The organism is Cupriavidus laharis (assembly GCF_914271435.1).
Lineage (GTDB): Bacteria > Pseudomonadota > Gammaproteobacteria > Burkholderiales > Burkholderiaceae > Cupriavidus > Cupriavidus laharis.
Map to the genome: position 1 here is coordinate 1 of NZ_CAJZAI010000004.1, position 57,671 is coordinate 57,671.

Annotated in this window: 49 protein-coding genes, 1 tRNA gene and 1 pseudogene (1 of these 51 running past the window's edge); 41 read left to right on the forward strand and 10 right to left on the reverse strand. The window is 65.0% G+C overall.

Annotated elements, in window-relative coordinates; all coding sequences use genetic code 11:
• From LDO29_RS09905 to LDO29_RS09915, 3 genes and pseudogenes are all read right to left on the reverse strand, one after another.
• Positions 1 to 162: pseudogene (locus LDO29_RS09905) on the reverse strand (2-methylcitrate synthase); the annotation flags it as partial.
• A gap of 56 nt (positions 163 to 218) precedes the next feature.
• Entirely contained in the window at positions 219 to 1,199 is a 981-nt protein-coding gene (locus LDO29_RS09910; RefSeq protein ID WP_224079625.1) for an HpcH/HpaI aldolase/citrate lyase family protein, read from the reverse strand.
• Positions 1,200 to 1,325: 126 nt separating this feature from the next.
• A complete protein-coding gene (locus tag LDO29_RS09915; protein WP_224079626.1) occupies positions 1,326 to 2,309 on the reverse strand; it encodes a malate dehydrogenase in 984 nt (327 codons plus the stop codon).
• A 379-nt stretch (positions 2,310 to 2,688) separates the two neighbouring features.
• On the opposite strand from LDO29_RS09915, the gene LDO29_RS09920 reads away from it, so the two are divergent.
• From LDO29_RS09920 to LDO29_RS10065, 31 genes are all read left to right on the forward strand, one after another.
• Entirely contained in the window at positions 2,689 to 3,555 is an 867-nt protein-coding gene (locus LDO29_RS09920) for a GntR family transcriptional regulator (protein ID WP_224079627.1), read from the forward strand.
• Positions 3,556 to 3,827: 272 nt separating this feature from the next.
• On the forward strand, positions 3,828 to 4,238 hold the full coding sequence (gene sdhC, locus LDO29_RS09925) for a succinate dehydrogenase, cytochrome b556 subunit (RefSeq protein WP_224079628.1): 411 nt from the start codon (positions 3,828 to 3,830) through the stop codon (positions 4,236 to 4,238).
• A gap of 11 nt (positions 4,239 to 4,249) precedes the next feature.
• Complete coding sequence (gene sdhD, locus LDO29_RS09930) at positions 4,250 to 4,615, forward strand: succinate dehydrogenase, hydrophobic membrane anchor protein (RefSeq protein ID WP_011298475.1); 366 nt, start codon at positions 4,250 to 4,252, stop codon at positions 4,613 to 4,615.
• A gap of 3 nt (positions 4,616 to 4,618) precedes the next feature.
• Positions 4,619 to 6,397 (forward strand): succinate dehydrogenase flavoprotein subunit, encoded by a 1,779-nt coding sequence (sdhA, locus tag LDO29_RS09935; protein WP_224079629.1) that lies wholly within the window; start codon positions 4,619 to 4,621, stop codon positions 6,395 to 6,397.
• A gap of 34 nt (positions 6,398 to 6,431) precedes the next feature.
• Positions 6,432 to 7,133, forward strand: a complete 702-nt coding sequence (locus tag LDO29_RS09940; RefSeq protein ID WP_224079630.1) for a succinate dehydrogenase iron-sulfur subunit — start codon at positions 6,432 to 6,434, stop codon at positions 7,131 to 7,133.
• 92 nt (positions 7,134 to 7,225) lie between these two features.
• Complete coding sequence (locus LDO29_RS09945) at positions 7,226 to 7,513, forward strand: FAD assembly factor SdhE (RefSeq protein ID WP_224079631.1); 288 nt, start codon at positions 7,226 to 7,228, stop codon at positions 7,511 to 7,513.
• Between the two features lie 43 nt (positions 7,514 to 7,556).
• On the forward strand, positions 7,557 to 8,858 hold the full coding sequence (gltA, locus tag LDO29_RS09950) for a citrate synthase (RefSeq protein WP_224079632.1): 1,302 nt from the start codon (positions 7,557 to 7,559) through the stop codon (positions 8,856 to 8,858).
• A gap of 361 nt (positions 8,859 to 9,219) precedes the next feature.
• Positions 9,220 to 14,586 (forward strand): BigA/YdbA N-terminal beta-barrel domain-containing protein, encoded by a 5,367-nt coding sequence (locus LDO29_RS09955; protein ID WP_224079633.1) that lies wholly within the window; start codon positions 9,220 to 9,222, stop codon positions 14,584 to 14,586.
• A 515-nt stretch (positions 14,587 to 15,101) separates the two neighbouring features.
• Complete coding sequence (locus LDO29_RS09960; protein WP_224079634.1) at positions 15,102 to 16,217, forward strand: branched-chain amino acid ABC transporter substrate-binding protein; 1,116 nt, start codon at positions 15,102 to 15,104, stop codon at positions 16,215 to 16,217.
• 114 nt (positions 16,218 to 16,331) lie between these two features.
• Complete coding sequence (livH, locus tag LDO29_RS09965) at positions 16,332 to 17,258, forward strand: high-affinity branched-chain amino acid ABC transporter permease LivH (protein ID WP_224079635.1); 927 nt, start codon at positions 16,332 to 16,334, stop codon at positions 17,256 to 17,258.
• 13 nt (positions 17,259 to 17,271) lie between these two features.
• Entirely contained in the window at positions 17,272 to 18,537 is a 1,266-nt protein-coding gene (locus tag LDO29_RS09970; protein WP_224079636.1) for a high-affinity branched-chain amino acid ABC transporter permease LivM, read from the forward strand.
• An 8-nt stretch (positions 18,538 to 18,545) separates the two neighbouring features.
• A complete protein-coding gene (gene livG, locus LDO29_RS09975; protein ID WP_224079637.1) occupies positions 18,546 to 19,319 on the forward strand; it encodes a high-affinity branched-chain amino acid ABC transporter ATP-binding protein LivG in 774 nt (257 codons plus the stop codon).
• Positions 19,319 to 20,020 carry an ABC transporter ATP-binding protein gene (locus LDO29_RS09980; protein WP_224079638.1) on the forward strand — a complete coding sequence of 234 codons (702 nt, stop codon included), beginning with the start codon at positions 19,319 to 19,321 and terminating at the stop codon, positions 20,018 to 20,020. The genes livG and LDO29_RS09980 overlap by 1 nt, the downstream gene beginning before the upstream one ends.
• 319 nt (positions 20,021 to 20,339) lie before the next feature.
• Entirely contained in the window at positions 20,340 to 21,749 is a 1,410-nt protein-coding gene (gene leuC, locus LDO29_RS09985) for a 3-isopropylmalate dehydratase large subunit (RefSeq protein WP_224079639.1), read from the forward strand.
• A gap of 7 nt (positions 21,750 to 21,756) precedes the next feature.
• Positions 21,757 to 21,888 carry an entericidin A/B family lipoprotein gene (locus LDO29_RS09990; protein ID WP_211948970.1) on the forward strand — a complete coding sequence of 44 codons (132 nt, stop codon included), beginning with the start codon at positions 21,757 to 21,759 and terminating at the stop codon, positions 21,886 to 21,888.
• A 10-nt stretch (positions 21,889 to 21,898) separates the two neighbouring features.
• Entirely contained in the window at positions 21,899 to 22,549 is a 651-nt protein-coding gene (gene leuD / locus LDO29_RS09995; RefSeq protein ID WP_224079640.1) for a 3-isopropylmalate dehydratase small subunit, read from the forward strand.
• A 34-nt stretch (positions 22,550 to 22,583) separates the two neighbouring features.
• Positions 22,584 to 23,651, forward strand: coding sequence for a 3-isopropylmalate dehydrogenase (gene leuB / locus LDO29_RS10000; protein ID WP_224079641.1), 1,068 nt, complete (start codon positions 22,584 to 22,586; stop codon positions 23,649 to 23,651).
• Positions 23,652 to 23,862: 211 nt separating this feature from the next.
• Complete coding sequence (locus LDO29_RS28205) at positions 23,863 to 23,994, forward strand: hypothetical protein (protein WP_290369553.1); 132 nt, start codon at positions 23,863 to 23,865, stop codon at positions 23,992 to 23,994.
• A 90-nt stretch (positions 23,995 to 24,084) separates the two neighbouring features.
• Positions 24,085 to 25,221, forward strand: a complete 1,137-nt coding sequence (gene asd, locus LDO29_RS10005; RefSeq protein WP_224079642.1) for an aspartate-semialdehyde dehydrogenase — start codon at positions 24,085 to 24,087, stop codon at positions 25,219 to 25,221.
• Between the two features lie 280 nt (positions 25,222 to 25,501).
• Positions 25,502 to 28,321 carry a FimV/HubP family polar landmark protein gene (locus LDO29_RS10010; RefSeq protein ID WP_224079643.1) on the forward strand — a complete coding sequence of 940 codons (2,820 nt, stop codon included), beginning with the start codon at positions 25,502 to 25,504 and terminating at the stop codon, positions 28,319 to 28,321.
• A 125-nt stretch (positions 28,322 to 28,446) separates the two neighbouring features.
• Positions 28,447 to 29,268 (forward strand): tRNA pseudouridine(38-40) synthase TruA, encoded by an 822-nt coding sequence (truA, locus tag LDO29_RS10015; RefSeq protein ID WP_224079644.1) that lies wholly within the window; start codon positions 28,447 to 28,449, stop codon positions 29,266 to 29,268.
• Positions 29,255 to 29,971, forward strand: a complete 717-nt coding sequence (locus tag LDO29_RS10020; RefSeq protein WP_224079645.1) for a phosphoribosylanthranilate isomerase — start codon at positions 29,255 to 29,257, stop codon at positions 29,969 to 29,971. The genes truA and LDO29_RS10020 overlap by 14 nt, the downstream gene beginning before the upstream one ends.
• A gap of 123 nt (positions 29,972 to 30,094) precedes the next feature.
• Complete coding sequence (gene trpB, locus LDO29_RS10025; RefSeq protein WP_224079646.1) at positions 30,095 to 31,288, forward strand: tryptophan synthase subunit beta; 1,194 nt, start codon at positions 30,095 to 30,097, stop codon at positions 31,286 to 31,288.
• On the forward strand, positions 31,288 to 32,202 hold the full coding sequence (locus LDO29_RS10030; RefSeq protein ID WP_224079647.1) for a DNA-methyltransferase: 915 nt from the start codon (positions 31,288 to 31,290) through the stop codon (positions 32,200 to 32,202). The genes trpB and LDO29_RS10030 overlap by 1 nt, the downstream gene beginning before the upstream one ends.
• A 1-nt stretch (position 32,203) precedes the next feature.
• Positions 32,204 to 33,001 (forward strand): tryptophan synthase subunit alpha, encoded by a 798-nt coding sequence (gene trpA / locus LDO29_RS10035; RefSeq protein ID WP_224079648.1) that lies wholly within the window; start codon positions 32,204 to 32,206, stop codon positions 32,999 to 33,001.
• Positions 33,002 to 33,182: 181 nt separating this feature from the next.
• A complete protein-coding gene (gene accD, locus LDO29_RS10040; RefSeq protein ID WP_224079649.1) occupies positions 33,183 to 34,055 on the forward strand; it encodes an acetyl-CoA carboxylase, carboxyltransferase subunit beta in 873 nt (290 codons plus the stop codon).
• A 138-nt stretch (positions 34,056 to 34,193) separates the two neighbouring features.
• Positions 34,194 to 35,504: a bifunctional tetrahydrofolate synthase/dihydrofolate synthase gene (folC, locus tag LDO29_RS10045; RefSeq protein WP_224079650.1), complete on the forward strand. Its 1,311-nt coding sequence runs from the start codon at positions 34,194 to 34,196 to the stop codon at positions 35,502 to 35,504.
• 113 nt (positions 35,505 to 35,617) lie between these two features.
• Positions 35,618 to 36,355, forward strand: a complete 738-nt coding sequence (locus tag LDO29_RS10050) for an SPOR domain-containing protein (RefSeq protein ID WP_224079651.1) — start codon at positions 35,618 to 35,620, stop codon at positions 36,353 to 36,355.
• A 35-nt stretch (positions 36,356 to 36,390) separates the two neighbouring features.
• Positions 36,391 to 36,888: a CvpA family protein gene (locus LDO29_RS10055; RefSeq protein WP_224080036.1), complete on the forward strand. Its 498-nt coding sequence runs from the start codon at positions 36,391 to 36,393 to the stop codon at positions 36,886 to 36,888.
• Positions 36,889 to 36,988: 100 nt separating this feature from the next.
• Positions 36,989 to 38,515: an amidophosphoribosyltransferase gene (purF, locus tag LDO29_RS10060; protein WP_224079652.1), complete on the forward strand. Its 1,527-nt coding sequence runs from the start codon at positions 36,989 to 36,991 to the stop codon at positions 38,513 to 38,515.
• Between the two features lie 285 nt (positions 38,516 to 38,800).
• Entirely contained in the window at positions 38,801 to 40,006 is a 1,206-nt protein-coding gene (locus tag LDO29_RS10065; protein ID WP_224079653.1) for an O-succinylhomoserine sulfhydrylase, read from the forward strand.
• A 20-nt stretch (positions 40,007 to 40,026) separates the two neighbouring features.
• On the opposite strand, the gene LDO29_RS10070 is transcribed toward LDO29_RS10065, so the two are convergent.
• The 4 genes from LDO29_RS10070 to rpsU form a co-directional block, all read right to left on the reverse strand.
• Positions 40,027 to 40,311, reverse strand: coding sequence for a hypothetical protein (locus tag LDO29_RS10070; RefSeq protein WP_224079654.1), 285 nt, complete (start codon positions 40,309 to 40,311; stop codon positions 40,027 to 40,029).
• A 70-nt stretch (positions 40,312 to 40,381) separates the two neighbouring features.
• A complete protein-coding gene (locus tag LDO29_RS10075) occupies positions 40,382 to 41,251 on the reverse strand; it encodes an ABC transporter permease (RefSeq protein ID WP_290369554.1) in 870 nt (289 codons plus the stop codon).
• Between the two features lies 1 nt (position 41,252).
• The gene (gene nodI / locus LDO29_RS10080) at positions 41,253 to 42,164 is read right to left on the reverse strand and encodes a nodulation factor ABC transporter ATP-binding protein NodI (RefSeq protein WP_224079655.1); all 912 of its coding nucleotides are present in this window, start codon (positions 42,162 to 42,164) and stop codon (positions 41,253 to 41,255) included.
• Positions 42,165 to 42,344: 180 nt separating this feature from the next.
• Complete coding sequence (gene rpsU, locus LDO29_RS10085) at positions 42,345 to 42,557, reverse strand: 30S ribosomal protein S21 (RefSeq protein ID WP_008648415.1); 213 nt, start codon at positions 42,555 to 42,557, stop codon at positions 42,345 to 42,347.
• A 691-nt stretch (positions 42,558 to 43,248) separates the two neighbouring features.
• Between rpsU and kdpF the strand changes: the two genes are divergently transcribed.
• From kdpF to kdpE, 6 genes are all read left to right on the forward strand, one after another.
• Positions 43,249 to 43,338, forward strand: a complete 90-nt coding sequence (kdpF, locus tag LDO29_RS10090) for a K(+)-transporting ATPase subunit F (protein WP_224079656.1) — start codon at positions 43,249 to 43,251, stop codon at positions 43,336 to 43,338.
• Positions 43,338 to 45,155 carry a potassium-transporting ATPase subunit KdpA gene (gene kdpA / locus LDO29_RS10095; RefSeq protein ID WP_224079657.1) on the forward strand — a complete coding sequence of 606 codons (1,818 nt, stop codon included), beginning with the start codon at positions 43,338 to 43,340 and terminating at the stop codon, positions 45,153 to 45,155. The genes kdpF and kdpA overlap by 1 nt, the downstream gene beginning before the upstream one ends.
• Positions 45,156 to 45,174: 19 nt before the next feature.
• Positions 45,175 to 47,406, forward strand: a complete 2,232-nt coding sequence (kdpB, locus tag LDO29_RS10100) for a potassium-transporting ATPase subunit KdpB (protein WP_224079658.1) — start codon at positions 45,175 to 45,177, stop codon at positions 47,404 to 47,406.
• A 26-nt stretch (positions 47,407 to 47,432) separates the two neighbouring features.
• The gene (kdpC, locus tag LDO29_RS10105) at positions 47,433 to 48,059 is read left to right on the forward strand and encodes a potassium-transporting ATPase subunit KdpC (RefSeq protein ID WP_224079659.1); all 627 of its coding nucleotides are present in this window, start codon (positions 47,433 to 47,435) and stop codon (positions 48,057 to 48,059) included.
• Between the two features lie 63 nt (positions 48,060 to 48,122).
• A complete protein-coding gene (locus LDO29_RS10110) occupies positions 48,123 to 50,978 on the forward strand; it encodes a DUF4118 domain-containing protein (RefSeq protein ID WP_224079660.1) in 2,856 nt (951 codons plus the stop codon).
• Positions 50,979 to 51,002: 24 nt separating this feature from the next.
• Entirely contained in the window at positions 51,003 to 51,698 is a 696-nt protein-coding gene (gene kdpE, locus LDO29_RS10115; protein WP_224079661.1) for a two-component system response regulator KdpE, read from the forward strand.
• A gap of 93 nt (positions 51,699 to 51,791) precedes the next feature.
• Here the strand turns inward: kdpE and LDO29_RS10120 are convergent.
• The 3 genes from LDO29_RS10120 to fdxA form a co-directional block, all read right to left on the reverse strand.
• Positions 51,792 to 51,867: transfer RNA gene (locus tag LDO29_RS10120), tRNA-Asn, on the reverse strand.
• A 254-nt stretch (positions 51,868 to 52,121) separates the two neighbouring features.
• Positions 52,122 to 53,228, reverse strand: coding sequence for an NAD(P)/FAD-dependent oxidoreductase (locus LDO29_RS10125; protein WP_224079662.1), 1,107 nt, complete (start codon positions 53,226 to 53,228; stop codon positions 52,122 to 52,124).
• A 74-nt stretch (positions 53,229 to 53,302) separates the two neighbouring features.
• A complete protein-coding gene (gene fdxA / locus LDO29_RS10130; RefSeq protein ID WP_010814656.1) occupies positions 53,303 to 53,626 on the reverse strand; it encodes a ferredoxin FdxA in 324 nt (107 codons plus the stop codon).
• Between the two features lie 326 nt (positions 53,627 to 53,952).
• On the opposite strand from fdxA, the gene LDO29_RS10135 reads away from it, so the two are divergent.
• From LDO29_RS10135 to LDO29_RS10150, 4 genes are all read left to right on the forward strand, one after another.
• Entirely contained in the window at positions 53,953 to 54,504 is a 552-nt protein-coding gene (locus LDO29_RS10135; protein ID WP_224079663.1) for a hypothetical protein, read from the forward strand.
• Between the two features lie 86 nt (positions 54,505 to 54,590).
• Positions 54,591 to 55,769, forward strand: coding sequence for a nicotinate phosphoribosyltransferase (gene pncB, locus LDO29_RS10140; RefSeq protein WP_224079664.1), 1,179 nt, complete (start codon positions 54,591 to 54,593; stop codon positions 55,767 to 55,769).
• A 98-nt stretch (positions 55,770 to 55,867) separates the two neighbouring features.
• Complete coding sequence (locus tag LDO29_RS10145) at positions 55,868 to 56,554, forward strand: LutC/YkgG family protein (protein ID WP_224079665.1); 687 nt, start codon at positions 55,868 to 55,870, stop codon at positions 56,552 to 56,554.
• Between the two features lie 160 nt (positions 56,555 to 56,714).
• Positions 56,715 to 57,671 carry the 5' portion of a sodium:proton antiporter gene (locus LDO29_RS10150; RefSeq protein ID WP_224079666.1) on the forward strand. The gene runs 468 nt beyond the window's last position, so only the first 957 of its 1,425 coding nucleotides appear in the window; its start codon is at positions 56,715 to 56,717; its stop codon lies off the right edge, out of view.

Here is a 57,671-nt window from a genome sequence, read left to right on the forward strand (position 1 = left end):
CAGGATGTCATAGCCGCGGTAGTGCAGGTCATTGCCGGTACGGCCGACCGTGCACAGCGCGGTATTGCCGGCGGTCACGCCCGACAGGGCAACGGATTTCTTGGGCTTCGGCCCGGTCGGCTGAGGGGTTTCAGCGGGTGTCGCGTTCTTGGCTGCGGACATCCTGTTCTCCTGTGGTATCGGTATATGCCGGATGTTGTGCGGGTGCGGGCAGCGGGCTAGGCGAAGAACAGCTCCGCGACGTTGCCCGGCAGTTGCGTGCCGGTAGCGTGGGCCCGCTGCAGCAGCGACCAGTAGTAGCGGTAGCTGGCGCGGTCATGCAATTGCCCATCGTGCCGGATCGGCGCCCAGTTGTTCTCATGGGCGGCCAGCAGGATCTGGCTGGCCGCGCCGATTTCGTCGAGGCCGGGCCGGAAGGCGGCGACGATCGGCTCGATCTGGCCCGGGTGGATGCTCCACTTACGCAGGTAGCCGAACTCGCAACGCGCGCGGTGCGCATCGTCTCCCGCGTGCTGGGGCGCCTGCACATCGGTGCTGACATTGTGTGACGGCACCTTGCCATGGCGATGACAGGCCGCCGATATCTCGAGCATGGCCCTGCGGATCAGCGGATGCTCGAACTGCTGGGGCGAGCGCATGGCTTCGCCCGGAATGGCGCCATGGTGGGCCGAGACGAAGTCCATCAGGCCAAAGCTCAGGCATTCCACCTGCACCAGCGAGGCAATATCGAATACCTGCTCCAGCGCGGCATGTGTCTCGATCAGCACATGAATGGGGATGTGGCGTGCAATGCCCGCTGCGCGGGCAGCCTGGTTGACGTGGTCGGTCACGCGTGCGACCTCGACGACGTCGGTTACCTTGGGCACGACCACATAGGCGAGCCGGGCGCCGGCGGCATGTACCAGCACGTCGACATCCTGCTTCCAGCACGGATGGGCCGGGTCATGGATGCGCACGCCCACGCGGTTGTGGGCATTGAGCGGGCTGTTGACCAGATTGGCGCACAGTTCGGCATGCTCACGCTCGAGGCCCACCGCAGCGCCGTCTTCGCAGTCGAAGGTGATATCGAAGATGGGGCCAAGCTCTTGCTGCAGGGCCAGCGACTTGAGCATCAGCTTTTCGCTGCCCGCGTAGTGGTCGCACACCGGCAGCTGGATGGGGATGGCTTCGCCCTGGAACAAGACCTCGGAAGGATGCACTTGGATTCTGGTCAGAGAATTGTTGGAAAACAGGCCATAGGGTAGGGCCCAAGAAAAAACCGGAGCCCGCGCCGATTCGTGAATCGTTGCGGTGCTCCGGTTTCCGTCGCGGACAGGATCCGAAGATCAGCCGAGCAGGTGCTGCACGCCGGCCTTTTCTTCTTCCAGTTCGTTCAGGGTGATGTTGATCTTTTCGCGGCTGTAGTCGTCGATCTCCAGGCCCTTGACGATCTCGTACTTGCCGTTGGCGCAGGTCACCGGGTAGCCGAACATGGTATCGGCCGGGATGCCGTATTCGCCGTTCGACGGAATGCCCATGGTGACGACCTTGCCGTTGGTGCCCAGCACCCAGTCATGCACGTGGTCGATGGCGGCGTTGGCAGCCGAGGCGGCCGACGACAGGCCACGGGCCTCGATGATGGCGGCGCCGCGCTTGCCGACGGTCGGCAGGAACACGTCGTTGTTCCACACCGGGTCGTTGATCATGTCCTTGACGCTCTTGCCGTCGACGGTGGCGTAGCGGTAGTCGGCGTACATGGTCGGGCTGTGGTTGCCCCACACGAACATCTTCTCGATCGACGACACCGGCTTGCCGGTCTTGGCGGCGATCTGCGACAGGGCACGGTTGTGGTCCAGGCGCAGCATGGCGGTGAAGTTCTCGCGCGGCAGGTTCGGTGCCGACTTCATGGCAATGTAGGCGTTGGTGTTGGCCGGGTTGCCGACCACCAGCACCTTGACGTTGCGGCTGGCGACTTCGTCCAGTGCCTTGCCCTGCACTGTAAAGATCTGCGCGTTGGCTTCGAGCAGGTCCTTGCGCTCCATGCCCTTGCTACGCGGACGGGCGCCCACCAGCAGGGCAACGTCGGCGTCCTTGAAGGCGACCTTCGGGTCATCGGTGATCACCACGCCAGCCAGCAGCGGGAAGGCGCAGTCTTCCAGTTCCATCACCACGCCCTTGACGGCAGCCTGGGCCTGGGGCAGGTCGAGCAGTTGGAGGATGACCGGCTGGTCTTTGCCCAGCATGTCGCCGTTGGCGATGCGGAACAGCAGGGAGTAGCCGATCTGGCCAGCGGCGCCGGTCACTGCGACGCGCATTGGGGCTTTAGCCATGAGTAAATCTCCAAACGAAAAGATGGGGGAAACCGGTGGGTGGCGTGCCGCGCAGGGGGAGGCTCGTCACCAGGTGCAGGTTGTCGCCACAGCGGGGAGCAGCAGTCCGCCGGAACCAGGTGGCAGGGCCACGGGGCGGAACCGGTGAGGGAGAGCCACAACGGGTCATGGTGATGCAACGAAGCGTAAGTCTACTGCGAAGCGGGGCACATTAGCCAGATTGGATGTCTGTCCTGTCTCTGTCATGCGTGCCGCCGGCGTGGACCAGCGCGAGTGTAGGCCGGGGTCCTCATGATGTCAATTCATATGTCTTATATAAGACATAAGACGTTTAACGTGAGGCTGGACGGACTTTGTCCTTTTGTGGTGAAATCCGGCTATGTCATCCCTGCCTACGTCCCTGACCGGCGCTTCCGTACCCGGAGCGCAGGATTCTGGTGCCGCCACCTCCGGCGCCGGGGCGCAGCCGTCGTCATCCTCGCCACCTACCCACCAGCCGCCGGCTCCCGCCGCGGCCCACTCCGTGCCGTCGCCTACCTTCAGTCCGCTCTACCAGCAGATCAAGGCCCTGATCACGCGCAGCCTGCAGTCGGGCGAGTGGAAGCCGGGCGAGATGATCCCCAGTGAAATGGAGCTGGCATCGCGCTACAAGGTCAGCCAGGGCACGGTGCGCAAGGCCATCGACGAGCTGGCCGCCGAAAACCTGGTGGCGCGCCGGCAGGGCAAGGGTACCTTCGTCACTACCCACCACGAAGACGTGGTCAAGTTCCGCTTCCTGCGGCTGGTGCCCGACGAAGGCGAACCGCATTATGGCGCCAGCCGCGTGCTCGAATGCAAGCGGCTGCGCGCACCCGCCGAGATCGCGCGGCTGCTCGATATCCGCACCGGCGACAGCGTCGTGCAGATCCGCCGCGTGCTGACATTCTCGGACGAGTCTACCGTGCTGGACGAGATCTGGCTGCTCGGCGCCAACTTCAGGGGGCTCACGGCAGAAAAGCTGACCGAATGGAAGGGCCCCATGTACGCATTGTTCGAGGCCGAATTCGGTACCCGCATGATTCGGGCCTCTGAGAAGATTCGTGCGGTGGCCGCCGACGAGACGGCGGCCACCTTGCTGTCTGTCCCGGTCGGGTCGCCGTTGCTGTCGGTGGAGCGCGTGTCCTATACCTATGGCGATCGTCCGGTCGAGGTGCGGCGTGGCCTGTATGTGACCACGCGCCACTATTACCAGAATGACCTGAGCTGAATGCCGCCGGTGCTCCCGGCTGATGAAATCGCGGGGATTATTGCGATATTCGCCACGATGGTTGTATCTGTTGCGTGGTACGGGTGGTTTTGGCGCATCCCGACTTGCTGTGTGCGATTGTCGGGCGCCGCCTGTCCGGGCCTGATAGGTGAAAATTATTGGTGCGGCGCGCAACAAAGGCGCTAAAATCTCATGGATTTGCCCCAATGCATTCTTTTGCATGCAGGGCAATGGCAGTTTCGTTTTTTGTTTACCGCAAAATGGGGTCTCGCATGGCTGAAGCCGTCAAACAAGCCAGGCCGGAGTTCCGGAACATCGGTATCTCGCAAATCGCGAGCTATCGGTTGCCCTGGGCCGGCAAGGTATCCATCCTGCATCGCGTAAGCGGCGCAATGATGTTCCTCCTCCTTCCCTTCGTTCTGTACCTGTTTGAGCAGAGCATTACCTCCGAACTGAGCTTCGCAAAGTTCTCGGCCTTGTTGTCCGGTGGCTTCGTCAAGCTGGTTGTGCTGGCCCTGATCTGGGGTTATCTGCATCACTTCTGCGCTGGTATCCGCTTCCTGCTGCTGGACGTGCACGTCGGCGTCTCCAAGCCCGCTTCGGCCAAGTCTGCCATCAGCGTGCTGGTTGTGAGCCTGCTGCTTACCCTGATTTTCGGCCTGAAGCTGTTCGGCCTGTTCTGAGGAGAATCAAGGTGGCAAACAATAATATCGGTCCCAAGCGTCTTGTCGTCGGTGCCCATTACGGCCTGAAAGACTGGCTCGCGCAACGCGTCACGGCCGTGATCATGGTGGTGTTCACCGTGATCCTGGCCATTGCCTTCCTGCTGTCGAACGGCGCTTCGTACGAAGCGTGGGCGGGGCTCTTCTCCAACCAGTGGATGAAGATCATCACGTTCCTGACCATCCTGTCGCTGCTGTATCACGCCTGGATCGGCGTGCGCGACATCTGGATGGACTATGTGAAGCCGATGGCCGTGCGCCTCGTGCTGCAAGTTCTTACGATTCTGTGGCTCGTCGGTTGTGCGGGCTACGCTGCTCAGATTCTCTGGAGGGTGTAATAAATGGTCGCAGTCAAGACTGGATTGCCGCGTCGCCGCTTTGACGTGGTCATCGTCGGTGCTGGCGGCGCCGGGATGCGCGCATCCCTCCAGCTCGCGGAAGCCGGCCTGAACGTTGCCGTGCTGTCCAAGGTGTTCCCGACCCGCTCGCACACCGTGGCGGCACAGGGTGGCATCGGTGCTTCGCTCGGCAACATGAGCGAAGACAACTGGCACTATCACTTCTACGACACCATCAAGGGCTCCGACTGGCTGGGCGACCAGGACGCCATCGAGTTCATGTGCCGTGAAGCCCCGAAGGTCGTGTACGAGCTCGAACACTTCGGCATGCCGTTCGACCGCAACCCGGACGGCACCATCTACCAGCGTCCGTTCGGCGGCCACACGGCCAACTACGGCGAAAAGCCCGTGCAGCGCGCCTGCGCCGCGGCCGACCGTACCGGCCACGCGCTGCTGCACACGCTGTACCAGCGCAACGTGCGCGCCAAGACCCACTTCTTCGTCGAATGGATGGCGCTGGACCTGATCCGCGACCAGGACGGCGACGTGCTGGGCGTGACCGCGTTGGAAATGGAAACCGGCGAGGTCTACATCCTCGAAGCCAAGACCACGCTGTTCGCGACCGGCGGTGCCGGCCGTATCTACGCGGCTTCCACCAACGCCTTCATCAACACCGGTGATGGCCTGGGCATGGCAGCACGCGCAGGCGTGCCGCTGGAAGACATGGAGTTCTGGCAGTTCCACCCGACCGGCGTGGCCGGCGCGGGCGTGCTGATCACGGAAGGTGTGCGTGGCGAGGGTGGCATCCTGCGTAACAAGGATGGCGAGCGCTTCATGGAGCGTTATGCCCCGACGCTGAAGGATCTGGCGCCGCGTGACTTCGTGTCGCGCTCGATGGACCAGGAAATCAAGGAAGGCCGCGGCTGTGGCCCGAACGGCGACTACGTGCTGCTCGACCTGACCCACGTCGGTGCCGAGACCATCATGAAGCGCCTGCCGTCGATCCGCGAAATCGGCGTGAAGTTCGCCAACGTCGACGCGATCAAGGAACCGATCCCGGTCGTCCCGACCATCCACTACCAGATGGGTGGTATCCCGACGAACTTCAACGGCCAGGTCGTGGTGCCGAAGAACGGCAACCCGAACGAAGTCGTGAACGGTTTCTATGCCATCGGCGAATGCTCCTGCGTGTCGGTGCACGGCGCCAACCGGTTGGGCACCAACTCGCTGCTGGACCTCGTGGTGTTCGGCCGTGCCGCCGGCAACCACATCGTCGCGCAGAACCTGAAGCAGAAGGAACACAAGCCGCTGCCGGCCGATGCCGCCGACCGCGCGCTGTCGCGCCTGGCCAAGCTGCAGAATTCGTCTTCGGGCGAGTACACCCAGGACGTGGCCAACGACATCCGCCGCAACATGCAGTCGCATGCCGGCGTGTTCCGTACGCAGAAGCTGATGGACGAAGGTGTCGAGCGCATCCTGGAAGTGGTGGAACGTGCCGACAGCATCCACCTGAAGGACAAGTCCAAGGTCTTCAACACCGCGCTGGTGGAAGCCCTGGAAGTGGCCAACCTGGTGGAAGTGGCCAAGGCCACCATGATCTCGGCCGCTGCCCGCAAGGAATCGCGCGGTGCCCACGCACACAGCGACTTCCCCAACCGCGACGACGAGAACTGGCTGAAGCACACGCTGTTCTACAGCGAAGGCAACCGCCTCGACTACAAGCCGGTGAAGATGCAGCCGTTGACGGCTGAAAGCGTGCCGCCGAAGGCACGTACGTTCTGATCACCGATCGTAGAAGAACACAGGACCCACAGAAATGAAGCGTATTTTCGAAGTCTACCGCTACGATCCGGACAAGGACGCGGCACCGCGCATGCAGACCTACGAGGTCGAGCTCGACGGCCACGAGCGCATGCTGCTGGACGCACTGGTAAAGCTCAAGAAGCAGGACGAGTCGATCTCGTTCCGCCGCTCGTGCCGTGAAGGCGTGTGCGGTTCGGACGCGATGAACATCAACGGCAAGAACGGCCTGGCCTGCCTGACGAACATGCGCGAGCTGCCGGACCGCATCGTGCTGCGTCCGCTGCCCGGCCTGCCCGTCGTGCGCGACCTGATCGTCGACATGACGAACTTCTTCAAGCAGTACCATTCGATCAAGCCGTTCCTGATCAACGACGAGCCGCCGCCCGAGAAGGAGCGCCTGCAGTCGCCGGAAGAGCGCGACGAGCTCGACGGCCTGTATGAGTGCATCCTGTGCGCAAGCTGCTCGACGTCGTGCCCGTCGTTCTGGTGGAACCCGGACAAATTCGTTGGTCCGGCCGGTCTGCTGCAGGCTTACCGCTTCATCGCGGACAGCCGCGACCAGGCTACCGGCGAGCGTCTGGACAACCTGAACGACCCGTACCGCCTGTTCCGTTGCCACAGCATCATGAACTGCGTGGACGTATGCCCGAAGGGTCTGAACCCGACCAAGGCCATCGGCAAGATCAAGGAGCTGATGGTCCGCCGCGCGGTCTGATCCGGCGGGGTTTGCAGTAAATAGCAGTCGTTGTAAGCGGCGCGTCAGCCTGAGCGGCTATATCAGGCAGTCGCGCCGAAAAGCAGGAAGCCATGACCGAGAGTCTTTCCCCCTCCTTCTCCCACCAGGCCGATCCGCACAAGCGTGCGCGCCTGCGCTGGCGTGCACGCCGCGGCCTTCTGGAGAACGACATCATCGTCGAGCGATTCTTCAACCGTTACGAGGAGAGCCTGTCCGATGAGGATGTGGCTTCGCTGAGCACGTTGTTCGAACTCAGCGACAACGAGTTGATGGACCTGCTCCTTGCCCGCAAGGAGCCTGATGGTGAACTCGACACGCCCCCGATGCAGCGCATTATTGGCCTGCTGCGTTCGGTCTGAGTTTTGGTCAATATTATTATTCACAGCATTTGAAGGATCCGACATGACGCCGTCCGATGTGAAAGCCACGCTATCGTTCTCCGATGGTTCCCCCAGCGTTGAGCTGCCGATCTACAAGGGCACCGTGGGCCCGGACGTGATCGACATCCGCAAGCTGTACGGCCAGACCGGCAAGTTCACCTACGACCCCGGTTTCATGTCGACGGCTTCGTGCAACTCGAAGATCACCTACATCGACGGTGACAAGGGCGAGCTGCTGTACCGCGGCTACCCGATCGAGCAGCTGGCGCAGAAGTGCGACCACCTCGAAACCTGCTACCTGCTGCTGAAGGGCGAGCTGCCCAACGCCAAGCAGAAGGAAGAGTTCACCGGCCACGTCATGAACCACACCATGGTTCACGAGCAGCTGCAGTTCTTCCTGCGCGGTTTCCGCCGCGACGCTCACCCGATGGCCGTGCTGACCGGCCTGGTTGGTGCCATGAGCGCGTTCTACCACGACGCGATGGATATCGACGATCCGCACCAGCGCGAGATCTCGGCCATCCGCCTGATCGCCAAGATGCCGACCATGGTCGCCATGGCGTACAAGTACAACATCGGCCAGCCGTACATCTACCCGCAGAACGACCTGTCCTACTCGGGCAACTTCCTGCGCATGCTGTTCGGCACGCCGTGCGCCCCGTACACCGTCAACCCGGTGCTGGAGCGCGCGCTGGACCGCATCTTCATCCTGCACGCCGACCACGAGCAGAACGCTTCGACCTCGACGGTGCGCCTGGCCGGTTCGTCGGGCACCAACCCGTTCGCAGCGATCGCCGCCGGCGTGGCCTGCCTGTGGGGTCCGGCCCACGGCGGCGCCAACGAAGCCGCGCTGAAGATGCTCGAAGAGATCGGCAGCGTCGACAACATCGGCGAGTTCATCAAGCAGGTCAAGGACAAGAACTCGGGCGTGCGCCTGATGGGCTTCGGCCACCGCGTGTACAAGAACTACGATCCGCGCGCCAAGCTGATGCGCGAAACCTGCCATGAAGTGCTGGAAGAGCTGGGTCTGCACAATGACCCGCTGTTCAAGCTCGCCATGGAGCTGGAAAAGATCGCGCTGGAAGACGAGTACTTCGTCAGCCGCAAGCTGTACCCGAACGTCGACTTCTACTCGGGCATCGTCCAGCGCGCGCTGGGCATCCCGACGTCGCTGTTCACCTGCATCTTCGCGCTGGCCCGCACCCCGGGCTGGATCTCGCAGTGGGAAGAGATGATCACCGATCCGGAATACAAGATCGGCCGTCCGCGCCAACTGTTCAACGGCGCCGCTTCGCGCGACGTGCCGGATATGGCCAAGCGCTGATTCCACTCTCCACGGCAGGGGCCGGCAGGCCCTTTGCCGATGCGTCACTGCCCTCGGGCCCGGCTTGCAAGAGCCGGGCCCTTGTCATTTCTGGCGGCCTGCGCTGACGTGCATCAACCGTAGTCCCGAATCGTAGATCGGCGATTCCGACCGCGTTATCAGCTCGACACAATTTCGGCTCACCCGGCAATGACCGGGCGCGGGCAGTCAGGCATCTCCAAATTCCGTTCCGCACATCCTCCGAGCCGGTGGGCGCTCGGTGCAGGCCCGCGTCGCCGTTCATTGCCATCCAAAACGAAGCTTGCCGCACGAAGACGTACGTCGTGCAGCGCGAGCCGCCCACTTGACGCAGGCATGGGACATGAACAAGACATACCGTGTAGTTTTCAATGAAGCCATTGGCGCCTGGATCGCTGTTCCTGAGATTGCCCGTGTACGCGGCAAGGTGGGCCGGGTGCGCAAGGCATTGCTCGGTACGCTGCTGGCGGCGGGGTTCGCCGCGTCGGGCGGCGTGGTGGCGGACGAGGCGCTGGAACCTGAGCCGGTGGACAGCCGTCGTGGTGCCAGTGTAGGGAGCGGTGCGGCACCGGAGGTGGCTGCCTCATCGGTTGCCGATACCGGCTCGGCTTCGGCGGACAAGGGCGCGTCCTGCGAGCCGCGCGCGGATGAGCTGGGCCAGCCCATTGCCGGGTCCTGCGATGGCACTTCGGCGGAGGCACTCCCGATGCCACGCGATCTGTGGCTCGCAGGGCTTGTGGCGGCCGGCGCGGGGCTTGTTGCCGTGGGCATGAGCGGTGGCGATGACGGCGTATCTCCCACGCCGGGCCCTCAACCGGACCCTCAGCCGGACCCGATGCCCGGGCCCGACCTCGGCACCGTCACTTACGCAAATGGCGTGACGGTCGACAAGGCATCGCGCACGTTGACAATCCAGGGCGTCAGCTATGCATACGAACCATATGGCAATGGCTACCGGCTGACGCCGCTGTCGGGCGGGGATGTGACCTACGTTGACCGATGGACCGTGAACACCGACGCCAATACCGTCACGATCCGTGGCCAAAGTGGTGATGGGTTGTTCTGGATTTTCGATGGGGCAGGCCTCTTCACCCGGGCCACCGCCGCGACCACGGTCGTGAAGGGGGATGGTGCCAGGGTGCATGTGGATGCGCCGGCCGCCGCGGACGTTCGCAACACCGCCGCGGTGATCGTCGACGGCAACAGCACGACGACGGAGATCAAGGCCGGCACGACGGCGACGAACGGCGGTACCGGGGCCGCGATCTATGGCGATCACGCCGCTGTCCATATCGATGGCAGGACTGAGGCGAGCGGGCAGGGTTCCACCGGGACCCGGGTCTCGGGAAACGATGCCGCCGTCTCGATGGCGGCATCGGCCGCCGTCCGCGATGGTGGCGTGGCCATGGACATTCGCGGGGACCGCGCCCGGATCGATATATCGAGCACCGATGTCCATGTGAACGATGCCGGTTCGGCGCTCCTGCGCGTGACCGGCAACGATGCGGTCATTGCGCTGGACGGGACCCTCCACGTCAACGGCGGAGCCCATGGCGTCGATGTCAGGGGCGACCGAGCAACGCTGAATACGTCGGCCACTATCCATGTAGCGGATATGAATTCGGTGGGTATTGACATCACGGCCGGTAATGCCGGGTTTGGCGATTTCACTCGCGTCGAAAATACGGGCGATATCAACGTCAGCCTGAATGGCACTGGCGCGCGTATCGCCGGGGGAGGTGCCGCAGTCCTGATCGATGGCAATGTCAACGTCGTGGCTGCCAGGAATGAATCCGGAGTCCTGCAACGCGGCGATGGTGTCCTGGTTGGTGGCGATCACAATACCGTGCGAATCGACGGCAAGGTATCGGTCGGCAATGAGACGCTGGGAGACGAGGAGGTAAGTGCGTCGGGGGGCATGATCCGGGGCGTGTCGGTCAGCGGCCAGGAAAACGCCGTGCATGTCACCGGCGGCATCGAACTGACATCTTCAGCCAACATCAGGAGAAACACCGGGTCCTCGCTGATTGGCCTGGAAGTCGACAATGACTTCAATACGGTTCAGGTGGATGGCGGCATCAAGCTCGGGCTGCACGATCCCGACACCGGCCATGACCTCATTGGCATCCTCGCGAGCGGGGATAGCACCGTCAGTATCCGCGGCCTGTCCACTGTCGACAACAGCGGTGGATCGCTGGGCGAAACACAGTTGGCAAGAGCGGCGAACGGTGCACGAATCGGCCTCGAGAGTGACTCTGTTCTTAAGGTCGCTATCGGGAATGAACCGTTCGCACAGGCGCAGCTTCATGGAACCTTGCAGGCATCCGGGGAAGGATCCCTCGTGGCGAATGCCGGCCTCATCGATGCGTCCGACTCAACGATCCTGGGCGTTCTTATGAGGGCGTTCGATCATGGAGCAGTCGATAACGCGGGCACGATCCGGGCGCAGGTGGAAGGTGCACAGGAGGGTACCTTCCAGATGGCAAACGGCCCGGGAAGCCGGGCTGTCAATCGCGGGAACCTGACGCTGAGCGCTTCCGGCACGCCGTTCAGTCAGGATGGGGTGAACATCTATCCTCTCAGGTGGGACAGCGCTGCGTATGCCCAGCTCGCCGAAGGCGGCGCTGTCGCAGTCAATACCGCGGACGGTGTCATAGACCTGCATGGCCCCGGCTTGTTTGGCACTTCCGCCAGTGCAGACGGTACTGCGATCAACCAGGGGACAATCCAGCTGGATGGGTTTATTCCCATTACCGATGCCTCGGGCAGCCTGGCCGGCTCGATTGCATATACGACAAACACCTCGCGCTATCGGGGCGGCGGCATGGTCGCAGGTTCCACCGATGCTGGCTTTGGAAACAACGCGCAGGCGACCAATACAGGCGTGATCAATATCAGAAACTCCGGCTTTGGCATGCTGGCGCTGAACGGCGGCACGGTCACAAACGCGGGCACCATCAACCTGGGCGCGGACAGCACGACGGTCTCTGATGGTACGCCACACCAACTTGTCGGCATGGGGGCGCTGTACGGAGGGATTGCCATCAACGCCGAGAACGGCGTCATCAATATCGCCACGGATCTCGGCCGAGCCTTCTACGCGGATGCCGACAGCCGAATTGTCAATCGGGGACGCATCAATGTGGGTCCCGGCATTGACCCCGCTGTCGACAACAGCAGCAGCGTTGCGCAAACCGAATATAACGATGGATCCCAATTGTCCGGCGTGGGCGAGACGCTGACGCTCCCGGGTCCGGCTGGCACGACGTTGAATGCGGGATCATCTGTCAGCGTGACAAATGCCGGCGTGGTCGACGGCGGTTCCTTCGCGGTGAACGCACTCGGCAAGCTGACGAATCTTGCCTCAGGCGAATTGCGCACGGACGTGACGGTGTGGAGCGATGGCGCACTGGAAAACCTTGGCACGATGAACGCCGCTGTGTTCCTGAAAGGAAACGGAACGTTCACCAATGCGAACATGTTCGACGGAAAGATTGTGGCCCGTGGCTGGGGCAACAGGATCGCCAACAGTGGTTCGATGTCGTCTGCCGCCGATGCCGCCATCTCACTTTCCGACGACGCCGTGCTGTCGAACGCAGGGGTGGTGTCGAGCGACGTGCGGGCTGGTTGGCGCAGCCAGTTCCTCAATGAATCCGGCGGCGTAGTGAACCTTGCGGGCGAGCAGGACATCCTGCAGACAGAGGCCTCCACTGTGCTCAATCGAGGCATCATCAATGCATCGGGTGCCAGTGCCAATGTCAGCGCAGCCATGCGCGCCATGGCGGGCGGCATCAGCGCTACGGGGTCGCCGGGCCAGGTCATCAACGAAGGCACCATCAATGCGAGCGGTGGCTACGGGGCCATGGCAACCATTACCACGGCAGCTTCCGTCAGGAGCAGCCTGGTCAACAAGGGCATCATCGACTTTGAGGCTGGCGGCACGGCAAGCCAGAACAAGGCGGCCATCCGTCTGCGCAATGGCAACTACGATGCCTACAACGAAGCTGGGGGCGTCATTCATGTCCGGGGCGACAACGGCATCGGCATGCTGATCGGCGAAGGCGGCACCGGCGAAGCGGTGAACCGCGGCACGATCAATCTTGGCGTGGCTGGCCAGCCTGCAAGCCATGGCACGGGGCTGGTCGGCATGATGCTGGACGCGCCCGCGGCTACCGCAGTGATCAGGAACGACACTACCGGTGTCATCAATATCAATGCCAACGACTCTTACGCATTCGCGATCACGGGGCGGGCCAAGGGGCAGGGACGCATTGTCAATCTCGGACGGGTCACCATAGGCGAAGGCGTCACCGGCAGCGGCCTGATCGCGCCTGGCGATGAAGGCTATGTGAGCAATGTCGATACCGCCAACACCGTGCAGGATCCGGCGCCATTGCGCAGCGCGGTGCGCCGGTATACGGTGGGCACGAGCGCGAACGGTACCGCGGGCACAATGCGTGTGAACTATGCCGACCTGGTTGACGTGAATGTCGACACCGGTTTCGCGGCGGGCACGGGCTCCCGTGTCGTGAGCTTCGATGGCGTGTTCCAGGGACAGGATATCGCCGGCGCCGAGAACATCCGCTCGGCCAGTCCTGTCTGGACGGCAAGCGGCAGCAAGGACAGCGCAGGGAACGTCAACGTCACCATGACGAAGAACGCCTACCAGGACATCGTCACCGACGTTGCGCTCAAGCAGGCCGCCGCGGCGCTGGAGGCCGGCTATGCCGGCAACACGATGTTCGGCAGCCTGAATCTGGGGTCGGTCAATGAGGTGACCAACGGTATCCGGCAACTGACGGGACAAGGCTTCGGCACGGCAATGAACCAGGCGAGGGTGCTGAGCCATCGCTTCGGCGTACTGGCAGACAGTGTCAGGGAAGGGCCCGGCGGTATCGGGTTCAATCTGGTTACACGTGGCAGCCCGGGCTCGCGGCTGGCCGGCTCGGAGTACGACATGGCCGTGTTGGCTTCGCGCTTCGACATGGGCGGCGCGGGCAAACTGGCGCTGCGCTATGGCGTGGCCAACCTGCTGAACCTGGACCGGAACTCCCGCGCGACCACCCGTCATGGCCTGTCGGGTGTGAGCCAGTTTGCCGGCATGCAGTACAGCAAGCCGCTGGGAGCGGGGTTCGAACTGACGGGCGATCTCCAGTTCGAGCAGCACCGGCTGGAATCGACCCGTGCACTGAACTACGGTAGCGTGCGCGAAACGGCCACGTCGCGCAACGGTCAGGACAAGACCCTCGTCAACCTGCAGGCAGGCAAGCCCATGGCGATGTCGCGCGGCTTTTCGTTCACGCCGTCGCTCGGTATGGAGATGCGCCGAACGCGCGACCACGCGGTGGCCGAGCATGGCGCGGGCCTGTACAACCTTGACGTGACGGGAGCCAGTACCACGGCCGTCGACGCGGTGGCCGGCATGAAGCTGGGGTTTGCGAATGACCGGGGGCTGACTGCCAGCCTGTCGGTACACGGCGGCCCGAACCTCGGGTACGCGGGCGGCCACCGCTACGCGAGCCTGGCGGGCGCCCCGGATGCACGATTCCGGCTGCCCGAAAGCTCGGGCCGCGCCCGTTTCAACTACAAGGGACGGTTCAACGTGGGCTATGCCACGGCGCTGTCCACCGTGTCGCTCGACGGCTATATGGCGGAGCAGGATCGCACGCGCGACTATGGCGTGATGCTTAATGTGAGCAGGTACTTCTAAGCCAGAGGGCACCCGGTCTTCACGGATCGGCCGGGGCATTTTGCCCCGGCGCCACGCAAACGTGATTCATGCTGCATGCGAAGGGCGTTGCGCGAGGCCAGTGGCCATCGCAAATTGAGCGTAGGCTGGCAAATCCTCGGCAAAAGATGCTGGCCTAGATCGGGCGGCCTCCGTATTAATTGTGCAAATCCTGCGCCGGCAAGATAAATTGACCTTTATAATGCGGGCTGCTCTGCCGATGGCAGTCGGGCCACCCTTCCGGCAAGCCATGCGGCAAGCGGGGCAGGCGACAGCGCTTGCGCAATAGAGAACGCATCAAACGTTGTCTTTCCGAACCATGCTCCCCTGATCCATCCGGGGGCAGACACTGCCGGGCCCCGCATCGCTGTTTTCTTGCCGGACCCGTCTTCCGCGTCTCGGACCTTGTTTCTCTGTCGTCCGCGGCGTGTAGTTCGATTGCGCAGGTCATGCTGTCTCTTGCCCGTATGACCACAATACCAATCGAGGAGCTCCTGATGACGCTTTCCCGCCTTACGTCCATTTCGCTGGCCGCCGTGCTGGCCACCCTTGGCGCCGCTGCCAACGCCGAAACCGTGAAGATCGCCATTGCCGGCCCGATGAGTGGCTCGGTGGCCCAGTATGGCGACATGGTCAAGGCCGGTGCGCTGACCGCCATCGAACAGATCAACGCAGCCGGCGGCGCCGGCGGCAACAAGTTCGAAGCGGTGCTGATGGACGACGCCTGCGAGCCGAAGCAGGCCGTGGCCGTGGCCAACAAGATCGTCAGCCAGGGCATCAAGTACGTGATCGGCCACGTGTGCTCGGGCTCGACCATCCCGGCTTCGGACATCTACGAGAACGAAGGCATCGTGATGGTTACGCCGTCGGCCACCGCGCCGCAGCTGACCGAAGCCAAGAAGCGCAAGTTCATCTTCCGCACCATTGGCCGCGACGACCAGCAGGGTCCTGCAGCCGCCCAGTACATCATCGGCAAGGTCAAGCCCAAGAAGGTCGCCGTGCTGCACGACAAGCAGTCGTACGGCCAGGGCATCGCTACCTCGGTGAAGAAGGACCTGGAAGCCGCCAAGATCCCCGTGGCCGTGTTTGAAGGCATCAACGCCGGCGATTCGGACTACTCCGCCGTCATCACCAAGCTGAAGTCGCAGGGCGTGGACTTCGTCTACTTCGGCGGTTATCACCCGGAAATGGGCCTGCTGATGCGCCAGGCGCGCGAGCAGGGCGTGAAGGCCACGTTCATGGGCCCCGAGGGCGTGGGCAACAAGGACGTGACCGCGATCGCCGGCCCCGCCTCGGAAGGCATGCTGGTGACGCTGCCGGCCGACTTCTCGGCCGATCCGGCCAACGCAGGCCTGGTGAAGGCATTCGCCGACAAGAAGCGTGACGCCAACGGTCCGTTCCAGATGCCGTCCTACGCTGCCGTCAAGATCATCGGCGACGCCATCGCCGGCGCCAAGAGCACCGATCCGACCAAGGTCGCGGCGTACATGCACAAGAACGCCTTCCAGACTCCGATCGGCAAGGTCGAGTACGACGACAAGGGCGACCTGAAGTCCTTCAAGTTCGTGGTCTACACCTGGCACAAGGACGCCAGCAAGACCGCCGCCAACTAATCCGGGCATTTCCTCCGCCGCCATCCCGCGCCCCCACAAGGGGCGGCGGGATGGTCCGCTATCGGGCTTCGGCCCGGGCTTCGGTCCGGGCTCCGATTTCCTGAGGCTTCCCCCATGAACGAATTCCTTCCACAGTTCACCCAGCAACTGGTCAACGGCCTGACGCTGGGTGCGATCTATGCGCTGATCGCCATTGGCTACACGATGGTCTACGGCATCATTGGCATGATCAACTTCGCCCACGGCGAGATCTACATGATCGGCGCCTACGTGGGCCTGGTCACACTGACCGCCATTGGCGTGCAGGCCGGCTACCCGTTGCCGCTCGTGCTGGGTGCCGCGCTGCTGGTTTCCGTCGTGGTCACCGGCTGCTATGGCTTTGCGGTCGAGCGCGTGGCGTACCGCCCCTTGCGCGGCGGGCCGCGGCTGGTGCCGCTGATTTCGGCTATCGGCATGTCGATCTTCCTGCAGAACTACGTGCAGATCGGGCAGGGCGCGCGCGACGTGTCCGTGCCGATCCTGATCTCGGGCGCCATCGAGTTCCAGATGGGCGGCGACTTCACGGTCACCGTGCCGTATTCCCGCTTGCTGATCGTCGGCGTCACGCTGGTGCTGATGATCGCGCTGACGCTCTTCATCGGTCATTCGCGCATGGGCCGCGCCTGCCGCGCATGCGCCGAAGACATGCGCATGGCCAACCTGCTCGGCATCGACACCAACCGCGTGATCTCGTTCACCTTCGTGCTCGGCGCGATGCTGGCCGCGGTCGGCGGCGTGCTGATCGGGCTGACCATCGGCAAGCTCAATCCGTTCATCGGCTTCATCGCCGGCATCAAGGCGTTCACCGCAGCGGTTCTGGGCGGCATCGGCAGCATTCCGGGCGCGATGCTCGGCGGCGTGCTGCTGGGGCTGGCCGAAACCTTGGCTTCCGGCTACATGCCGGCCGAATACAAGGACGTGGTGGCCTTCAGCCTGCTGGTGCTGGTGCTGCTGTTCCGCCCGACCGGCCTGCTCGGCAAGCCGGACGTGGAAAAGGTCTGAGGGGGAACGCGACATGACAAACCGGATTTCTGCAACGCCCGCCGCAATGCCCGCCGGGCAATCCCTGAAGAATGCGGTGGTGGCCGCCGTGATGACGGCCATCCTGACCATTCCCGTGCTTGGCCTGCAGCTCAGGCTGGAAGGCTACAAGGTGGTGCTGGAGCCGCACTGGCGGCCGGTGTGGATCGCCGTTGCCGCGGTCTTCCTGTTCCAGCTGTTCAAGCCGCTGCTGTCGCGCGCGGGCAGCGCCGTGCGCATGCCGGCCATGCCCCAGTTGGGCGTGGGCCAGCAGCGTGCGGCGGTGTGGGTGCTGCTGGCCGTCGGGCTCGTGTGGCCGTTCTTCGGCTCGCGCGGCGCGGTGGACGTGGCCACGCTGGCACTGATCTACGTGATCCTGGGGCTGGGCCTGAACATCGTGGTCGGCTTTGCCGGCCTGCTGGACCTCGGCTACGTGGGCTTCTACGCCGTGGGTGGCTATACCTACGCGATGCTGAACCAGTACTTCGGGCTCGGCTTTTGGGAGTGCCTGCCGATCGCGGCCGCCATGTCGGCCACCTTCGGGTTCCTGCTCGGCTTCCCTGTGCTGCGCCTGCGCGGTGACTACCTGGCCATCGTGACACTGGGCTTCGGCGAGATCATCCGCCTGCTCGCGCGCAACCTGACCGAATACACCGGCGGCCCCGACGGCATCTCTGGCATTCCGAAGCCGACCGTGTTCGGTTTCGAGATGGCGCGCAGCGCCACGGTGGAAGGCGCACGCACGTTCCATGAGCTGATCGGCCTGGACTACAAGGGCGAGCACATGGTGATCTTCCTGTACCTGCTCGCACTACTGCTGGTGGGCTTCACGCTGTTCGTCACCAGCCGCCTGATCCGCATGCCGATGGGCCGTGCGTGGGAAGCGCTGCGAGAGGACGAGATCGCGTGCCGCTCGCTGGGCCTGAACCCGACACGCATCAAGCTGTCGGCGTTCACGCTGGGCGCGGCGTTCGCCGGCATCGGCGGTGCGTTCTTCGCGGCGCGCCAGGGGCTGGTCAACCCGGAATCGTTCACCTTCATCGAATCGGCGCTGGTGCTGGCCGTGGTGGTGCTGGGCGGCATGGGTTCGCAGCTGGGCGTGATCCTGGCGGCGATCCTGTTGACCGTGCTGCCTGAGGTGGCACGCGGCTTTGCCGAGTACCGGATGCTGATATTCGGCCTGGTGATGGTGCTGATGATGATGTGGCGTCCGCAGGGCCTGCTGCCCGCGAGCCGTCCGCACGTGGAGCTTCCCCGATGAATGCGGCGATGAGTACAAATGCAGAATTGCTGAAGGTTTCCGGCCTGCAGATGCGCTTCGGCGGCCTGCTGGCGGTGGATGGTATCGAATTCGACGTGAAGCGCGATGAGGTCTTCGCGATCATCGGCCCGAACGGCGCTGGCAAGACCACGGTGTTCAACTGCGTCGGCGGTTTCTACAAGCCGACGGCGGGCGAGGTCACCATGGACGGCCACGCCATCGCCGGACTGCCGAGCCACATGGTGGCGCGCAAGGGCCTCGTGCGCACGTTTCAGAACATCCGCCTGTTCAAGAACCTGACCGTGGTGGAGAACCTGCTGGTGGCACAGCACCTGCAGGTGCAATCCGGCATCCTGCGCGGGCTGTTCGCCACGCCGGCCTACCGCCGCGCCGAGCGCGAAGCGCTGCAGCGTGCCGCCCAATGGCTGGAGCGCATGGGCCTGACCAAGGTTGCCAACCGCGAGGCGGGGACGCTGTCGTACGGCCACCAGCGCCGGCTCGAGATCGCGCGCTGCATGATCACAAAGCCGCGCCTGCTGATGCTGGACGAGCCGGCTGCCGGCCTGAACCCGCAGGAGAAGATCGAGCTGTCGCAGCTCATCGACCAGCTGCGCCGCGAGTTCGGGATTGCCGTGCTCCTGATCGAACACGACATGAGCCTGGTGATGGGCGTGTCCGACCGCATCCTGGTGATGGAACACGGCAAGCCGATCGTGATCGGCAAGCCGGAGGACGTGCGCAACGACCCGCGCGTGATCAAGGCCTACCTGGGAGAGGACTGATGCTGAAGCTGGAACAGGTCCATACCCACTACGGTGCCATCGAGGCGCTGTCGGGCGTATCGATCGAAGTCAACAAGGGGGAGATCGTCACCCTGATCGGCAGCAACGGCGCCGGCAAGACGACGCTGATGATGACCGTGTGCGGTTCGCCGCGCGCCTCGAGCGGCCGCGTGCTGTTCGAAGGGCAGGACATCACCAACTGCTCCACGCACGAGATCATGCGCATGGGCATGGCCATCTCGCCGGAAGGGCGGCGCGTGTTCCCTAGCCTGACGGTGCTCGAGAACCTGAAGATGGGTGCGTTCTTCGCGAAGCGCGAGGGGATCGAGGCGGGCATCGAGCACGTGTTCAAGCTGTTCCCGCGGCTGAACCAGCGCTCGGGCCAGCGTGCCGGCACCATGTCGGGCGGCGAGCAGCAGATGCTGGCGATCGGCCGCGCGCTGATGAGCCGGCCGCGCCTGCTGCTGCTGGACGAGCCCACGCTCGGTCTGGCGCCGCTGATCATCGCGCAGATCTTCGACATCATCCGCACCATCCGTGACGAAGGCGTCACCGTGTTCCTGGTCGAGCAGAACGCCAACAAGGCGCTGCAGGTGGCCGACCGCGGCTATGTGCTGGAAACCGGCAAGGTGGTGCTGGCCGACACCGGTGCGAACCTGCTGGCCAACGACCGGATCAAGGCGGCCTACCTGGGCGGCTGACCGTGCTTCCCTCGTTCCCCGCACGGGAACGAGGGGCACCCCCTGCTTTCGCCATCCGCGAAAGCCCCCTTTCGCCAATCACGGCGCAGCGCAACGCTGTGCCGGGGCCGGCTGGCGCCGGCCCCGTGGCATAATCGCTTGAGAAGTCAAGCATTGCGAAAGCGCTCGCTTCGGACGGCTTCCGGCGTCATCATCGCCGTTGTCGTTCACCGTGTCCTGCCCCGGCAACGAGGCGGCCGGACAACAAAAGATCCCTGCAAACAACCTGCGCGGTACCGCGCCATTTCTGCCGGAATGGACGCAGGCCGCCCCCTGCATCATGGCCAAGACGCTCTACGACAAACTCTGGGATGACCACACCGTCCACGTCGAGGAAGACGGCACCACGCTGCTCTACATCGACCGCCACCTGCTGCATGAAGTGACCAGCCCGCAGGCGTTCGAAGGCCTGAAGATGGCAGAGCGCCCGGTGTGGCGCATCAGCGCCAACCTGGCCGTGTCGGACCACAACGTGCCCACGACGGATCGCACCGAAGGCATCGCCGACCCGGTGTCGAAGCTGCAAGTCGATACGCTGGACTCGAACTGCGATGCGTTCGGCATCACCCAGTTCAAGATGAACGATCATCGCCAGGGCATCGTGCACGTGATCGGGCCGGAGCAGGGCGCCACGCTGCCGGGCATGACGGTGGTGTGCGGCGACTCGCATACCTCGACGCACGGCGCGTTCGGCGCGCTCGCGCATGGCATCGGCACGTCGGAAGTGGAGCACGTGCTGGCCACCCAGACGCTGCTGGGCAAGAAGGCCAGGAACATGCTGGTCAAGGTGGAAGGGAAGCTGCCGCGCGGCTGCACCGCCAAGGACATCGTGCTGGCGATCATCGGCAAGATCGGCACGGCCGGTGGCACCGGCTACACGATCGAGTTCGCCGGTTCGGCTATCCGCGACCTGACCATGGAAGGCCGCATGACGGTCTGCAACATGGCCATTGAAGCCGGCGCGCGCGCGGGGCTGGTGGCAGTGGATGACGTCACGCTGGAGTACGTCAAGGGCCGCCCGTACGCGCCGCAGGGCGTGGAGTGGGAGCAGGCCGTCGGTTACTGGCGCACGCTGCATTCCGACGCTGGTGCGCACTTTGACCAGGTGATCGAGCTGCGCGCCGAAGACGTGCGCCCGCAAGTGACCTGGGGTACCTCGCCGGAAATGGTGATAAGCATCGAGGACCGCGTGCCGGATCCCGAGAAGGAAAAGGACCCGAACAAGCGCAACGCCATGGAGCGCGCGCTCGAATACATGGGCCTGCAGCCCAACGTGCCCGTTGAAAGCATCAACATCGACAAGGTGTTTATCGGCTCCTGCACCAACAGCCGCATCGAGGACATGCGCGCCGCCGCATGGGTGGTGCAGAAGCTGGGCCGCAAGGTCGCTTCGAACGTGAAGCTCGCGATGGTGGTGCCGGGCTCCGGTCTGGTCAAGGAGCAGGCCGAGCGCGAAGGGCTCGACAAGGTCTTCAAGGCTGCTGGTTTTGAGTGGCGCGAGCCGGGCTGCTCGATGTGCCTGGCCATGAATGCCGACCGCCTGGAACCGGGCGAGCGCTGCGCGTCCACATCGAACCGCAACTTCGAAGGCCGGCAGGGCGCGGGTGGCCGTACCCACCTGGTGAGCCCGGCAATGGCCGCCGCGGCGGCCATCGAAGGCCACTTCGTCGACATCCGCAAGCTCGGCTGAGGAAGCGATGAAACGGATCCTGATCGCATTGCTGGCATGCCTGGGCATGCTGCAGTTGGCTGGCTGCAATACCATGGCCGGCCTGGGCAAGGACACGCAGGCCGCTGGCAACTCCCTTGAACGCGCGGCCAAGAAGTAAGGAAAGAGACATGGACAAGTTCACCGTACACAGCGGCCTCGTGGCACCACTCGACCGCGAGAACGTCGACACCGACGCCATCATCCCGAAGCAGTTCCTGAAGTCGATCAAGCGCACCGGCTTCGGCCCGAACCTGTTCGACGAGTGGCGCTACAAGGATGTCGGCGAGCCCGGCATGGACAACAGCAAGCGTCCGCTGAACCCGGACTTCGTGCTGAACCAGCCGCGCTACCAGGGCGCGTCGATCCTGCTGGCGCGCCGCAACTTCGGCTGCGGCAGCTCGCGCGAGCACGCGCCGTGGGCGCTCACGCAATACGGCTTCCGCGCCGTGATCGCGCCGAGCTTTGCCGACATCTTCTTCAACAACTGCTACAAGAACGGCCTGCTGCCGGTGGTGCTGAGCGAGTTGCAGGTCGACCACCTGTTCAACGAGACCAATGCTTTCAACGGCTACAAGCTGACCATCGACCTGGACAAGCAGGTCGTGATCACGCCGGGTGGCGAGGCCTACAACTTCGACATCGCCCCGTTCCGCAAGTACTGCATGCTGAACGGCTTTGACGATATCGGCCTGACCCTGCGCCATGCCGAGAAGATCAAGGCGTACGAAGCCGAGCGCGTGGCGAAGATGCCGTGGCTGAACAACCGGCTTGTCGGCTAAGCGCGGCGGCGGAATTCAAACAAGGAACAACAGCATGAAGATCGCAGTCCTGCCAGGTGACGGCATCGGTCCGGAAATCGTTGCCGAGGCCGTCAAGGTCCTGAACGCACTCGACGAGAAGTTCGAGATGGAAACCGCCCCGGTGGGCGGTGCCGGTTACGAGGCCGAGGGCCATCCGCTGCCGGAAAACACGCTGAAGATCGCCAAGGAGGCCGATGCCATCCTGTTCGGCGCCGTGGGCGACTGGAAGTACGACAGCCTCGAGCGTGCGCTGCGCCCGGAACAGGCCATCCTGGGCCTGCGCAAGCACCTGCAGCTGTTCGCCAACTTCCGTCCGGCGATCTGCTACCCGGAGCTGACCGGCGCGTCGAGCCTGAAGCCGGAACTGGTGGCGGGCCTCGACATCCTGATCGTGCGGGAGCTGAACGGCGACATCTACTTCGGCCAGCCGCGCGGTGTGCGCGAGGCGCCGGACGGCCTGTTCAAGGGCGCCCGCGAAGGCTTCGACACCATGCGCTACAGCGAGCCGGAAATCCGCCGCATCGCGCACGTGGCGTTCCAGGCCGCGGCCAAGCGCGGCAAGAAGCTGTGCAGCGTGGACAAGGCCAACGTGCTGGAAACCTTCCAGTTCTGGAAGGACATCATGATCGAAGTCAGCAAGGAATACCCGGACGTCGAGCTGTCGCACATGTACGTCGACAACGCCGCGATGCAGCTGGTCAAGGCCCCCAAGAGCTTTGATGTGATCGTCACCGGCAACATGTTCGGCGACATCCTGTCGGATGAGGCCGCCATGCTGACGGGCTCGATCGGCATGCTGCCGTCGGCGTCGCTCGATGCGAACAACAAGGGCCTGTACGAGCCGTCGCACGGCTCGGCGCCGGACATCGCCGGCAAGGGTATCGCCAACCCGTTGGCGACGATCTTGTCGGCCGCGATGATGCTGCGCTACTCGCTGAACAAGGCCGAGCAGTCCGACCGCATCGAGAATGCCGTGAAGAAGGTGCTCGCGCAGGGTTACCGCACGGCCGACATCGTGACGCCGGGCTGCAAGCAGGTCGGCACGCGTGAGATGGGCGAAGCGGTACTGGCCGCGCTGTAAGTCACTGCCGCGCCATCCAATCCGCGCCATCCAATCTGCCGTCATTCCCGCGCAGGCGGGAATCCAGCGTCTTGAAAGTCACTGGGTTCCCGCCTGCGCGGGAACGACGGTGATCAAGCGAAAGCAGTTTTGGCTCTACGGAGCCTTTTCTTTTATTTGTCCCCGATTTTCCACGCTGCGGCGGTGCCGCAAAATCGTGTAGACTCTGCAGATGGCCCGATTTTCCCAGTCCACCCTGACTGCTGTTGCTGCCCCGACCGCTACCCGCGGCCCGGTCGGCACGATTTCGCTCGGCCAGACCGCAACGACGATTAAAACCATTATCAAAACCGCGATCGCCTAGATCCGTTCGTCGTGCCTGCCCGTCTTCCCCGCGCAGCCACGCCGGGCGAGGAAAATGGCGGGGAAGTAAAAATCACATCCGAGGTAAATCATGATTGTAGGTCTCGTCGGTTGGCGGGGAATGGTCGGCAGCGTCCTGATGCAACGCATGCAGGAAGAGCGTGATTTCGACCATATCGAGCCCGTCTTCTTCAGCACGTCCAACGCCGGCGGCAAGGCGCCCGCCATGGCGAAGAACGAAACCACGCTCAAGGATGCCAACGACATCGAGGCACTGAAGAAGTGCGACGTGGTGCTGACCGCCCAGGGCGGCGACTACACCAATGACATCTTCCCCAAGCTGCGCGCGGCGGGCTGGAAGGGCTACTGGATCGACGCGGCTTCGTCGCTGCGGATGAAGGACGATGCCATCATCGTGCTGGATCCGGTCAACCAGGGTGTGATCAAGGACGCGCTGTCCAAGGGCGTGAAGAATTTCGTCGGCGGCAACTGCACGGTCAGCTGCATGCTGATGGGCCTCGGTGGCCTGTTCCAGGCCGACCTGGTCGAGTGGATGACTTCGATGACCTACCAGGCCGCCTCGGGCGGTGGCGCGCAGCACATGCGTGAACTGCTGACGCAGTTCGGCACGCTGAATGCGTCGGTGAAGTCGCTGCTGGATAACCCGGCGTCGGCCATCCTGGAGATCGACCGCCAGATCCTGGCGACGCAGCACGGTCTGTCCACCGAGGAAACCAAGCAGTTCGGCGTGCCGCTGGCCGGCAACCTGATCCCCTGGATCGACAAGGACCTGGGCAACGGCCAGTCGCGCGAAGAGTGGAAGGGCGGCGCCGAGACCAACAAGATCCTGGGCCGCGGCGAAGGCTTCCTGGGCGCCACCGGCGCCACGCCGATCGCTGTCGACGGCCTGTGCGTGCGCATCGGCGCGATGCGCTGCCACTCGCAAGCGCTGACCATCAAGCTGCGCAAGGATGTGCCGCTGGACGAGATCGAAGGCATGCTCGCCGCGCACAACCCGTGGGCCAAGGTCGTGCCGAACACCCGCGAAGCCAGCATGACCGACCTGACCCCGGCTGCCGTAACCGGCACGCTGACCATTCCGGTCGGCCGCCTGCGCAAGATGCAGATGGGTGGCGAGTACCTGTCCGCGTTCACCGTGGGCGACCAGCTACTGTGGGGCGCGGCCGAACCGCTGCGCCGTATGCTGCGCATTTTGATCGAGTCCTGATCACCCGAAATCGGCCTGCCGAGGCCTGGCGGCTTTCGTTGCGGCAAGGCAACAGAAACCCCGGCTTTGCCCGCGACGCCGCGCCCATGCGCGGCGTTGTTACATCTGACTGCCTATTTTCCCGGGCGATGCGTCACAATACGCCGGCATGCGCCCGCTTGCCGGCCCTCGTTGGCACGCGCGCGCAATCCGGCGACAGGCACGCAAGAATGTCCGCTGGCCGGAGTGAATGCTTTTGGGGTCGGGTTTCTATCGCTACTAAAACATAACGGAGCACAAGGTGAGTGTGAGCCAACATCGCCGGAAAGATGCGCCAACCGTCCGTCAGCGCTGGTCAACGCTGGCCGTCACGGCTATCGGCCTGCTGCTTGCGCAGCCTGCCGCGTATGCCGCGGGGTTCGGGCAATTGCGGGTACAGTCGAATCTGGGGCAGCCGCTGCAGGCCGAGATCGACATCAGCGGGGTGAGTGCAGAAGAGGCAGCAGGGCTCAGCGTCAAGCTGGCCTCCCCGGCGGCATATGCCAGCGCGGGACTGACCTATCTGCCAGCGGTGAGCGGCCTGAGGCTCGAGATCGAGCGCCGTCCCAACGGCAGCTATGTGGCCAAGGTCCGGTCAAGCCAGCCGATCAGCGAACCGTTCGTCGACATCCTGGTCGACATGAGCTGGTCCAGCGGCAAGGTGTCCCGGGCCTATACCTTCCTGCTTGACCCCGCCGGGGCCAGGCCTTCCAACCAGACTTTCTCGCCGGCGACGGTGGTGCAGGCCGCCACGCCGGACGCATCGCCGGCTGCCGCGCCGGCCTCCGCACCGCTGCAAGCGCCCGCGCCAGCAGTCGCACAGGGCGCGCAGCCGGCTGCCCAGGCACCGGCGGCCAGGCCCGCCCGGCAGCCTGCCGGCCACCGTACCCAGGCGGCACAAGCTGCCACCGAGGGCGAGGCGACAGCGGGTGGCGCGTACACGGTCAAGCGCGGCGACACGCTGTCGTCGATCGCCGGCGATGCCGTGCTGGACCAGGAGGGCGTGTCGCTGGACCAGATGCTGGTCGCGCTCTACCGAAACAATCCGAACGCCTTCATTGGCGGCAACATCAATCGCCTGAAATCCGGTGCGGTGCTCCAGGTGCCTTCACGGCAGCAGGCGCAGTCCGTATCGCCCAAGGCGGCCCGCCGCGAGGTGGTGGCGCGTACGCAAGGCTTTGACGCGTACCGCAGCCGGCTGGCGGGCGCCGCCGCGGCCAGGTCGGTCGAGCCCGACAGCGGCCGCCAGCAGTCGGGCAACGTCACGGCACGCGTGCAGGACCAGGCCGTGCCGGCCGCCGGCCCGCAAAACGAACTCAAGCTGAGCAAGGCCGAGCGTTCGGGCCAGGCCAACACCGCGGCGCAGGCCGAGGCCAACGTAGCCCGCGAGCGGCAACTGAAGGAAGCCGAGGCACGGCTCGCCCAGCTCGAAAAGAACGTCGGCGACATGCAGAAGCTGATCGAGCTGAAGAACAGCGAGATCGCCAAGCTGACGCAGGCTAACCAGGCCGCATTGGCCGACAAGGAAAAGGCCGAGAAGGCAGCCGACAAGGCCGCGAAGACCGAAGCCAAGGCGCCGACCGTGGTCGCGGCCGAGCCGCCGAAGGCGGACACGCCGGCCGAAGCCGCGCCTGCCGCACCGGTGGCACAGGCGGCCGCAAGCGCCGCAGTAGTGCCGGCTTTGGCTCCGGCAACCGCAACGGCGGCTGCTTCGGCGCCTGGCGCGGCGCCAGCCAGCGCCGTGCAGGCTGCTGCCCCGGCGTCGGCCCCGGCCGTCAAGCGTCCGCCGGTGGTGGTACAGGCGGAACCCGCACCCGAGCCGTCATTCCTCGACGGACTGCTGGCCAATCCGATGCTGTTGCCGGGCGGCGGCCTGCTGGTCGCGCTGCTGGGCGGCTATGTGATCTACCGCCGCCGCCAGCAGCAGAAGTCGGCGGATGGCGGTGCCTTCGGTGACAGCATCCTGTCGCAGGAAAGCACCGTGATGGCCGGCGCCAATTCGCTGTTTGGCGCCGCTGGCGGCCAGAGCGTGGATACGTCGCAGCACAGCGTGTTCGGCGCGGATTTCCGCATCGGCAACAACATGCCGGAGGCCAGCGAGGTCGACCCGATTGCCGAGGCGGAGGTCTATATCGCCTACGGGCGCGACGTGCAGGCGGAAGAGATCCTGCGCGAAGCGCTCGAGAAGGACCCGGAGCAGCAGCCGATCCGGCTCAAGCTCCTGGAGATTTACAGTAATCGTCAGGATGTGGAAGGTTTCCGCGTGATTGCAGAAGAGATGTTCGCCCAGACCGGCGGACAAGGGGCGGAATGGCTCAAGGCCGCGGAAATGGGGCGCGCACTCGATGCGGGCAATGCGTTGTACCTGGCAGTGACGCCGGATACCAGTGGTGGCCCCGAAACGGCCACGCCGGCAACCGACCAGTGGCGCACGCAGGATCCCTCGCACGATCCGGCTGTTGCGCCGCGTGAAGCCTCGCTCGCCGACCTGGCCTTGCCGCTCGACGCTTTCCCGGCACCGGCGGCTGGTGACCCGATCGTCGCACCGGAATCGGCCACCCTGGCATTCGGCGACGGTGTCGTGCACGCGGACGAGCGGCTTGCGCCCGCTGCGAAGTTCGATGGCGGCCTGGACCTGACGCTGCCGGCCACCGGGGATGATGCCCTGGCGGACGTGCCGCGGCTGGACACGCCGACCCGCTCGCGCGCGATGGATTTCGACATGTCGGGTATCTCGCTCGACCTCAATGCCGGATCCACGGCAGAGGCGCGAAGCGTGGACGAGGCGACAGCACCGCTGCCGTCGCCGACCATGATCCGCGACGGCAAGCTGCCCGAGCCGATCGACCTGGCCAGCATCGGCGACACCGGTGCCGACACCACGCCGGGCGTCTCGCCGAGCACGCTGTCGACGGACGGCATGGATGGCGGCCGCGACATGCAGATCAAGCTCGACCTGGCTCGCGCCTATATCGAGATCGGCGACAAGGAAGGCGCGCGCGAGCTGCTGCAGGAAGTCGTGGAGCAGTCGCAGGACGACCTGCAGGCGGAGGCGCGTTCGCTGCTGCTCGAGGTGGCCTGAGTTATCATCGACGATCCGGGCAGGCGGCAATCTTGCCGCGGCCCGAAGCGATGCGCCGGAAGCGTCCCTTCCGGCGCATTTGTTTTTTGTCGGCCCCAGCCATCGACAGGCCAGCTTTCCTCTCCATGAATCGCATCGCCATCGGCCTCCATTACGACGGTGCCGCCTTTTCCGGCTGGCAGTCGCAGCCGCATCGCAACACCGTGCAGGACCACCTCGAGGACGCCATCGAGCGCTTCGCCGGCGTGCGCCTGCTGACCACCGTGGCGGGCCGCACCGATGCCGGCGTGCACGCGCTGGGGCAGGTGATCCATCTCGACACCATGCTGAACCGGGACATGTTCTCGTGGGTACGTGGCGTCAACGCGTTCCTGCCGCCGTCGATTGCGCTGCAATGGGCCCTTCCTGTCGATGAGAGCTTCCATGCCCGCTTCCTCGCGTTCGAGCGCATGTACTACTACGCGCTCTACACCGGCCCGCACCGCGTTCCGCTCGCGCATGGCCGGGCCGGCTACCTGATGCTGCCGCCGGGCCAGCGGCTGGATGTGGAGGCCATGCGGGAAGCTTCCCGCTGCCTGCTGGGCGAGCATGATTTCTCGTCGTTCCGCGCGGCCGAATGCCAGGCCAAGTCGCCGGTCAAGACCATGTACGACGCGACGCTGAAGGCGGACGGCAACTGGGTCTTCCTGCGCTTTCGCGCCAGTGCTTTCCTGCACCACATGGTGCGCAACCTGATGGGATGCCTGGTGGCGGTGGGGCGGGGACGCTATCCGCCGGAGTGGCTGGGCGAGGTGCTTGCCGGCCGCGACCGCAAGCTTGCCGCGCCCACCTTTATGCCCGACGGCCTCTATCTGGCGGACGTGAAGTATCCTGAGGCTTATCAGATTCCGGCGGCAGACCCTTCCGCCAGCCTGTTCCATGGAGTGTTTCCTCATGACGCAGCCTGAGCGCGCCGACGCCGCGGCGCCGGCCCGTACCCGCATCAAGATCTGCGGCCTGACGCGCGAGGAAGACGTGCGCGCTGCAGTGGACGCGGGTGCCGACGCGATCGGATTGGTGTTCTATCCGCCCAGCCCGCGCTATGTCGACCTGGCCCATGCCGCGGAGCTCGCCGAAGCTGCCGGGCCCTTCGTCTCGGTGGTCGGCCTGTTCGTCAATGCGGACATGGAGGAGGTGGCCCATGTGGCCGAGCGTGTGCCGCTCACGCTGCTTCAGTTTCACGGCGACGAGACGCCGCAGTACTGTACCCAGACTGCCCAGCGCTGCCGCCTGCCTTTTCTGCGTGCGGCGCGTGTGCGCCCCGGCCTTGATTTGATAGAATTCGCCGGTCAATACCGCGATGCCGCCGGCTTGTTGCTCGATGCCTTCGTCGAAGGCTACGGCGGCGGCGGCCACGTCTTCGACTGGACCCTGATTCCCCCGGCATGGCTTGCTTCCAACCATCCACCCACCGGCAACCCGAACGCAAGCGGCGCTCCTCGCATCGTTTTGAGTGGTGGGTTGAACGCGCAAAACGTCGCTGGCGCGATTGAACGCGTGCGGCCCTACGCTGTTGACGTCAGCAGCGGTGTCGAGGCCGCCAAGGGCGTGAAGGACCACGCCCGCATTGCCGCGTTCGTGCGCGCAGTCCGCAGTGCCGAGGCAGGATGAGCAGGGCCGCAAGATCGGTTCCTGCGCCACGGTCCCCGGCGGTCCGCTGGCCGCGCCACCCGCATCGCAGTCAAATTTGCGCCCTTGCCGTGAAGCAAGGCCGCTGACCTGAAGAGCCCAGACATGTACGACCTGCCCGATTCCCGTGGCCATTTCGGCCCCTATGGCGGCACCTTCGTCTCCGAGACGCTGGTCCACGCGCTCGATGAATTGCGCGAGGCCTATGCCCATTACCAGAAAGACGCTGATTTCGACGCCGAATTCCGCCGCGAACTGAAGCACTTCGTCGGCCGTCCGTCGCCGATCTACCATGCGCAGCGCTGGAGCGAGCTGCTCGGCGGCGCGCAGATCTACCTCAAGCGCGAGGACCTGAACCACACCGGCGCCCACAAGATCAACAACGTGATCGGCCAGGCGCTGCTGGCCAAGCGCATGGGCAAGAAGCGCGTGATCGCCGAGACTGGCGCCGGCCAGCACGGCGTGGCCACGGCCACGATTGCCGCGCGCTTCGGCATGGAGTGCGTGGTCTACATGGGCTCCGAGGACGTCAAGCGCCAGGCTGCCAACGTCTACCGCATGAAGCTGCTGGGCGCCACCGTGGTGCCGGTGGAAAGCGGCTCGCGCACGCTCAAGGACGCGCTCAATGAAGCCATGCGCGACTGGGTGACCAACGTCGAGACCACGTTCTACATCATCGGCACCGTAGCCGGCCCGCACCCGTACCCGATGATGGTGCGCGATTTCCAATGCGTGATCGGCGAGGAAGCCAAGGTGCAGATGCCCGAGATGACCGGGCGCCAGCCGGATGCCGTGATCGCCTGCGTGGGCGGCGGCTCCAATGCGATGGGCATCTTCTACCCGTACATCGAGCACAAGGACGTGCAACTGATTGGCGTGGAAGCCGCTGGCGATGGCCTGGACACCGGCCGCCACGCGGCGGCGCTGATCGGCGGCACGCCCGGCGTGCTGCACGGCAACCGGACCTACCTGCTGCAGGACCCGAACGGCCAGATCATCGAGACGCACTCGGTGTCGGCCGGCCTGGATTATCCGGGCGTAGGCCCCGAGCATGCCTGGCTCAAGGACAGCGGCCGCGCACAGTACGTGCCGATCACCGATGAAGAGGCGCTCAAGGCTTTCCATGACTGCTGCCGCATCGAGGGCATCATCCCGGCACTGGAATCGAGCCACGCCATCGCCTACGCGTGCAAGCTGGCGCCGACGCTGCCCAAGGACAAGCTGCTGCTGGTGAACCTGTCCGGCCGCGGCGACAAGGACATGCACACCGTGGCCGAACGTTCGGGGCTCAAGCTCTGATGCGCGCGCTGCCACCTTCCGTACCGGCGGAACTGGCCCTGGGCGGGGCTTCGGACCTGCCCGGCGCGCCGGATGCGCCCACGCTGCAGCTGTTCCAGGAAGACATGTTCGAAGGCATTGCGCGCCTGCCGGACGGTTCGGTCGACCTTGTCGTCGCCGATCCGCCCTACGGGCTGGGCAAGGACTACGGCAACGATTCCGACCTGCTTTCGGGCCAGGCTTACCTGGAGTGGTCCGAGCGCTGGATGGATGCCGTCTGCCCCAAGCTGGCCCCGAAGGGCACGCTGTATCTGTTCTGCACCTGGCAGTATTCGCCCGAGCTGTTCGTGATGCTCAAGCGCCGCCTGACCATGATCAACGAGATCATCTGGGACCGCCGCGTGCCGAGCATGGGCGGCACCACGCGCAAGTTCTCGTCGGTGCACGACAACATCGGCTTCTTCGCCAGGGCGCGCGACTACTACTTCGACCTGGATCCCGTGCGCATCCCGTACGACCCGGAGACCAAGAAGGCGCGCAGCCGCCCCCGTTTCGAAGGCAAGAAGTGGCTGGAGGTTGGCTACAACCCGAAGGACCTGTGGAGCATTTCGCGCATCCACCGGCAGGATCCGGAGCGGGCCAACCATCCCACGCAGAAGCCGCTGGAGATCGTCGAGCGCATGGTGCTGTCGAGCTGCCCGCCGGGCGGACTGGTGCTGGACCCGTTCGCCGGCAGCGGCACCACTGCGGTGGCATGCCTGCGCCATGGCCGGCGCTTCGTGGGCTTCGAGATCAATCCCGAGTATGTCGAGGTGGCGCGCGGGCGTGTAGACGCGGCCGTGCAACTGGCCAGGTCCGTGGCGGACCGCAACCCAACATCGGCGGCTGCCAATGACGAGGAATCGTCGGCGCAGCTGCCTCACCTGATTCCCTGATATGTCCCGCATCCAGAAGACATTCGCGGCACTGGCCGCGCAGAACAAGAAGGGCCTGATTCCGTTCATCACCGCAGGCGACCCGGAGCCCGGACTGACGGTGGAACTGATGCACGCGCTTGTCGCCGGCGGCGCCGACGTGATCGAGCTGGGCGTGCCGTTCTCGGACCCGATGGCCGACGGCCCCGTGATCCAGCGCGCTTCCGAGCGCGCACTGGCCAATGGCGTGTCGCTCACGCAGGTGCTGCAATGGGTGCGCGAATTCCGTCAGACCAATGCCGATACGCCTGTCGTGCTGATGGGCTATGCCAATCCGATCGAGCGCATGGGCGAAGCGGCGTTTTCCCTGGCCGCGCGCGAAGCCGGTGTGGATGGCGTGCTGGTGGTCGACTATCCGCCCGAAGAGTGCGAGTCCTTTGCCGCGCTGATGCGTGACAATGGCATCGACCCGATCTTCCTGCTGGCGCCGACTTCGACCAACGACCGCATCGCGGCCGTGGGCAAGGTGGCGAGCGGCTATGTCTACTATGTCTCGCTCAAGGGCGTGACCGGTTCGGCCACGCTGGACCTGGACAGCGTGGCCGAACGTATGCCGCTGATCAAGAAGCATGTGAACCTGCCGGTCGGCGTGGGCTTCGGCATCCGCGACGCCCAGACCGCGCGCGCCATCGGCGGCGTGGCCGATGCCGTGGTGATCGGTAGCCGCCTGGTGCAGCTGCTCGAAGATGCGCCGCGCGACCAGGCGGTAGAATCGCTGCGTTCGTTCATCGCCGGGATTCGCCAGGCGCTGGACGCTTGAAGTGATCAATAATCGGCTTTGATGCCGTGAAAAAGTGCTGAAGCGTGCGCGCGATGCGCGTTCTGCTTCGGTCGAACCTTGCCGGCGTGGTAAATTCTCAGGTTGATTCCCTGCCGTTCCCCGGTTCTCGCCGGGCCGATGCGTAGCTACGGCGCGCGGCAGCTATCCGAAAGGAGCTTTCATGAGCTGGTTGGATAAACTCCTGCCTCCCAAGATTCAACAGACCGACCCCCGCACCCGCAAGGGCATTCCAGAGGGGCTGTGGGTCAAGTGCCCGTCGTGCGAGTCCACCCTGTACCGGACCGACGTCGAGGCCAACCTGCACGTCTGCCCGAAGTGCGACCACCACATGCGCATCAGCGCGCGCGAGCGCCTGGACGCGCTGCTCGACGCCGAAGGCCGCTATGAGATCGGCCAGGAAATCGTGCCGGTCGATGCGCTCAAGTTCAAGGACAGCAAGAAGTATCCCGACCGCATCAAGGCTGCCATGGAGGACACCGGCGAGACCGATGCGATGGTCGTGATGGGCGGCGCCATCCACACCATCCCGGTGGTGGCGAGCTGCTTCGAGTTCGAGTTCATGGGGGGCTCAATGGGCTCCGTGGTCGGCGAGCGCTTCGTGCGCGGTGCCCAGGCGGCGCTGGAGCAGAAGGTGCCGTTCATCTGCTTTACCGCCACGGGCGGCGCGCGCATGCAGGAAAGCCTGCTGTCGCTGCTGCAGATGGCCAAGACCACGGCCATGCTGAACCAGCTCTCCGCGGCGAAGCTGCCGTTCATCAGCGTGCTGACCGACCCGACCATGGGCGGTGTGTCCGCGAGCTTCGCATTCCTCGGCGATGTGGTGATTGCCGAGCCCAAGGCGCTGGTCGGCTTTGCCGGTCCGCGCGTGATCGAGCAGACCGTGCGCGAGAAGCTTCCCGAAGGCTTCCAGCGCTCGGAATTCCTGCTGCAGAAGGGCGCCATCGACATGATCGTCGACCGCCGCAAGCTGCGCGCCGAACTGGCGCAGCTGTTGGCGCTGCTGCAGAAGCAGCCTGCGGACGCGGTCGCGTAAGACCGCCTTGATGGCACAAGCAAGGGCGCGGGCGGTTGACGCGCCTTTTGCTTTTGCTGGCGCCGCCGAAGTGGCGGCAGCGAACTTGACTTTCGGGCCGGCTGGCCAAATCTAGAAGCAAAGCATCCCCCTCCTTAAATGCCTGTCTTCCATACCCTTCCCGAATGGCTTGCCCATCTCGAAACCGCCCATCCCGTGGGCATCGACATGGGCCTGACCCGTATCACGCGCGTCAAGGAAGCGCTGGGCCTGCGCATCGATGCCGTGGTGTTCACGGTCGGCGGTACCAACGGCAAGGGCTCGACCTGCGCCATGCTGGAGCGCATCCTGCTGGAGGCGGGCTACAAGGTGGGCTGCCATACGTCGCCGCATCTGGTGTCGTTCAACGAGCGCGCCCGAATCAATGGCGAATTCGCCACGGACGCGCAACTGCTGCCGCACTTCGAGGCGGTGGAGCGTGCCCGCACGAGTTTTGCCGACCCGGTCAGCCTCACGTACTTCGAGTTCACCACGCTCGCCATCATCCATATGTTCGCGGCGGCCGGGCTCGATGCCATGGTGCTCGAAGTGGGGTTGGGCGGCCGGCTCGATGCCGTCAACGTGATCGATACGGACTGCGCGATCATCACCAGCGTCGACATCGACCACACACAGTACCTCGGCGACACGCGCGAGCTGATCGGCTTCGAGAAGGCCGGCATCTTCCGTCCCGGCGTGCCGGCGATCTGCGGCGACCCGGTGCCGCCCAAGTCGCTGGTCGAACATGCGGAGGCCATCGGCGCCGACCTCTGGCTGGTCGGGCGCGATTTCCGGCACCAGGCCGCCAAGGGCCAGGAGCGCCAGCAGTGGGACTGGAGTGGGCGCGAGCGCAAGCTCAATGGCCTTGGCTACCCGGCGCTGCGCGGCGCCAACCAGTTGCTGAACGCATCGGCGGCGCTTGCTGCCCTGCAGGCAATGCGCTCGCGCCTGCCCGTGAGCGCGCAGGAAGTGCGCAACGGCCTGGCCTTCGTCGAACTGCCGGGGCGCTTCCAGGTATTGCCGGGCCGTCCGGCGGTGATCCTCGATGTGGCGCATAACCCGCATGCGGCGGCCACCCTGGGCCAGAATCTCGAAAACATGGGCTTCTTCCGCTACACCTATGCGGTGTTCGGCGCGATGCAGGACAAGGATCTCGCGGGCGTTTTGCGGCAGGTGGCCGACAAGGTCGATCACTGGTGCCTGTGCGACCTGCCGACCGAGCGTGCCGCGAGCGCCGCCGACTTGCTGCACAAGCTCGAGGAAGGCGGTTTCCAGCCCGGGCCGGATGCCACGGCCGCCTGCTTTTCCAGTCCAGAAGCCGCTTACCGCGATGCCATCGAGAGAGCGACCGAGAATGATAGAATTCTGGTCTTCGGATCGTTCTATACCGTTGCCGGCGTGATGGCTTACCGCGCCACGCAGGCAAACTAGCGGTACCGCGCGCCGACGCGACCATGTGGTAGCGCAGCGGTCGTGCGGCAATCGAGCGACAAACCAGCGGCCGACACGGACTCAAACGGAAGGCCGCCGCACCGAACCTATCTATGGGCCTGCTTTCGCTGTTTTCTTCCCGCAAGGGCAACGACCCGGCACCCGAGCGTGCGCGCCGCCAGCGTACCGACCCTGGTGCAGGTATCGCCTCGTCACGCCGGCTCGCGGAGGAATATGCCGATGACACGCTGGATCCAGAATTCCCCCAGAAGCAGCGCGCACGCCGCCGCCTGATCGGCGCCGTGGTGCTGGTGGTGGCTGCGGTCATCGTGCTGCCGATCATCTTCGAAACCAAGCCGCGCCCAGTGTCCGATGACGTGTCGGTGAAAGTCACGGGCGGGCAGGGCGCGCAGAAGCCAAAGGTCGAAGCGCGCAAGGCAGATCCGCTGCCGCCGGCCCCTCAGTCCCAACAGGCCCGTGGCGACAGCGCAGAAGCGCTCGATGCCGGCGAGGAGCTGGTCAGTGCTCCGCCCAAGCCGGCCGCCGTGGCAGACAAGCCGGCAGCCCGCGCTGATACCAGGCCCGCCGAGACCAAGGCGGCGGATGCCAAGCCGCAAGGCAGCGGCAAGTACCTGATCCTGATTGGCGCCTTCTCTTCCGAGGACAAGGCGAAGAACTGGCTGGCCAAGCTCAAGGCGAGCAAGGTGCCGGCGTATGTGGAACGGAAAGTCCTGGCCGATGGTGAGCGTATCCTGCTGCGCGCGGGCCCCTTCAGTGACCGTGATGCTGCCGATGCCGCTGACAAGCGCGTGCGCGCGGCCGGGCTGACATCGAAGGTGGTGGAACAGTAAGCCCGCGCGGCCGCGTGAGGCGGCCGCCAGCAATGATGCAGCCGACTTTTTTCGACTACGCTGTCGTCTTCATCCTGCTCGCTTCCGGCTTGATCGGCGTGCTGCGCGGACTGGTCCGCGAGGTGCTGTCGCTGATCGGCTGGGTAGTGGCGTTCTGGGTGGCCTACCGCTTTGGCGGGGTGGCCGCTGGCTGGATGCCGGAATCGCTGCCCGGCGGCGAGATCGCGCGCCACGCGCTGGGTTTCGTGACGTTGCTGATCGGCACTGTGATCGGCGCGGCGCTGGCGGGTACCGTGATCGGCCAGTTGCTGGAGAGCACCGGCCTGAAGCCGGCGGACCGCGGTCTCGGGCTGGTGTTCGGCCTGCTGCGCGGTGCGCTGCTGGTCATGCTGCTGGTCATGCTGGCCGGGCTGACGAAATTGCCGGAAGAGGAATTCTGGCGCGACGCGGTAAGCCGCCCTTATGTGATGCAGGCCATGGAATCCCTCAAGCCATGGCTGCCACCGGAGCTGGCGAAGTACGTCAAGACATGACACTGAGGCCCGGTACCCATGCCTGGCCGGTACGAAACGCAGGCCTTGTCCTCAGGACTGGGCTGCGCCCCTGAATCAAAGCCTTTCCTGGGAGCTTGGCATGTGCGGTATCGTCGGCGTGGTCTCCACCTCGCCCGTCAATCAACTGATTTACGACAGCCTGCTGTTGTTGCAACACCGCGGACAGGATGCTGCCGGCATCGCCACCGCCAACGGCAGTACCTTCCACATGCACAAGGCCAACGGCCTTGTGCGCGACGTGTTCCGGACCCGCAATATGCGTGGCCTCCCGGGCACCGCCGGCATCGGCCAGGTGCGCTACCCGACCGCGGGCTCGGCCTCCAGTGAAGAAGAGGCTCAGCCGTTCTACGTCAATGCGCCATACGGCCTTATCCTGGCGCACAACGGCAACCTGACCAACTGGCAGCAGTTGCGCGAAGAGATGTTCCGCCGCGATCGCCGCCACATCAACACGCACTCCGACACCGAGGTGCTGCTCAATGTGCTGGCGGATGAATTGCAGCGTGCCAGCCAGGGCATGGCGCTGGACCCCGAAACCATCTTCAAGGCCGTGGCCGGCATGCACCGCCGCGTGAAGGGCTCGTACGCCATTGCCGCGCAGATCGCCGGCTACGGCATGCTGGCCGTGCGCGACCCGTTCGGCATCCGTCCGCTGTGCCTGGGCAGCGTTGATACGCCGACCGGCAAGGAATGGATGGTGGCGTCGGAGTCGGTGGCGCTGGAAGGCATCGGCTACCACATGGAGCGCGATGTCGCGCCGGGCGAGGCCATCTTCATCGACCTGGACGGCAAGCTGTACAGCAAGCAGTGTGCCGACAACCCGGTGCTGACGCCGTGCATCTTCGAGTACGTCTACCTGGCTCGCCCGGATTCGTGTATCGATGGCGTGCCCGTCTACGATGCCCGCCTGCGCATGGGCGACTACCTGGCCGAGAAGATCCGCCAGGAAGTATCGGCCGGCGACATCGACGTGGTCATGCCGATTCCCGACTCCAGCCGCCCGGCCGCCATGCAGGTGGCCAACAAGCTGGGAGTGGGCTACCGCGAAGGCTTCTTCAAGAACCGCTACGTGGGCCGCACCTTCATCATGCCGGGCCAGGCGGTGCGCAAGAAGTCGGTGCGCCAGAAGCTCAATGCGATGGCAGTCGAGTTCAAGGGCAAGAACGTGCTGATCGTCGATGACTCGATCGTGCGTGGCACCACCTCGTTCGAGATCGTGCAGATGGCGCGCGACGCGGGCGCCAACAAGGTGATCTTCGCATCGGCCGCGCCGCCGGTGAAGTACCCGAACGTGTACGGCATCGACATGCCGACGCGCAGCGAACTCGTCGCGCATGGCCGCACGCACGAAGAGATCGCGAAGATCATCGGCGCCGACAAGCTGGTGTACCAGGACGTGGAAGCGATGAAGCAGGCGGTGCGCGACATCAACCCCGCGCTGAACGACTTCGATGCTTCGTGCTTCGACGGCCGCTACATTACCGGCGACATCGACGAGGCCTACCTGGACCGCCTGGAAACGGCGCGCAGCCAGGCCGATCGCGAGGGCAATGGCGACATGGAGCGCTCGCAACTGCACCTGCAGCGTTCGGGCGACAACGAGTAAGCCGCGCCGGCTCCGCGCGCGTTGACGAATGCGAGGCCCGGCCGTAACATGGCCGGGCGTCGATTTGACAGTCAGCTTGCGGACGCGGGTCCTGCCCGAAACAGCTAAAGAGATAGCCGTCAGAGAGCGAACATCCGGCTGCCGCCGTGAAGTCCCGAGGTATCCGCAGAACACGCAAGCCCGTCGATCCGACTACCCGATCGCACGGGCTTTTTTCATGGCCGGAAGCTTGTCGCCGGCTTGTTGAAACCACTGCATTCGCGCGGGTACGACCGCGCCACCAGCATGAACGAACCGCTCAATCCCGAATCGCTTGGCATCGACACCCTCGGCGTGCGCGCCGGCACGCTGCGCAGCGAATACATGGAGCATTCCGAGGCGATGTACCTGACCTCGAGCTTCTGCTTCCACAGCGCCGCGGAAGCGGCCGAACGCTTCGCTAACTCGGAAGAAGGTTTCACCTACTCGCGCTTCACCAACCCGACGGTGTCGATGTTCCAGTCGCGCTTGGCGGCGCTGGAGGGCGCGGAGTCCTGCATGGCGACCGCGTCGGGCATGAGCGCGATCCTGTCGGTGGTGATGTCACTGCTGCAGGCGGGCGACCACCTGGTGAGCTCGCGTGCGATCTTCGGTTCGACCATGACGCTGTTCGGGAACATCTTTTCGAAGTTCGGCGTGGAGACCACCTTCGTCGATCCTGGCGACCTGAACGCATGGCGCGCGGCAGTGCGGCCGACCACGAAGATGTTCTTCCTGGAAACCCCGTCCAATCCGCTGACGGAAGTGGCCGACATCGCGGCAGTCGCGGAGATCGCGCACGATGCCGGCGCGCAACTCGTCGTCGACAACTGCTTCTGTTCGCCGGCGCTGCAGCAGCCGATCAAGTTCGGCGCAGACATCGTGGTGCATTCGGCGACCAAGCATATCGACGGGCAGGGCCGCGTGCTCGGCGGCGCGGTGCTCGGCTCGCACGACTTCATCATGGGCAAGGTGTTCCCGTTCGTGCGCACCGCCGGCCCGACGCTGTCGGCGTTCAACGCCTGGGTGCTCCTGAAGGGCATGGAAACGCTGGCGATCCGCATGGAGAGGCATTCGACAAATGCGCTCGTGCTTGCCGAGTTCCTCGAGTCGCACCCGGCGGTGGCGCGCGTGTTCCACCCGGCGCTCAAGTCGCATCCGCAGCATGAGATCGCCATGCGCCAGCAGAGTGGTGGCGGGGCCATCGTGTCATTCGAACTCAAGGGCGCCACGCCCGAGCAGCAGCGTGCGAATGCCTGGCGTGTGATCGACAACACCCGGCTGTGCTCGATCACCGGCAACCTCGGCGACACGCGTACCACCATCACGCATCCGTACACGACCACGCATGCTCGCGTAAGCCCCGAGGCCAAGGCGGCCGCCGGCGTCACCGAGGGACTGATCCGCCTTGCGGTGGGCCTGGAGTCGGTGGCCGACCTGAAGGCCGATCTGCTGCGCGGACTGGGCGAGTAAGACGAAAGCGCTGTGCCGGCTCAGGGCGTTTGGGCCGGTGTCTCGTTGTCGCTGCCGGCCACGGCCTTGACGCCTGCCTTGGTCACGTCATAGGTGGCTTCGACTGCTGTCGACGCAACGCTTATGGCCGCGGAGCCCACCGTTGCCGCCGTGGAGACGGCAGCGCCGCCAACGGCGACGGTTGCCCCGACGATGCTGCATCCTGCCAGCAAGGCGCCTGCTGCTGCGGGCGCGAGCAGCAGCGCGGCGGCGAGGCGGGCAGCCCGTTGTGAGGATCGGGGAAAACCGGAAAACGGAAATGGCATGCAGGGCTGCCCGTGGGCACATGGGTAGGCGCCGGGTCATCGGGCCCGGGCAACCGGCCGCTTGCGTGCCTCAGCGCAGCAAGCGGCGCCGCAACAGTACCAGCGAAAGCACCAGCGCGACAATGGCGTAAGCGGCCAGCACGGCAATGTGCAGCGCGGCGCTGTCGATCGGGCGTCCCAGCATCAGCGGCCGGATCAACGCTACCGCATGCGCGAGTGGCAGGACATTGGTGGCTGCCCGCGCGCCCTCGGGCAATTGCTCCAGCGGGAAGAACACCCCGGAGAGCAGCAGCATCGGCGTGATGACCAGCGTCTGGTAGAACATGAAGAAGTCATAGCCGGGGGCCAGCGCCGTCACGATCATCGCCAGGCTGGCGAAGGTGATGCCGGCCAGCACGATCACGGGCAGTGCAAGCAGCGAGCCCGGCATGTGCGCATAGCCGAGCGCGCCCGCCACCAGCATGATCGCCAGCCCGGACAGCACCGCCTTGCTGGCGGCCCACAGGATCTCTCCGAGCACCACGTCGCCGAGCGTCAGCGGCGCATGCATGATCGCCTCCCAGGTGCGCTGCACGTGCATGCGCGAGAACGCGGAATACATGGACTCGAAGCTTGCCGACATCATCACGCTCGATGCCGTGGTGCCGGCTGCCAGGAAGGCGATATACGAGACGCCATGCACCTGCCCGACCAGCAAGCCGAGCCCGAGGCCAAGGCCGAACAGGTAGATCATCGGGTCGGCCAGGTTGCCGATCAAGGATGGGACGGCCAGCTTCTTCCACACCATGTAGTTGCGGTACCAGACCATCATCCAGTTGCGCATGTTGCGCGGCAGCAGCGGCTGCGGGTAGTGCTGCCGCGACGTGGTGCCACCGGCGCTGGCCCCGGCCTGGCCCGCTTCTGCGGTGGCCGTGTCAGGGCGCGGATCCTGTTCGCTCATGTCAGTCCCTCATCTCGCGGCCGGTCAGCTTGAGGAATACGTCCTCGAGGTTAGCCGGACGGTGCAGGTAGCGTACGCCGCTCTTGCCGTGCAGCGTGGTCAGCAGCGGAGCGGGCTCGCGCACGTAGCAGAAGAGCGTCTCGCCGCTCATTTCGGTGCGCTCGGCCAGCGGTGTCAGGCTGCCGCGCAGCGTGTCCAGTTCATCGCCGTAGACCTCGACCACGTCGCAGCCGATCTGGCTGTCGATCAGTTCGTGCGGCTTGCCTTCGGCGATCTTGCGTCCGCCATCGATCACGCACAGGTAATTGCACAGGCGTTCGGCCTCTTCCATGAAGTGCGTGGTCAGCAAGATGGTCTTGCCGCTGGCAATCAGCGACTTCAGCCGCTCCCAGATCAGGTGGCGGGCCTGCGGGTCGAGCCCGGTGGTGGGCTCGTCCATGATCAGCAGGTCCGGGTCGTTGATCAGCGCGCGCGCCACGGTCAGGCGCCGGCGCATGCCGCCGGACAGGTCGCGCACCTGGGCATTGGCGCGATTCTCGAGCCGCGCGAATTCGAGCAGGGCAGGCACGCGGCGCTCGATCACGGCCGAGGACAGGCCGAAGTAGCGGCCGAAGATGCGCAGGTTCTCGATGACCGAGAAATCCGGGTCCAGGTTGTCGAACTGCGGTACCACGCCTACGCGCATGCGTGCCTGCGGGGCGCGCTCGGGAATGGGCTCTCCGCACAGCGTCAGCGATCCGCCTGCCGGCGTGGTCAGCCCCAGCAGCAGTCGCAGCGTGGTGGTCTTGCCGGCACCATTGGGCCCGAGCAGCCCGAAGCACTGGCCGCGGTGCACCTGCAGGTCGAGGTCGTTGACGACGACGGTATCACCGTATTGCTTGCGCACCTTGCGCAACTCGAGGATGGCAGTCAAGGCAGAAAACGGTTGGCGCGCCGGCGGGCGCAATATCCGCCATTATGCCGGTCATCGTCGCGCATGACCTGTGCTGCACTGCACTATGGTCCGGACGCCGCTTCGAGTGCGAAGGTGCCAGATGCAGGGCAATAAAAAACCGCCAGCATGCTGGCGGTTTTTTTTGAGGCCTGAACCGAATCAGTAGAGCTTCTTCGGCAGCATTTGCATGCGCAGACGCTTGCGCAGGCGCGCTTCGGCGGCCTTCTTCTTGCGCTTGCGCTCGGTCGTGGGCTTTTCGTAGGCGGTGCGGCTCTTCAGCTCAACGATCAGGCCAGTCTGCAGAATGGCGCGACGGAAGCGACGCATTGCAACTTCAACCGGCTCACCGGGTTTCAAGACGATCTTAGTCAATTCAGTCCTTTAGGGGATTGCCGCACAGGCGGCTGGTTCAAACGAGGGGGAAACTGCGGCCGCCGAAGCGGCTGGTATTGCACGCGGGGCAGATCGCCCTGGTGCACCCCCGCGAACCTGAAAGATGTGGACCTGTGAGTCCGTGCAGCCAGTGTCAGGGGTGATAGCGCCGGGTTCCTTGTACAAGGGAGCCTGGCAGTACCGGTTTCCGTAAAAAGCTATACGCCCGTAACTATGGCACGTATACGACGCAAATGTCAAGAATGTGCCGCGATTCGCGTGAGGTACGCGGCGATCAGGCCTGCATTTGCGATGCGCGATGCACAAAGCTCTGGCACAAACGAGGGCCGATGATACGCCAGAACCGGGTGCCATGGGGCGAAGAGACGGTGCCGGCGGAAAGCTCATGCCACCCTCTCCGCCTTTATATCTTCTTTATATCCCCTGCGTCACTTTCTACCCCGTTTTTACCGGTCGATCCCTAAGCTGCCAGTGTCAATCACTCACGGATGGCTTCAGACATGGACGGGGTCTTTCTGATCGTCTTGATCCTCTTCGCCGCCGCCAGCGCGGCATTGCTACGGCTCTGCGCCGCGCTTGGCACTGACGGGACGGGGTCAGCCGCGCCGCATGGCGGCCTGCAGCACCATGCAGTACCGGGCAAGCACAGCGCTGCCGACAGGGGGCTGTGATGGACTGGGCTGACCTGCTGAGCAGCGCGCTGGCCGCGCTGATCTTTATCTATCTCCTGATTGCGCTGTTCCGCCCGGAGAAATTCTGATGTCGACCCAATTCCTGGGGCTGCTGGCCCTGTACCTGGCGATCCTGTTTGCCGTTGCGCCGTTCCTTGGCCGCTACATACGGCGGGCGATGGAGGATGGTGCCTGCAAGCTGACCGCGTGGGGGCGTCCGCTCGAACGCGCGCTCTACAAGCTCGCCGGCGTGCGCGCCGATGCCGAAATGGGCTGGAAGCAGTACACGGTCGCCGTGCTCGCATTCAATCTGCTTGGCGTGGTCGCGGTCTACGCGCTGCAGCGGTTCCAGGGCTACCTGCCGCTCAATCCGCAGGGCTTCGGCGCTGTGACGCCGGACTCGGCCTTCAACACGGCCATCAGCTTTGTCACCAATACCAACTGGCAAGGCTACGCGGGCGAGTCGACGATGAGCTACCTGACGCAGATGCTGGCGCTCACCGTGCAGAACTTCGTCTCTGCGGCAACCGGCATTGCAGTGGTGTTCGCGCTGATTCGCGGCTTTGCCCGGCAGAGCCGCGCGACCATCGGCAACTTCTGGGTCGACATGACGCGCAGCACGCTGTATGTGCTGATGCCCATCGCGACGGTGATCGCGCTGGCGTTGGTCAGCCAGGGCGTGATTCAGAACTTCGACAGCTACAAGGAAGTCAGCCTGGTGACGCCCGTCGAATACAGCCAGCCCAAGGTCGATGCGGCGGGGCAGCCTGTGGTCGATGCCCAAGGCAAGCCCGTCACCGAAGACCTGAAGACGGACAAGCAGACGCTGGCGATGGGCCCGGTGGCCTCGCAGGAAGCGATCAAGATGCTCGGCACCAACGGTGGCGGCTTCTTCAACGCGAATTCGGCACATCCGTATGAGAACCCGAACGCGCTCACCAACCTGATCGAGATGCTGGCCATCTTCCTGATTCCCGCCGCGCTGTGCTTCACCTTTGGCGAGATGGTGAAGGACCGGCGCCAAGGTGTGGCGGTGCTGGCCGCGATGACTGTGATCTTCGTGGCCATGGCATGCGTGGCGTCGATGTCCGAGCTGCAGGCCAATGGGGCGCTGGCGGACCTGCCGGTCGATCATGCCGTTTCGGCGCTGCAGGCCGGCGGAAACATGGAAGGCAAGGAAACGCGCTTCGGCATTGCGGCGTCGGCGCTGTTCGCCACCATCACCACAGCGGCGTCGTGCGGCGCGGTCAATGCGATGCATGACTCCTTCACCGCCATCGGCGGACTGGTGCCGATGCTGCTGATGCAGCTTGGCGAGGTCGTGTTCGGCGGCGTCGGCTCCGGGCTTTACGGCATGCTCGTGTACGCGGTGCTGGCCGTGTTCATCGCCGGCCTGATGATCGGACGCACGCCGGAGTACCTGGGCAAGAAAATCGAGGCCTACGAGATGAAGATGACCGCGGTCGCGATCCTCGTCACGCCGCTGCTGGTGCTGGTCGGCGCGTCGATCGCGGTGATGACCGAGGCGGGTAGGGCGGGCGTATTCAACCCGGGCACGCACGGCTTTTCCGAGATCCTCTATGCACTGTCCTCGGCGGCCAACAACAACGGCAGCGCCTTTGCCGGCCTGTCCGCCAACACGCCGTTCTACAACACCCTGCTGGCTGCGGCGATGTGGTTCGGCCGCTTCTGGATCATCATCCCGGTCCTCGCGCTGGCCGGCTCGCTAGCGGCGAAGAAGCGCCTGGCGGTGACGGGCGGCACCATGCCGACGCACGGCGCGCTGTTCGTGGTGCTGCTGGTCGGCTCGGTGCTGCTCGTGGGGGCGCTGACCTATGTTCCGGCCCTGGCACTGGGGCCCGTTGCCGAGCAACTGCAGGGCGCGGTAACGGCGATTGCCAAGTAAGGGTATTGCGGAGAAACGCATGCAACAAGAATCCATGGCGACGCAGAGCAAGGCTGGCGGCGCCGCATCCAGAGCCAATGCATCAGCGGAGAAGGCTGCTACGTCATCGGGCGCCGCCAATCGTCCGCGTGGCCAGCACCATCATCGCCCGCCGCGGCGTGGCCTGTTCGCCGCAGACCTCGTCAAGCCAGCCCTGGTGGCCGCGCTGAAGAAGCTGTCGCCGCGCGAGCAGGTGCGCAACCCGGTGATGTTCGTGGTGTACGTGGGCAGCATCCTGACCACGATCCTGTTCCTCAAGGCGCTGGCTTCGCCGGCGGCCGGCGGGGAAAGTGCCGGCTTCATCCTGGCCGTCTCGGTCTGGCTGTGGTTCACGGTGCTGTTCGCCAACTTTGCCGAGGCGCTGGCCGAAGGGCGCAGCAAGCAGCAGGCCGAATCGCTGCGCGGACTGAAGACGACCGCGATGGCGCGCGTGCTGGTGGACGGCAAGCGTGGCGGCGCGACGGAAACGCGCGCGGCCACCACCCTGCGGCGGGGCGACATCGTGCATGTCCAGGCCGGCGACATGATCCCCGGCGACGGCGAGGTAATTGAGGGCGTGGCGTCGGTGGACGAAAGTGCCATCACCGGCGAATCGGCGCCCGTAATTCGCGAATCGGGCGGCGACTTCTCGTCGGTGACCGGCGGTACGCGCGTGCTCTCCGACTGGATCGTGGTGCGCATTACCACCAACCCGGGCGAAAGCTTCATCGACCGCATGATCAGCATGGTCGAGGGCGCCAAGCGGCAGAAGACGCCCAACGAGCTGGCGCTGACGATCCTGCTGGTGGGCCTGACTATCGTGCTGCTGCTCGCGACTGCCACGCTGCTGCCTTTCTCGCTCTACAGCGTGCTGGTCACCAATGCAGGGCTGCCTGTGACCATCACCGTGCTGGTCGCGCTGCTCGTGTGCCTGATCCCGACCACCATCGGCGGCCTGCTGTCGGCGATCGGCGTGGCGGGCATGAGCCGCATGATGGAAGCCAACGTCATTGCCACTTCGGGCCGCGCGGTGGAAGCCGCAGGCGACGTGGACGTGCTGCTGCTCGACAAGACCGGCACGATCACGCATGGCAACCGGCAGGCTGCGCGCTTTGTGCCGGCACCGGGCATCTCTGCCCAGCAGCTCGCGCAGGCGGCATGGCTGTCGTCGCTGGCCGACGAGACGCCCGAAGGCCGCAGCATCGTGACGCTGGCGCGTCAGCAGCCGGGCGTTGCAGCACCGGACATGGCGGTGCTGCGGCTGGTGTTCGTGCCGTTCACCGCGCAGACGCGCATGAGCGGCGTGGACCTGCGTAATGGTGATTGTGATGTTGATGGCGAACGCATCGTGCGCAAGGGCGCCGCCGATGCGGTGCGCCGCTTCGTGACCGAACGCGCGGGCAAGTTCCCGGAGGCCGTGATGCAGGCCGTGGACGATGTTGCCCGCGCGGGCAGCACGCCGCTGGTCGTGGCCGAGGAATCCGACGGCAACGTGCGCGTGCTTGGCGTGGTGGAGCTCAAGGACATCGTCAAGACGGGCATCCGCGAACGCTTCGCCGAACTGCGCAAGATGGGTATCAAGACCGTGATGATCACCGGCGACAACCGGCTCACCGCAGCGACCATCGCGGCCGAAGCCGGCGTCGATGACTTCCTCGCCGAAGCGACGCCCGAGGCCAAGCTCAAGCTGATCCGCCAGTACCAGGGCGAGGGCCGCCTGGTGGCGATGACCGGCGACGGCACCAACGACGCGCCGGCGCTGGCCCAGGCCGACGTCGCCGTGGCGATGAACAGCGGCACGCAGGCGGCGAAAGAGGCCGGCAACATGGTCGATCTCGACAGCAACCCGACCAAGCTGATCGAGATCGTCGAGATCGGCAAGCAGATGCTGATGACGCGCGGTTCGCTGACCACGTTCAGCGTGGCCAACGACATAGCGAAATACTTCGCCATCATTCCGGCGGCCTTTGCCACGACCTATCCGCAGCTCAACCTGCTGAACGTGATGGGACTGAGCACGCCGGCCTCGGCCATTATGTCGGCGGTGATCTTCAATGCGCTGATCATCGTTGCGCTGATCCCGCTGGCGCTTAAGGGCGTGGCCTACCGGCCGCTTGGTGCGGCGGTGCTGCTGCGACGCAACCTGCTGATCTACGGCCTTGGTGGCATCTTGGTGCCGTTTGCCGGGATCAAGCTGATCGACCTGGTGCTGGCCCTGCTGGGCTGGGTCTGACCGTACTCCTGCATCGAGAGGGATCCATGAATACGCAATTGCAATCCACGCAAACCGCGCCGTCGGTGCCGCTGCAAGGCGGATTGTTGCGGCCGGCGTTGGTCGTCTTCGTCGCGCTGTCGCTGCTGACGGGGTTGCTGTATCCCGGCGTGATCACCGCGATTTCGAAGGCGGTCTTTCCGGTGCAGGCGGCCGGCTCGCTGATCGTCAGAGACGGCAAGGCGGTGGGGTCGTCGCTGATCGGCCAGCCGTTCTCGGACCCGAAGTATTTCTGGGGCCGCCTGTCTGCAACGGCGCCCATGCCGTATAACGGCGCGGCATCGGTGGGCTCCAACCTGGGCCCGAGCAACCCGGCGCTGACCGATGCGGCGCGCGCCCGCATCGAGGCGTTGCGTGCGGTGGATCCGGACAACAAGGCAGCGGTGCCGGTCGACCTTGTCACCGCGTCCGGCAGCGGGCTCGATCCGCACATCAGCATTGCGGCGGCGGACTACCAGGCGCCGCGCGTGGCGCGGCTGCGCGGGCTGCCGCTGGCGAAGGTACAGGAACTGATCAAGGCAAATACCGAATCGCCGCTGCTGGAGGTTCTCGGTGATGCTGGCGTCAATGTCCTGAAGCTGAACCTGGCGCTGGATGCAGCATCCGGCAAATAGGCACGCAGTACGCGTGGCACAATCTGACTGCGCCTGCCCCCGCGCCGGGCGGCGCAGCTGACCATGCCCGAATTACGATCTCCCGCTGAACGTCCGGACCCGGACAGCCTGCTGCAACGCATGCGGGAGGAGGGCGCGCGCGCTGCGCGGGGCAAGCTGCGCGTCTACTTCGGTGCCTCGGCCGGCGTGGGCAAGACCTTTGCCATGCTGGCCGCCGCGCGGTCGCTGCGCGAGCAGGGCGTGGACGTGGTCATCGGCGTGGTCGAGACGCATGGCCGTGCCGAGACCGAGGCGCTGATCGACGGCATCAAGCGCCTGCCGATGAAGGAGGTGCCGTACCGGGACCGCGTGCTCAGGGAGTTCGATCTCGATGGTGCGTTGGCGCGTCGTCCGGCACTGGTTCTCGTCGACGAGCTGGCCCATTCCAATGCCCCGGGCAGCCGCCATCCGAAGCGCTGGCAGGACATCCAGGAGTTGCAGTCGTCTGGCATCGATGTCTGGACGACCGTCAATGTGCAGCATCTGGACAGTCTCAACGAGGCAGTGGGCGGTATCACCGGCATCCGTGTCTGGGAAACTGTGCCGGACGCCGTGTTCGACAGCGCGGACGAGGTGATCCTGGTCGACCTCCCCGCCGACGAGTTGCTGCGACGCCTGCGCGAGGGCAAGGTCTATCTGCCTGAGCAGGCCCGTCACGCGGTGCGCAACTTCTTCCGCAAGGGCAACCTCATTGCGTTGCGCGAACTGGCATTGCGCCGGACAGCGGACCGTGTCGATGACGATGTGCGGGCCTATCGCCGCGCCGAATCGATCCAGTCGGTGTGGCGCACGCGCGAGGCGGTGCTGGCCTGCATCGGCACTGGCAGCGACGCCGAGCAGGTCGTCAGGAGCGCGCGCCGGCTGGCCGGGCAGCTCGATTGCGACTGCCATGTGATCACGGTGGCGGCACCACGGCTGGCCTCCGTGCGCGATACCGAGCGCGCGCGGCTGGAGTCGGCGATGCGGCTGGCCGAGGAGCTTGGTTCGCGCACCGAGACGCTTGCTGGCAGCGACATGGTGCAGGCTGTGGCCGGCTATGTCCGGCGGCATAACCTGACCAAGGTCGTGCTTGGCCGCACGCCGACGCGATGGCGGCGCGAAGATGATTCGCTGCTGATGCAGGGGCGCTCGCTGCTGGCCTGGGTGCTGTCGCCGTTTCTGGGCGCGCGGGCGTGGCTGTTCGGCCGCAAGAGCTTCGCCGATGCGCTGTCTGCCGCCTGCCCCGAGATCGACGTGATGCGCGTCGCGGCGGACACCGCGCGCGTCGACGTCAAGCCCGCCAGCGCTCCGGCGCCGGTCGAGGAAAGCGAGGCCGCGCACGCGCACGAACGCCGTGTCCGCATGCAGTCCTACCTGTGGGCCGTCGCATGGTGCGCCGGCGCGACGGTGGTGTCGACGCTCGCGCGGCCGTGGTTCGACCTCGTCAATATCGCCATGCTGTTCCTCGTGGCGGTAGTCGGGGTAGCACTGCGCCATGGCCGCGCGGCCGCGGCGCTGGCCTCGGTGATTGCCGTTGGTGCCTTCGACTTCTTCTTCGTGCCACCCCGGCTGTCATTTGGCGTGAGCGATGTGCAGTACCTGCTGACGTTCCTGGTGCTGTTGTCGGTGGGCCTCGTGATTGGCCAGCTCACGGCCGGACTGCGCGAACAGGCGGAAGTCGCGGTACAGCGCGAGACCGACGCGCGCACGCTGTACGAACTCGCACGCGAGCTGTCGTCGTCCTTGATGACCGAGCAGATCGTTTCGATCGGCAGCCGCTTCCTGCGCGCGGCGTTCGATGCGCGCTCGGCATTCTTCTTCGTCGGGCCGGACGGCCGCCTGCTGCCGGCTGCCATCGACGCGCAGGGACAGGCCGATGCGCACGGTGACGCGATCGACCGCGTGCTCGCGCAATGGGTGTTCGACCACGGCCAGCCGGCCGGTACAGGCACCCACACGCTGCCGGCCGGCACCGTGCTGTACCTGCCGCTCAAGGCGCCCATGCAGACGCGCGGCGTGCTCGCGGTGGAACCGCAGGCCTGGCGTGCATTTGCCCAGCCGGCACTGCGGCGCCAGGTCGATGTGTTCGCGACGCTGATTGCCATCACGATCGAGCGGCTGCATTATGTCGACGTCGCGCAGCAGGCGCTGCTGTCGATGGAATCGGAGCGGCTGCGCAGCTCGTTGCTGGCCGCGGTGTCGCATGACCTGCGCACGCCGCTGACCAGCCTCATCGGCATGGCCGAGACGCTGCAGCGTGGCGATCCGCCGCTTGCGCCGCGCGTTGCCGATACGGTGGCCGCGATGCGCGACCAGGCCCGGCGCATGAGCACCATGGTGGTCAACCTGCTGGACATGGCGCGGCTGCAGGGACGGGACGTGCGCATGCAGAAGGAATGGCAATCATTCGAAGAGCTTGTCGGCGCGGCCCTGGGCGCATTGCGCGACGCGCTGGCCGGGCATCGTATCGTGGTGGCTGACCTGTCCGCGATGCCGCTGATCGAGTGCGATGCCGTGCTGATGGATCGCGTGCTGTGCAACCTGCTGGAGAACGCTGCCAAGTACACGCCGGCCGGGACCGAGATCCGCATCGGCGCCGAGGCCGTGGACGACGAGGTACGCCTTGTGGTGGAGGATGACGGCCCCGGCGTGCCGGCCGGCAGCGAACGGCAGATCTTCGAGAAATTCACACGGGGCGAGCGCGAATCGGTGACAACGGGCGTGGGCCTTGGCCTTGCTGTTTGCGACGCGATCGTGCAGGCGCATGGTGGCCGCATCTGGGTCGAGCCCGTACGCGATGCGGCTACGGCCGGGGTCGGTATCGGCGCGCGTTTCGTTGTGGCCCTGCCGCGCGGCAATCCGCCGGTGATCGAGCCGGAGGCGGCGGATATCCTCGCGTAATCCCACACAGACGGAGTGCAACAGATGCCTTTCGAGTTTTCGCCCACGGTGCTGCTGGTCGAGGACGAACCCCATATTCGCCGCTTCGTGCGCACGGCCCTGCAGGCCGAAGGCTGTATGGTGCATGAGGCGGAAACGCTCAAGCGCGGCCTGATCGAAGCCGGCACGCGCCAACCGGACCTGGTGGTCCTTGATCTTGGCCTGCCCGACGGCGATGGCGTCAACCTGATCCGAGAGGTGCGCACCTGGACCGAAGTGCCGATTCTGGTGCTGTCCGCGCGCAGCGGCGAGGAGGACAAGATCGGTGCACTCGATGCCGGCGCCGACGACTACCTGACCAAGCCATTCGGTGTGGGCGAACTCGTTGCGCGCCTGCGCGTGCTGCTGCGACGGCATGCGCGGTCGAATCCGCATGGGTCCACGCAGATCGCCTTTGGCGAGGTGCAGGTCGATCTCGCCAATCGCATGGTCACGCGCGCCGGGGAACCGGTGCACCTGACGCCGATCGAGTACTGGCTGTTATCGGTGCTGATCGCGCATCGCGGCAAGGTGATGACGCACCGCGAGCTGTTGCGCGAGGTGTGGGGGCCTTCGCATTCCGAAAGCAGTCAGTACCTGCGGGTTTATATGGGCCACCTGCGGCACAAGCTGGAAGCGGATCCTGCGCAGCCGGTGCATTTGCTGACCGAAGTCGGGCTCGGCTACCGGTTTGCGGGGTAGGGCGATCTTTATCGCATTGGCTTCTGTCGGCGAACCGGACCACCACAAAGAAAAAGGCCGATGCTTGCGCATCGGCCTTCGTCTTGTATCGGTTGGCTCCCCGACCTGGGCTCGAACCAGGGACCTGCGGATTAACAGTCCGTCGCTCTACCGACTGAGCTATCGGGGAACAGCAGAGAAAGAGATTATAGTCAGCTTCTCGTTTTCTCGTCAACCCCTTTTGGCATTTTTATTTCTGCCGGCCGGGTCTGGCGAGGTGACTGGCTGCAGCGGGCTGCGCTGCGGGAGTGCCTGGCTGGCGGGCTCCGGTGCATTGCATTCAACAGCGAGGCCGAATTATAGCGACGCCTCGGCCTGCGCGCCAAAAAGAAAAAACCGCCGGAACGGCGGCTTTTTCTTCGATCGATGTTGTTCGGACCGTGATCAGTCGAACACCGGCGATTCCACGCCGAGTACCTTGTGCAGCTTCGGCGAGGTGGTGGTGTACTGCATGTGGATTTTCTTCTCTGGGAAGATATACGGTGCAGCACCGAACGCGGCCAGCGCGGCCTCGTGGAAGCCCGACAGGATCAGCTTCTTCTTGCCGGGATAGGTGTTGATGTCGCCCACCGCGAAGATGCCCGGGATATTGGTCTGGAACTTCTCGGTGTCCACCTTGATCTGCTTGCGCTCGAGGTCGAGGCCCCATTCGGCGATCGGGCCGAGCTTCGGCGACAGGCCGAAAAACACCAGCAGGTCGTCCACCGGCAGGCGGCGGGTCACGCCGTCGGCGCCGGTCACCTTGATCTCGGTGAGCACGCCGTCCTTCTCTTCATAGCCGCCGATCTGGCCGACCAGGAACTGCATTTCCATCTGTTCGCACAGTTCCTTCATCTTGGCGACCGAGGCCGGGGCGGCGCGGAAGCCGTCGCGGCGGTGGATCATCACCACGGACTCCGCCTTGCCGACCAGGTCCAGCGTCCAGTCCAGCGCCGAGTCGCCGCCACCGACGATCACCAGGTTGCGGCCGTGGAAGCGGCTCGGATCCTTGACGCGGTAGAACAGCTGCTTGCCGTCGAACTTGTCGATGCCGTCGACCTTCAGCGTACGCGGCTGGAACGAGCCCACGCCCGCGGCGATGAAGATGGTCTTGGTGATGAACCGCGTCCCGAGCGAGGTCTCGACGAAGAAGCGGCCGTCTTCACGGCGCTCCACCACGGAGACTTCCTGGCCCAGGTGGAAGGTGGGCTCGAATGGCTCGATCTGCTTGAGCAGGTTGTCGGTCAGTTCCTGACCGGTGCAGCTGGGCACGGCCGGGATGTCGTAGATGGGCTTGTCCGGATACAGCTCCACGCACTGGCCGCCGACCACCTTGAGGGAGTCGATGACGTGCGCCTTGATTTCGAGCAGGCCCAGCTCGAACACCTGGAACAGGCCGACCGGGCCGGCACCGACGATCAGTGCGTCGATTTCCAGCGGCTGGCCGCCGGCGGTGTTGCTGGCGGCAGCTTTCGTCGTGTCGGCAACGGGATTGGGAATGCTCAAGTCCATATTCGTCCTGATACGTTGTGGGCACCGGGTGCCCGGCATTGCGGAAAGCGCGTGGGGACGGCTTTCTAGTCGGTTCAGCGCTGCAGGTATTGCAGCTTGTCGGTCGCGTCCTTCCACTCCTCGGCCTCGGCCAGCGGGGCCTTGGTCTTGGTGATGGACGGCCAGTTGCGGGCCAGCTCGGCGTTCAGGTCAATGAACTGCTGCTGGTCGCCCGGGACGTCTTCCTCGGCGTAAATGGCGTTCACCGGGCATTCGGCCACGCACACCGCGCAGTCGATACACTCATCCGGGTCGATGGCCAGGAAGTTCGGGCCTTCACGGAAACAATCGACCGGACACACGTCAACGCAGTCTGTATAGCGGCAACGGATGCAGGATTCGGTGACAACGTGAGTCATTTCGGTTCCAGGAAAACAGGTCGGCTTTTGATGGGAAACTGGTTTCGGCCGCTTCTATGCCAGCGCCGGACCGGGCATTTCCGCCAGTGGCGGTATGCACGGGGCGAGCGCCTGCCGTGGCCTTTCAGAAACCGATATTGTATCCGAGCCTTCTGGCAAGGATAGCGGGTCTATATAGCTGGATCAGATAGTTTTCTTATTTCTTTATGTATATTTGATCGCGCACAGGTCTGTGCCGGGCAGGCCGGCGATGGCACGATGCCATGGTGCCGGATGCACTTGCCGCCGTCACATCGCACCGTCGGGACGATTACGAGGAGATCGCCATGCCTTGCCAGCAGCGCTTTGGTCCGTGGGATTTCGGCAGGCGGGTGCGTCGCCGCGCGCTGTCCGGGCTGCTCGGGCTTCACATGCTGGCGACCGCGTTGCCGTCCGGCGCGGGCGCGCAGACGCTGTCGGAGCATGCGATGGCCGATAGCGTGGTGTCCCGGCTGGTGGCATGGCGCATGCGCTCGGACCAGCCGGTGACGCTGGCGGCACTGACGAGCTTCGACTGGGAGAGCTTCAGCGTCACCCGGGCGCCGGCGGGAGACGCCATGGCCAGTTGCGGCCGTGCCGGGTTGCTGCCGTGCGGCCCCGAACTGCAGCCCGAAGCCGGCCAGATGGTGCAGGTGCTGACCTTCCAGCGCTCGGGACGCCAGGTCTATGCCGAGCGCATCATGGCGGAGAGCGGCGCCTTTGCCGACCCGTTGCCGGTGCATGTGCCGCGTGCCGCGGCAACGCTCATCTCCTGCCGGGCCAGCGATGGCCGTCCCTTGTGGTGTTTGCAGGGCGTCCCGACACTGCGGCGCTCGCAACCTTTTCTCGACGGCAGCTGACAGTGGGCTTTCAACCGCATGCCCGCCCGCAAGGCCGGACTTCGGTTAGCATGTGTGCCTGAACCGGCATCGCCGTCTGGCCCGTCATGATCATCCAATCCCTGCTCGACACCGACCTGTACAAGTTCACGATGATGCAGGTGGTGCTGCACCATTTCCCGCAGGCGCATGTCGAGTACCGCTTCAAGTGCCGGAACGCGGGCGTTGACCTGACTCCGTATATCGACGAGATCCACGCGGAGGTGGCGCACCTGTGCAGCCTGCGCTTCACTGAGGCGGAGCTCGATTACCTGCGCGGCATGCGCTTCATCAAGAGCGATTTCGTCGATTTCCTCGCGCTGTTCCACCTGAACCAGAAGTACGTGTCAATCACGCCAGCGCCGCAGTGCAATGGCGAAATCGAGATTGCGATCCGTGGCCCGTGGCTGCACACCATCCTGTTCGAGGTGCCGCTGCTGGCCATCGTCAACGAGGTCTATTTCCGCCGCACGCAGCCCAAGCCTGGCCTTGCCGAAGGCCGCCGCCGGCTGGCGCAGAAGCTCGCGTTGCTGCAGGCGCCGAAATATCGCGATTGCGTAATCGCGGACTACGGCACCCGCCGGCGCTTCTCGCGCGACTGGCAGGAAGAGATCCTGCTGGCGACACGCAACATGCTGGGGCCGCAACTGGCCGGCACCAGCAACGTACATTTCGCGCGCCTGCACAATATGGTGCCACTCGGCACCATGGCCCATGAGTACCTGCAGGCATGCCAGGCGCTGGGCCCGCGCCTGCGCGATTCGCAGGTCTTCGCGCTCGAGAACTGGGCGCGCGAATACCGCGGCGACCTGGGCATCGCGCTGTCGGACACCTACGGCTTCGACGCGTTCCTGCGCGACTTCGACCTGTACTTCTGCAAGCTATTCGACGGCGTGCGGCACGATTCCGGCGACCCCCTCCTGTGGGGCGAGCGGATGCTGGCACACTACGCAGCCAACCGCGTCGATCCGCTCGGCAAGACGCTGATCTTCAGCGACAGCCTCGATATCCCGCGCGTGATCGAACTGTACGAGCGCTTTCATGGCCGCTGCCGGCTGGCATTCGGCGTGGGCACGAACCTGACCAATGACCTTGGCTATACGCCGCTGCAGATCGTCATCAAGATGGTCCGCTGCAACGGGCAGCCGGTGGCCAAGCTGTCGGATACGCCGGAAAAGACCATGTGCGACGATCCCGGCTACTTGGCCTACCTGCGCCAGGTGTTCGACGTTCAGGCGCCTGCATAGCAATCTTCAACTGCTCCGGGACACGAGCGGGAGGGTGCGCCACTCTATAATGGCGTGCATTGCCCCGCATTTTCCGTGGGCGGACCACGCCAGGCCATATGGAAACCAACAACGCCCGTGACCGCATCTTTGCCCGTATCCGCGCCGCGCAAGGGCATCCGCCCAAGGTGACCAGCGGCGAGCGCGAAGCCGTTGCCGACTACCTCGCGCGCCATCCGCAAGGGCCCCGCCCGGCCGCGCGGCCGGACCGGACCGAAGCCTTCATCGAGCAGGCGCAGCGCATGGCGTCCACGGTCGATCGTGTGGCCACGCTGGCGGACGTGCCCGCCGCCGCCGCGCGCTTCCTGGGCAGCCTGAACCTGGTGCACCAGGCCGTGGCCTGGGATGCGCTCGGCACGCTCCCGTGGCAGGAAAACGGCATGACGGTGGAATGCCGGCCTCCCGTGCGCGACCCGCAGGCCGACCGTGATCACGGTGACCTGGTCGGCATCACCGGCTGCTTCTGTGCCATTGCCGAGACCGGCTCGCTGATGCTGCTGTCAGGGCCGGAGACATTTGCCTCGGCGGCGCTGTTGCCCGAGACGCATATCGCGGTGGTGCCGGTGTCGCGCATCGTCGACAGCCTGGAAGACGCCTTTGCGCTGGTGCGCAGCGAGCGTGGCCAACTGCCGCGCGCGACCAACATCATCAGCGGCCCCTCGCGAACCGGCGATATCGAGCAGACCATCGTGCTGGGCGCCCACGGGCCGTACCGCGTCCACGTCATCCTGGTTGACCAGGCCTGACTGCGTTTGCCGGCTGGTGCCGCACGTGACGCGGCGTTGCCTGAATTAAACTTGCACGTTTGCCGCGTGTGGCCATCGGCCACGTCCGTGGCCTCAGGCTGTGCGGCAAGGTTGCGCGCATTCCGCCAACGAGCATTCTTGTCCAAGGAGAGTTCATCCGATGCAACGCGTCCGCATGCTGTTGCTGCTAGTGGCCATGCTGGCCGTTTTTCCTTCGCTGGCCCATGCCGCCGACCTCGACGGTGCGGCCCTGTCAGCGTGGTGGGGGCTGCCGTTCGCCGGCATGCTGCTGTCGATCGCGTTGTTCCCATTGTTCGCGCCACGTCTCTGGCATCATCACTATGGCAAGATCGCGGCGGCCTGGAGCCTGCTGTTCCTGCTGCCGTTTGCTGTGGTGTTCGGCGTGCATGCGGCGCTGGCCGGCGCGGTGCATGCGCTGCTGGCCGAGTACATCCCGTTCATTGCGCTGATTACCGCCCTCTATATCGTTGCCGGGGGCATCTGCGTGCGTGGCAACCTGCACGGAACGCCGGGGCTCAATACCGGTATCCTTGCCCTGGGCACCGTGCTGGCGAGCCTCATGGGCACGACGGGTGCCGCGATGCTGCTGATCCGGCCACTGCTGCGTGCCAACGACAACCGCCGCCATGTGGCGCACGTGGTGGTGTTCTTCATCTTCCTTGTGGCGAATGCCGGCGGTTCACTGACGCCGCTCGGTGATCCGCCGCTGTTCCTGGGCTTCCTGCAAGGCGTGGATTTCTTCTGGACCTTGCGCAATATCCTGCCTGAGACGCTGTTCATTTGCGCGGCGCTGCTGGCCATCTTCTACCTGCTGGACCGGCACTATTACCTGAACAGGGAAGAGGAATTGCCCGCGCGCAGCGATCCCACGCCGGACACGCGCGGCATTCGCATCGAGGGCAAGTTCAACTTCGCGCTGCTGCTAGCGGTCGTCGTGCTGGTACTGATGAGCGGGCTGTGGAAGCCCGGCATCTCGTTCGACGTCTTCGGCACGGAAGTGCCGCTGCAGGCCGCGGTGCGCGACGTGCTGCTGGTGGCTGTGGCCGTCGTCTCGCTGCTGGTCACGCCGCACACTGCACGCAGCGGCAACGAGTTC

Excerpts from the sequence above, each read along its gene's own strand:
- LDO29_RS09915 (WP_224079626.1), bottom strand. The coding sequence starts at position 2,309 with ATGGCTAAAGCCCCAATGCGCGTCGCAGTGACCGGCGCCGCTGGCCAG.
- LDO29_RS09920 (WP_224079627.1), top strand. The coding sequence starts at position 2,689 with ATGTCATCCCTGCCTACGTCCCTGACCGGCGCTTCCGTACCCGGAGCG.
- sdhC (WP_224079628.1), top strand. The coding sequence starts at position 3,828 with ATGGCTGAAGCCGTCAAACAAGCCAGGCCGGAGTTCCGGAACATCGGT.
- sdhA (WP_224079629.1), top strand. The coding sequence starts at position 4,619 with ATGGTCGCAGTCAAGACTGGATTGCCGCGTCGCCGCTTTGACGTGGTC.
- LDO29_RS09940 (WP_224079630.1), top strand. The coding sequence starts at position 6,432 with ATGAAGCGTATTTTCGAAGTCTACCGCTACGATCCGGACAAGGACGCG.
- LDO29_RS09945 (WP_224079631.1), top strand. The coding sequence starts at position 7,226 with ATGACCGAGAGTCTTTCCCCCTCCTTCTCCCACCAGGCCGATCCGCAC.
- gltA (WP_224079632.1), top strand. The coding sequence starts at position 7,557 with ATGACGCCGTCCGATGTGAAAGCCACGCTATCGTTCTCCGATGGTTCC.
- LDO29_RS09955 (WP_224079633.1), top strand. The coding sequence starts at position 9,220 with ATGAACAAGACATACCGTGTAGTTTTCAATGAAGCCATTGGCGCCTGG.
- LDO29_RS09960 (WP_224079634.1), top strand. The coding sequence starts at position 15,102 with ATGACGCTTTCCCGCCTTACGTCCATTTCGCTGGCCGCCGTGCTGGCC.
- livH (WP_224079635.1), top strand. The coding sequence starts at position 16,332 with ATGAACGAATTCCTTCCACAGTTCACCCAGCAACTGGTCAACGGCCTG.
- LDO29_RS09970 (WP_224079636.1), top strand. The coding sequence starts at position 17,272 with ATGACAAACCGGATTTCTGCAACGCCCGCCGCAATGCCCGCCGGGCAA.
- livG (WP_224079637.1), top strand. The coding sequence starts at position 18,546 with ATGAGTACAAATGCAGAATTGCTGAAGGTTTCCGGCCTGCAGATGCGC.
- LDO29_RS09980 (WP_224079638.1), top strand. The coding sequence starts at position 19,319 with ATGCTGAAGCTGGAACAGGTCCATACCCACTACGGTGCCATCGAGGCG.
- leuC (WP_224079639.1), top strand. The coding sequence starts at position 20,340 with ATGGCCAAGACGCTCTACGACAAACTCTGGGATGACCACACCGTCCAC.
- LDO29_RS09990 (WP_211948970.1), top strand. The coding sequence starts at position 21,757 with ATGAAACGGATCCTGATCGCATTGCTGGCATGCCTGGGCATGCTGCAG.
- leuD (WP_224079640.1), top strand. The coding sequence starts at position 21,899 with ATGGACAAGTTCACCGTACACAGCGGCCTCGTGGCACCACTCGACCGC.
- leuB (WP_224079641.1), top strand. The coding sequence starts at position 22,584 with ATGAAGATCGCAGTCCTGCCAGGTGACGGCATCGGTCCGGAAATCGTT.
- LDO29_RS28205 (WP_290369553.1), top strand. The coding sequence starts at position 23,863 with ATGGCCCGATTTTCCCAGTCCACCCTGACTGCTGTTGCTGCCCCGACC.
- asd (WP_224079642.1), top strand. The coding sequence starts at position 24,085 with ATGATTGTAGGTCTCGTCGGTTGGCGGGGAATGGTCGGCAGCGTCCTG.
- truA (WP_224079644.1), top strand. The coding sequence starts at position 28,447 with ATGAATCGCATCGCCATCGGCCTCCATTACGACGGTGCCGCCTTTTCC.
- LDO29_RS10020 (WP_224079645.1), top strand. The coding sequence starts at position 29,255 with ATGACGCAGCCTGAGCGCGCCGACGCCGCGGCGCCGGCCCGTACCCGC.
- trpB (WP_224079646.1), top strand. The coding sequence starts at position 30,095 with ATGTACGACCTGCCCGATTCCCGTGGCCATTTCGGCCCCTATGGCGGC.
- LDO29_RS10030 (WP_224079647.1), top strand. The coding sequence starts at position 31,288 with ATGCGCGCGCTGCCACCTTCCGTACCGGCGGAACTGGCCCTGGGCGGG.
- trpA (WP_224079648.1), top strand. The coding sequence starts at position 32,204 with ATGTCCCGCATCCAGAAGACATTCGCGGCACTGGCCGCGCAGAACAAG.
- accD (WP_224079649.1), top strand. The coding sequence starts at position 33,183 with ATGAGCTGGTTGGATAAACTCCTGCCTCCCAAGATTCAACAGACCGAC.
- folC (WP_224079650.1), top strand. The coding sequence starts at position 34,194 with ATGCCTGTCTTCCATACCCTTCCCGAATGGCTTGCCCATCTCGAAACC.
- LDO29_RS10050 (WP_224079651.1), top strand. The coding sequence starts at position 35,618 with ATGGGCCTGCTTTCGCTGTTTTCTTCCCGCAAGGGCAACGACCCGGCA.
- LDO29_RS10055 (WP_224080036.1), top strand. The coding sequence starts at position 36,391 with ATGCAGCCGACTTTTTTCGACTACGCTGTCGTCTTCATCCTGCTCGCT.
- purF (WP_224079652.1), top strand. The coding sequence starts at position 36,989 with ATGTGCGGTATCGTCGGCGTGGTCTCCACCTCGCCCGTCAATCAACTG.
- LDO29_RS10065 (WP_224079653.1), top strand. The coding sequence starts at position 38,801 with ATGAACGAACCGCTCAATCCCGAATCGCTTGGCATCGACACCCTCGGC.
- LDO29_RS10070 (WP_224079654.1), bottom strand. The coding sequence starts at position 40,311 with ATGCCATTTCCGTTTTCCGGTTTTCCCCGATCCTCACAACGGGCTGCC.
- LDO29_RS10075 (WP_290369554.1), bottom strand. The coding sequence starts at position 41,251 with ATGAGCGAACAGGATCCGCGCCCTGACACGGCCACCGCAGAAGCGGGC.
- kdpF (WP_224079656.1), top strand. The coding sequence starts at position 43,249 with ATGGACTGGGCTGACCTGCTGAGCAGCGCGCTGGCCGCGCTGATCTTT.
- kdpA (WP_224079657.1), top strand. The coding sequence starts at position 43,338 with ATGTCGACCCAATTCCTGGGGCTGCTGGCCCTGTACCTGGCGATCCTG.
- kdpB (WP_224079658.1), top strand. The coding sequence starts at position 45,175 with ATGCAACAAGAATCCATGGCGACGCAGAGCAAGGCTGGCGGCGCCGCA.
- kdpC (WP_224079659.1), top strand. The coding sequence starts at position 47,433 with ATGAATACGCAATTGCAATCCACGCAAACCGCGCCGTCGGTGCCGCTG.
- LDO29_RS10110 (WP_224079660.1), top strand. The coding sequence starts at position 48,123 with ATGCCCGAATTACGATCTCCCGCTGAACGTCCGGACCCGGACAGCCTG.
- kdpE (WP_224079661.1), top strand. The coding sequence starts at position 51,003 with ATGCCTTTCGAGTTTTCGCCCACGGTGCTGCTGGTCGAGGACGAACCC.
- LDO29_RS10125 (WP_224079662.1), bottom strand. The coding sequence starts at position 53,228 with ATGGACTTGAGCATTCCCAATCCCGTTGCCGACACGACGAAAGCTGCC.
- fdxA (WP_010814656.1), bottom strand. The coding sequence starts at position 53,626 with ATGACTCACGTTGTCACCGAATCCTGCATCCGTTGCCGCTATACAGAC.
- LDO29_RS10135 (WP_224079663.1), top strand. The coding sequence starts at position 53,953 with ATGCCTTGCCAGCAGCGCTTTGGTCCGTGGGATTTCGGCAGGCGGGTG.
- pncB (WP_224079664.1), top strand. The coding sequence starts at position 54,591 with ATGATCATCCAATCCCTGCTCGACACCGACCTGTACAAGTTCACGATG.
- LDO29_RS10145 (WP_224079665.1), top strand. The coding sequence starts at position 55,868 with ATGGAAACCAACAACGCCCGTGACCGCATCTTTGCCCGTATCCGCGCC.